The 44,884-nt window shown below is 42.1% G+C and carries 33 protein-coding genes and 1 pseudogene; 23 read left to right on the forward strand and 11 right to left on the reverse strand.

The genetic code is table 11. From position 1 onward, the window contains the following. The 3 genes from F607_RS0109635 to F607_RS0109645 all read right to left on the reverse strand — a co-directional run. The coding region (locus F607_RS0109635; protein ID WP_027707926.1) for a hypothetical protein at positions 1-201 on the reverse strand (201 nt) is incomplete at its 3' end. Between the two features lie 210 nt (positions 202-411). Continuing rightward, on the reverse strand, positions 412-693 hold the full coding sequence (locus F607_RS0109640) for a hypothetical protein (protein ID WP_027707927.1): 282 nt from the start codon (positions 691-693) through the stop codon (positions 412-414). A 254-nt stretch (positions 694-947) separates the two neighbouring features. Continuing rightward, a complete protein-coding gene (locus tag F607_RS0109645; protein ID WP_027707928.1) occupies positions 948-1,517 on the reverse strand; it encodes a hypothetical protein in 570 nt (189 codons plus the stop codon). Positions 1,518-1,945: 428 nt separating this feature from the next. Between F607_RS0109645 and F607_RS0109650 the strand changes: the two genes are divergently transcribed. Continuing rightward, a complete protein-coding gene (locus F607_RS0109650; protein WP_027707929.1) occupies positions 1,946-2,347 on the forward strand; it encodes a PA2779 family protein in 402 nt (133 codons plus the stop codon). 70 nt (positions 2,348-2,417) lie between these two features. After that, a complete protein-coding gene (locus tag F607_RS29000; RefSeq protein WP_051311238.1) occupies positions 2,418-3,440 on the forward strand; it encodes a PA2778 family cysteine peptidase in 1,023 nt (340 codons plus the stop codon). Positions 3,441-3,573: 133 nt separating this feature from the next. Here F607_RS29000 and F607_RS29005 read toward each other — a convergent pair whose 3' ends face one another. After that, positions 3,574-5,631, reverse strand: coding sequence for a S9 family peptidase (locus tag F607_RS29005; protein ID WP_051311240.1), 2,058 nt, complete (start codon positions 5,629-5,631; stop codon positions 3,574-3,576). A 91-nt stretch (positions 5,632-5,722) separates the two neighbouring features. Between F607_RS29005 and F607_RS32730 the strand changes: the two genes are divergently transcribed. The 4 genes from F607_RS32730 (at position 5,723) to F607_RS0109680 (ending at position 10,183) form a co-directional block, all read left to right on the forward strand. Continuing rightward, positions 5,723-6,157 (forward strand): hypothetical protein, encoded by a 435-nt coding sequence (locus F607_RS32730; RefSeq protein ID WP_051311242.1) that lies wholly within the window; start codon positions 5,723-5,725, stop codon positions 6,155-6,157. 439 nt (positions 6,158-6,596) lie between these two features. Then, complete coding sequence (locus F607_RS0109670; RefSeq protein ID WP_027707930.1) at positions 6,597-7,262, forward strand: YEATS-associated helix-containing protein; 666 nt, start codon at positions 6,597-6,599, stop codon at positions 7,260-7,262. A gap of 80 nt (positions 7,263-7,342) precedes the next feature. Next, positions 7,343-9,202: a VWA domain-containing protein gene (locus F607_RS32735; RefSeq protein WP_169719781.1), complete on the forward strand. Its 1,860-nt coding sequence runs from the start codon at positions 7,343-7,345 to the stop codon at positions 9,200-9,202. Between the two features lie 210 nt (positions 9,203-9,412). Next, a complete protein-coding gene (locus F607_RS0109680) occupies positions 9,413-10,183 on the forward strand; it encodes a class II glutamine amidotransferase (RefSeq protein ID WP_027707931.1) in 771 nt (256 codons plus the stop codon). 88 nt (positions 10,184-10,271) lie between these two features. Here the strand turns inward: F607_RS0109680 and cysK are convergent, their stop codons facing one another. Further along, positions 10,272-11,240, reverse strand: a complete 969-nt coding sequence (gene cysK / locus F607_RS0109685) for a cysteine synthase A (RefSeq protein WP_027707932.1) — start codon at positions 11,238-11,240, stop codon at positions 10,272-10,274. Positions 11,241-11,572: 332 nt separating this feature from the next. Between cysK and F607_RS0109690 the strand changes: the two genes are divergently transcribed. Beyond that, positions 11,573-12,442, forward strand: coding sequence for an AAA family ATPase (locus F607_RS0109690; RefSeq protein WP_051311246.1), 870 nt, complete (start codon positions 11,573-11,575; stop codon positions 12,440-12,442). A 33-nt stretch (positions 12,443-12,475) separates the two neighbouring features. Beyond that, positions 12,476-13,654 (forward strand): vWA domain-containing protein, encoded by a 1,179-nt coding sequence (locus F607_RS0109695; protein WP_027707934.1) that lies wholly within the window; start codon positions 12,476-12,478, stop codon positions 13,652-13,654. Between the two features lie 7 nt (positions 13,655-13,661). Here F607_RS0109695 and F607_RS0109700 read toward each other — a convergent pair whose 3' ends face one another. Further along, positions 13,662-14,135 carry a MaoC family dehydratase gene (locus F607_RS0109700; protein WP_027707935.1) on the reverse strand — a complete coding sequence of 158 codons (474 nt, stop codon included), beginning with the start codon at positions 14,133-14,135 and terminating at the stop codon, positions 13,662-13,664. Between the two features lie 56 nt (positions 14,136-14,191). Next, on the reverse strand, positions 14,192-15,127 hold the full coding sequence (locus F607_RS0109705) for an alpha/beta hydrolase (protein ID WP_027707936.1): 936 nt from the start codon (positions 15,125-15,127) through the stop codon (positions 14,192-14,194). A 423-nt stretch (positions 15,128-15,550) separates the two neighbouring features. Here F607_RS0109705 and F607_RS0109715 point away from each other — a divergent pair, with 423 nt between their 5' ends. From F607_RS0109715 to F607_RS0109770, 12 genes are all read left to right on the forward strand, one after another. Continuing rightward, positions 15,551-17,239 carry an AMP-binding protein gene (locus F607_RS0109715; protein WP_027707937.1) on the forward strand — a complete coding sequence of 563 codons (1,689 nt, stop codon included), beginning with the start codon at positions 15,551-15,553 and terminating at the stop codon, positions 17,237-17,239. Between the two features lie 337 nt (positions 17,240-17,576). Continuing rightward, entirely contained in the window at positions 17,577-17,741 is a 165-nt protein-coding gene (locus F607_RS34015; protein ID WP_157365414.1) for a hypothetical protein, read from the forward strand. Between the two features lie 74 nt (positions 17,742-17,815). Then, positions 17,816-21,739, forward strand: coding sequence for an ATP-dependent RNA helicase HrpA (hrpA, locus tag F607_RS0109725; RefSeq protein ID WP_230400384.1), 3,924 nt, complete (start codon positions 17,816-17,818; stop codon positions 21,737-21,739). A 59-nt stretch (positions 21,740-21,798) separates the two neighbouring features. Beyond that, on the forward strand, positions 21,799-22,929 hold the full coding sequence (locus tag F607_RS0109730; protein WP_027707939.1) for a beta-ketoacyl-ACP synthase III: 1,131 nt from the start codon (positions 21,799-21,801) through the stop codon (positions 22,927-22,929). A gap of 856 nt (positions 22,930-23,785) precedes the next feature. Further along, complete coding sequence (gene pflB / locus F607_RS0109735; protein WP_051311248.1) at positions 23,786-26,059, forward strand: formate C-acetyltransferase; 2,274 nt, start codon at positions 23,786-23,788, stop codon at positions 26,057-26,059. 159 nt (positions 26,060-26,218) lie between these two features. Continuing rightward, on the forward strand, positions 26,219-27,007 hold the full coding sequence (gene pflA, locus F607_RS0109740) for a pyruvate formate lyase 1-activating protein (protein WP_051311250.1): 789 nt from the start codon (positions 26,219-26,221) through the stop codon (positions 27,005-27,007). Positions 27,008-27,204: 197 nt separating this feature from the next. After that, positions 27,205-29,853, forward strand: a complete 2,649-nt coding sequence (gene adhE, locus F607_RS0109745; protein WP_027707942.1) for a bifunctional acetaldehyde-CoA/alcohol dehydrogenase — start codon at positions 27,205-27,207, stop codon at positions 29,851-29,853. Between the two features lie 276 nt (positions 29,854-30,129). Continuing rightward, complete coding sequence (locus F607_RS0109750) at positions 30,130-30,759, forward strand: type II secretion system protein N (RefSeq protein ID WP_027707943.1); 630 nt, start codon at positions 30,130-30,132, stop codon at positions 30,757-30,759. Between the two features lie 33 nt (positions 30,760-30,792). Beyond that, entirely contained in the window at positions 30,793-32,727 is a 1,935-nt protein-coding gene (gene gspD, locus F607_RS29020; RefSeq protein ID WP_051311252.1) for a type II secretion system secretin GspD, read from the forward strand. A gap of 169 nt (positions 32,728-32,896) precedes the next feature. Then, positions 32,897-35,311 carry an intermembrane phospholipid transport YdbH family protein gene (locus tag F607_RS0109760; protein WP_027707944.1) on the forward strand — a complete coding sequence of 805 codons (2,415 nt, stop codon included), beginning with the start codon at positions 32,897-32,899 and terminating at the stop codon, positions 35,309-35,311. Between the two features lie 19 nt (positions 35,312-35,330). Further along, positions 35,331-35,531 carry a YnbE family lipoprotein gene (locus tag F607_RS0109765; RefSeq protein WP_027707945.1) on the forward strand — a complete coding sequence of 67 codons (201 nt, stop codon included), beginning with the start codon at positions 35,331-35,333 and terminating at the stop codon, positions 35,529-35,531. A 9-nt stretch (positions 35,532-35,540) separates the two neighbouring features. Further along, positions 35,541-35,873 (forward strand): YdbL family probable chaperone protein, encoded by a 333-nt coding sequence (locus tag F607_RS0109770; protein WP_027707946.1) that lies wholly within the window; start codon positions 35,541-35,543, stop codon positions 35,871-35,873. A gap of 83 nt (positions 35,874-35,956) precedes the next feature. On the opposite strand, the gene gcvT is transcribed toward F607_RS0109770, so the two are convergent. The 3 genes from gcvT to F607_RS0109790 all read right to left on the reverse strand — a co-directional run bounded on the left by gcvT (position 35,957) and on the right by F607_RS0109790 (position 39,799). Then, complete coding sequence (gene gcvT / locus F607_RS0109775; RefSeq protein WP_230400385.1) at positions 35,957-37,081, reverse strand: glycine cleavage system aminomethyltransferase GcvT; 1,125 nt, start codon at positions 37,079-37,081, stop codon at positions 35,957-35,959. A gap of 63 nt (positions 37,082-37,144) precedes the next feature. Then, on the reverse strand, positions 37,145-38,548 hold the full coding sequence (locus F607_RS0109780) for an alanine/glycine:cation symporter family protein (RefSeq protein WP_038290867.1): 1,404 nt from the start codon (positions 38,546-38,548) through the stop codon (positions 37,145-37,147). A 633-nt stretch (positions 38,549-39,181) separates the two neighbouring features. Then, positions 39,182-39,799 carry a helix-turn-helix domain-containing protein gene (locus F607_RS0109790; RefSeq protein ID WP_051311254.1) on the reverse strand — a complete coding sequence of 206 codons (618 nt, stop codon included), beginning with the start codon at positions 39,797-39,799 and terminating at the stop codon, positions 39,182-39,184. Positions 39,800-40,397: 598 nt separating this feature from the next. Between F607_RS0109790 and F607_RS0109795 the strand changes: the two genes are divergently transcribed. After that, complete coding sequence (locus F607_RS0109795; RefSeq protein ID WP_027707950.1) at positions 40,398-40,793, forward strand: glycine cleavage system protein H; 396 nt, start codon at positions 40,398-40,400, stop codon at positions 40,791-40,793. Positions 40,794-40,877: 84 nt separating this feature from the next. Beyond that, positions 40,878-43,763, forward strand: coding sequence for an aminomethyl-transferring glycine dehydrogenase (gene gcvP / locus F607_RS0109800; protein ID WP_027707951.1), 2,886 nt, complete (start codon positions 40,878-40,880; stop codon positions 43,761-43,763). A 65-nt stretch (positions 43,764-43,828) separates the two neighbouring features. Here the strand turns inward: gcvP and F607_RS0109805 are convergent, their stop codons facing one another. Further along, positions 43,829-44,458, reverse strand: a complete 630-nt coding sequence (locus F607_RS0109805; RefSeq protein WP_038290880.1) for a LysE family translocator — start codon at positions 44,456-44,458, stop codon at positions 43,829-43,831. A gap of 212 nt (positions 44,459-44,670) precedes the next feature. On the opposite strand from F607_RS0109805, the pseudogene F607_RS0109810 reads away from it, so the two are divergent. Then, positions 44,671-44,884, forward strand: a pseudogene (locus tag F607_RS0109810) (IS982 family transposase); the annotation flags it as partial.

The following is a 44,884-nucleotide window of genomic DNA, read 5'->3' on the forward strand; positions in this document are numbered from 1 at the left end:
ATTAAACAGGGCAAAATCAAATGCCCGGCTATACCAACGGCTAAAACGTTTTTCACTCATATCACTGTAACGGTTCATATTTCTATAGGTTGCCTTGCCTTGAAATACGATTAATGTCGTCAACAATGCGGCTATAAATGTGCGTTGAGGTTTATTAACGTTGGACATTGAGCGTAAAACCGTTTTTACTATGCTTTCCAAAGATAGATTCCTGTGACAATACGACGTTGATAACCGCATTCTCGCAGTTTCTATCTTTGGTACAACCTACGGCTCTCAGCCAAAAAGTGTCCACAGTATTGTTATAAAGATAAGTTTGAAGAAAATAGTTTAATGAAGTTGGTTACAGGGAAAAATACCCTGCAACCAAAGCCTGTTAACAGACCGTCATAAATATTAAAATGGCTTTAATTAATAAGGCAGTCTTTCAATATGAGTAATGCACGCTGGCTCATTTAGGGGCTTATAGATCGTAACCATTGCTGGGACCGTGGGGGCACCAGGATAAACGGGTGTTGCATTACAGAAAAACGCATAATTGACACCTGAAACCACTTGAGATGCGACTGCTACTGGTTGATATTTCACACCAGTGAAATGCTCCATAGCTTCGCTGAAAGCAACCTGAGCTTCTTTATCAATATTCGATGAAAAAGGTCCATATGCGCCAACTAGTTGGTTGGTATTAGCCATTTCTTTCTCCTTAAAGAAAAATATTATTAAGTTGTGAGTCGCTGAATACTATACCCGCAGCGAATTATTTTTAGGCGCGGCCGTCAAGAGCGATGATTACGATGCCCTTTAGGGTGCAACAAACTCTAAAAATCGTTCGTATTGGGTATATCATCAAGTAATTAGCTAAAATACTTGATGATGTAAAAATATAATATATATCTTTTGTACACTAAAAATACGTTACAGATATATAATTTTATTTATACTAACTTTTATTGCTGCTGTTCAACCACAACATAGGTGTAAGCAATACCTACGGGAGAACCGGCAGCGATAAAACCTGAGTCAACAACTTTTGCCGAAATATGCCCTGCAAATTTAGTATAAAGCTGGTTTACCGCATTGCTAAAAGCTAAATCAAGATTGCTTTGGTTATGGGCGTATCCAACTACCTGATTTTCATTTAAAGCTTTAACCGATGCTGGAACAGCTTGTGTTTCATTATTAGAAAGTAAGTGTGTTACTTTATATTTAGTAATACCTACAGATGTTTGGATTGCAATTTCTTGTAAATCTGGGTTTACACCTTCAAAGCTGTTTTTTGCAGTATAGGGGAAGTAACCTATAGCGGTTGTTGTATGAGCTACCACTTTAAATACAGGTATTTTAGAATTAAGGTCAACAGCAACGACATGTGCGCCAGTTATTCCCTCAGCATACCCTTCAGCAGTTATGGTTAATACGGGGTTACCATGTTGAAGTGCTAAAACCAGCTCAAATTCAGTTGCGATTACTTTGGTCGGAGAAAGTACCACTTCTGTTGAATGCGCTTGAACGGCCATTTCATTATCCTTTGAAAATGGAAATAATTATCTGGTGAGTGATTTGGGTAAAGGATTGTTCGTGAAGTAATTAGCTATACACCACAACAACTGCTGTAGGTAGCACATTCCAAAATGAATAGCTTATTACTTGGAAAGTGCACCATATATAACCTGAAAATCAGCTCAGTATCAGCTTAGTCAAAGCCTCATACTCCTACCACTGCTGCAGTATTAAACCTTAGTGATGATTTTTTTAAACATTGATGTACTTATTGGACCTATTGGATCTATCAGTATTAAAAAAACAACAGTAAACACCTTTTTGTGCGCTTGATAGGTTTATAGGAATGACAACGCTCACGGAAAGAATAAACCGATTTGACCCTACTAATTGCCCTCTCTAGACTTCAGAAAGATTGAACTTAAATATTTTATTGGGAGCTGTTATGTTCAGTTATCGTCATATTAAACGCGTTGTGGCACTGCTTTTATCTGTTTGGCTGGTTATATTTGGTTTTCAAGCTAGCTTAGTTCAGGCTGCAATGGTTGCTACTGATAATGTCATTAGTACAGAGCAGCATCAAGTAGATAAAGAAGCATTAAAGGCAATGCTGGCTGAGCAAGCTGTCAAAGATAAGCTTGCTAGCCTTGGTGTTGATGAAGCCGATGTGGAAAAACGTATCGACTCTCTAACCCCAAGTGAATTAGCGCAGTTTAATGCTCAAATGGAAGAAATGCCGGCTGGTAGTGGTGTTGCTGAAGTTGTTGTGTTATTTCTTGTAGTGTTCGTGATTACTGATATGTTGTGTGCAACCGATATCTTCTCATTTGTACGTTGCATTAACTAAAAGCTACCTTTTGAAATACACCCTCTTTGCAGGGTAATACTAATGTTGAAGATTTTTTCATTGGTTGAATATGAGTTTTAGACGTTATGCCCAGCTTTGGCTGGGCATTATTTATTTGAGTGTACTTTCAGGTTGTACCACAAACCCTGTACTTCATCAGCTGGATACACTGGATGAAACAGGTCTTCAGCCCATGGAGTTGAGTCAAGTTCCTTTCTTCCCTCAAGAAGAGTTTCAATGTGGACCTGCTGCCTTGGCGACAGTACTAGCTTATTGGCAAGTGCCTGTCACACCTGATGATTTAGTTGCTAAAGTCTATGTGCCTGAAAAACAAGGCAGCTTTCAAATTGAAATGGTCGCGACTGCACGTCAGTATGGCATGATTGTTTATCCTGTTAAGAGAGATTTTCAAGATTTATTACGAGAGATAGAGCAAGGATTTCCAGTATTAGTCTTTCTTAATCTAGGGCTTGACTGGTATCCACAATGGCACTTTGCGGTTGTCGTTGGATATGATTTAGAACAGCGAGAATTAATTCTCCGCTCTGGAACAGAAAAACGCTACCGGATGCCGTTTGAGGCTTTTGCAAATACTTGGGCGCGAGGTCAATACTGGGCACGAGTCATCTTACCCCCAAATAAATTACCTGTGTCTGCTCAGCCACTCACTTATTTACGAGCAGCACAGCAATTAGAAGAGGTCGGTCAGCAACAGGCTGCTGCTCAGGCCTATCAAACAGCCCTCACAGCATGGCCTGAACATCCAGTTGCATTGTTTGCCATGGGAAACTTTCAGTTTGCAGCAAAAAAATACCCACAAGCAGCAGGTTACTTTAAACAGCTCGTGTCGACTAAACCTAGTCATAGTCAGGGCTGGAATAACCTGGCCTATACCTTGAAAGCGCTTAACTGTCCCGTTCAGGCTTATAAAGCCGTACGTTGTGCCTATGCGCTCGCTCCAGAAGACACGAATATTCAAAGCTCGTGGCAAGAACTACAGATTAAAGGCAAGCAGCCAAAGACAAAAAACACTTTAACCAAAAATAAGAAGACAATATGTGCCGTTCCCCAGTGCCCTGTGTTACCTGATTAATTGAAAGTGGCTACCAAAAAGGTGGAACACACATTAGCTAGGGCCTTATGAGTCTGTAGTCTTCGCGAAGGTTAATAGGTGCCAGTAAATACAACACCTGGCACCTATTACTGAGTGTTAGCGTTATGTCTTTCTATTCAAGCTGTAAGGTTTTTAAAATAAATGCTTGTTCAAAAGCCATTTCTTGAAGTGCTTCGTAACGGCCTGAAGCCCCTCCATGCCCCGCGGCAAAGCTGGTTTTAAAAATAATCGGTTGGTCTCCCGTATTATGGTAGCGCAATGCTGCAACCCATTTGGCAGGCTCCCAAATATGCACGCGTGTGTCATGAAATCCTGCTTGTACTAATAAGGCCGGATAAGCTTGTGGTTTAATATTTTCGTAAGGGGCATACGACTTTATACGTTGATAAACTTCTGGCGAGGCTGGATTTCCCCACTCATCGTATTCCGCAATAGTGAGTGGCAGAGACTCATCTAGCATAGTGTTTAAGCAATCAACAAAAGGCACATCCATAATGGCGCCTTTGAAGTATTGAGGGGCATTATTCAGTGCATAGCCAATTACCATGCCACCGGCACTACGACCAACTATCATTAACTGTTGCGGGTCGGTATAACGAGCCTTGAATAAATGCTCAACACATAGCATGAAGTCTGTAAATGTATTTAATTTATGCTGTTGCTTACCTTGACGATACCAGTGTTCACCACAGTCACCACCACCACGTACATGGGCAAACCCGATTAACATTACCCGGTCAAGCAGGTTGAGTCGTGATATTGAAAACTCTGGATCCAAACTATGACCATAAGCGCCATAAACTTGTAAAAGTATGGGAGCAGGATGCTCCCAGGTTTGTTGTTTACCAATGAGTGTGAGAGGGATTTGCTCTCCATCTTCAGTGGTAATATAGTCGCGCTGGCATCGGTAGTGCTCTGGATGGTAACCACCTTTAACCTCTTGGGTTTTGATACACGTTCTGTGAAGTGTATTAAGATCAATATCCAAAACTTGTTCAGGCTGTATAAATGTTTCGTAGTGAATACGCAGGTGTTGTGTATCAACACACACATTATCACCAAAACTAATTTGGGCAATAGGGTCAGTAAAGGTTACAGGTATAAGTTTGTCATCATGCCAAATTGAGAGCTGAAGCAGATCTTTGGTTCTAGATAGAAGTGCAATGTGGTGGCGAAAAACCAAGTAATCTTCTAGGGTAGTATCCGCCTTAGGGGGAATAAGCGGTTGCCAATGAGCTGGCTGGGGGGATTCGCAGTCAGCTCTGACGAGGCGATAATTTTCATGTTGGTCATTGGTCAAAATAATAAGTTGTAGGCCATTGTGATCAACATAGTACTCATGATCAGGCTGACGAGGTGCAATACAGCATAGTTGCTGATTAAACTGCTTGGAATTATGAAAACTGTCAGCGGGAAGAAAAAAGACTTCAGTTGACTCCTGACTAGAGGTTTCAATAAAAATCAGTTGATCTGACTGGCTGCGATAAACAGAGACATAAAACTGCTCATCATCTTCCGTAAACAGCAGTGGATCATCAGCGATGTTGCTACCAAGACTATGATAGAACAGCTGGTCAGTACGGTGCAGGTGATTAAGAGTTGTATAGTAAAACCCTTTGGCATCCATGGTCCAAGTAACATCACCTGAAGTATGGCTGTGTGGCAGGGTTATCTCTTCTTGGGTTGAGAGATTTTTAATAATTAGCTGATACTGTTCATCACCTGCAGTATCAATACTGTATACCAGGAACTTGTGATCAGGACTGATCGCTAAACCGCCAATTTCACAGTAGTCATATGATGCGGCGACTTGATTGCCGTCTAGTAATAATTCTGGTGGCTGTTGCTTATACTGTCGGTAATAAAAGGCATATTCAGAGCCTTGTCGGCTTTCACTGTAATATTGATAAGGGCCCCATGTGTACGCAGCAGAGCGGTCATTTTCAACAATACGCGCTAAGCTTTGCTGGTAAATTAACGTTTGTAATGCTTCGCTGTCGGCCATTTGGAAGACGGCATAATCGTTTTCTGCATTCAGGTAGGCTTGGGTCTCAGGCAATGACGTTTGTTTTAACCAATGGTAAGGGTCAAAGCGGGGGTCAGTTGAGTGTGTATGGAAATAATCTTCACGTTTAGCTTGGGGGGGAATAATCTGTTGTCTGGTTTGCACTTACAGGCTCCGTTCCGCCATAAAGGCTGACTTACTCTTGAGATTAAACTAGTATAGGGCTTTTGTTGTTTGGCTTGTTGATACTGACACTATGGATGCAACCCACTATTTATATGCTTGGATGATCTACCTAGCCAGCGCGGCCGGCTGTTTTTTGGTCTGGTACCGTATGACGCGTATCTGTTGGCGATGGCTACGTTGGTTTTTACGAGGATTTGCATTAGTTTTGCTGTTTACTCCTTGGTATGTCAATGTTGAGCAGGATTATTTAGGTCCCGCCTTTCTTATTGCTGGGTTTGATGGTTTAACGCTTGGCTTAGAGGCTATCATGAGGGCAGGTCATGTACTGCTCGCGGCTCTGGCAGTAATGATTGTACTGTGGGTTTTAGCATTGGTGTTAATTCCTGCGCCGGCTGTTCGTCCTAAAAAGAAACCTAAAGGCAAAGTAGCACCTGAGTCTCGTCCCAAAAAGCGTACAAAACAGGTAGCTAATAATGATGATGAGCGAATTACACCAACGTTATAAATAAACACTACTCGCTTTTGACCAGCCCCATACTTTACTTGTAGAGCTCACTGTAAAGTACAAAAATACATGGCACATTAATATATGGCACATTGGACTGTGCCTTTCACCTTAATAAACTGAATCCCTACCCATTTTGATTACCTCTTGTGTACTACAGCGACGCTGTCCAAGCATCGCTAGTTATCAGTAACTGTGTTATGTTTGGAAAGAGAAGGGCGTGTTGATGTGTTAGGGATGAATACCCTTTATGATGGGTATAGAGATTGGATATTAATACGCAAAAAGGGAATAAACACGCTACTCTTTCTTAGTAAATTATTGTTCTTAGTAAATTATTGTTCTTAGTAAGTTATTGGTTTTTATACAAAGTAGCAAGGTGAGCTACAGCCTCAACTGAACTCCCATGGACCAGATTAAACAACAATAGGGATGTAATATGGAAAGTCATATTTTATTGCTGGCCGTTGTAATGCTAATGGCAGGCATATTTGGGGGCCTGGTCAACTATTATTTGTATCAGCGGCAAGGTTATGATTTAACTCACTTACTGCGCTGTATCATTCTTGGTATTGGTGCTTCTTTTCTGGTCCCTGTGGTGTTGGATTTATTATCCAGCTCATTGGTTATTGACAGTCAAAATGATCCATCTCGCTTATTAATTTTTACTGGCTTTTGTTTAATCGCTGCAATTTGCTCACGATTTGTCAGCACATCTCATACTGAGCGCTTGCTGGCGGAAGCACGGTTAGCACAACAACAGGTGACGTCTATTCAGCATGAGTTTCGTCGCTTGCAAGAAGAGGTCGTGCCTTTACTTGAGTTAGAAATAGAACAGGAGCATCAAGGGGATAATGAAGGACCTATTTCAGAAGATTTTGAGCTGGACATGACCGCAAGTAAAGTACTTAAAACACTTAATAGCGGTCAGTATATCTTCCGATCGGTAGCAGGGCTGTGTCGAGATGCCGAGCTAGATGAAGTCAACTTGGAAAAAACATTGCACGTATTAGCAAGCCGGGGCCTAGCAGGAAAAATTACCAGTAAAGTGGGGCAGCGTTGGTTTGTTACGGAAAGAGGACGGCGTTTATTACTTCAACAATAAATACCATGAAGCTTATTGTTAATGTGAAATATTCCAAGGCTCACTTAATATTACGGGGGGTGAGCTTTTGGACTATGGTCATGTTGTTTCTGGGGTATATTGGTATTGGCTATACCAAGGAGGCTGATGTTAGGCTGCTGATTGACACCTCTGGTAGCATGAAAGTCAATGATCCCAAAAATTTAAGAGAACCAGCAGTCAATTTGTTGATAAGGCTTTTACCTGATGATAGCAAGTTGGGTATTTGGACTTTTGATCAATCAGTTAAAGCACTTGCGGTTTACGATTTAATTGACAATAACTGGCGTGAACAAGCCATTAATAATAGTAAGCAAATTAGTTCAAAAGGATTATTTACAGATATAGGGAAGGCATTGGAGGTCGCAACGTTTGATAGCCATCGTCAAGGAGATATGGCCCGGCATATTATTTTATTAACCGATGGTATGGTTGATGTTGCAAAAGACCCTATTAAAAATGTTGAAGCCCGCCAACACATTTTAAATGGTCAACTCCCTCGCTTGAAGCAGAATGGTTATGTCATACACACTATAGCCCTTTCAGATAAAGCTGATCATGAGCTCTTACAACAGTTAGCGATTAATACGGATGGCTTGTCTTCAACGGCAAACTCAGCGGAGGAGTTAAGTAAACTATTTTTAAAAGCGTTGGAGCAAGCAGATCAGGCACCTAAGGTGCCTTTGCAGGCAAATCGTTTTCTGATTGATTCCCAGGTGGAAGAATTTACCTTGCTGGTTTTTAAAAAAAAATCGGATGAAGTGGTTCAGTTGTCTTCACCTGATGGTAAAACCTATAAACAAGGGAGTAGAGTTAAGGACTTACGCTGGTTCAATACACCACATTATGATTTGATTACCGTCGATCAACCGTACGAAGGGGAGTGGCAGCTGCAGGCAGAGACAGACCCCAATAACCGAGTAACGATTGTCAGTAATTTACAAATGAAGTTTTCTGGTGTGCCAAGCAATTTATTTCAAGGACAGCAAGCAGAAGCGCGAATTTGGTTTGAACAAAATACAAAGCGACTGGTGAACGAAGAATTATTTCAAATAATGAAGCTAACATTAACGCTTAGCCAGGAAGAAAATACAGTTGCTGAAGAGGCTTTTTACACGGCAAAAATGGCTCAAGATGATCAGGGTGCTTTTACACTCAAGGTTCCAGAAATGAGGGCTGTCGGTGAATATACCTTAACTATTAAAGCTGATGGCAAAACATTTTTACGGCAAGTGTCTAAGGCGCTTTCTGTTCGAGAGCCACTTGTTGTATCTCATGAACGTATAACAAAAGAAGACCAAGAAATAGATGTTATTCTGGTAAAACCACAGAGTTTATTTTTGGATACGGAAGCAACGGTCATCAAAGCAACCATAGCACCGCCTGTTGGTAAACCTTCTAGTCTAGTTATTCCCCTGCAGGAAGATAAGAAAAGCTGGCTTTTATCAATTACACCACAGCAACATGGCATATATCGTGTGGCATTTGGCGTAAATGCAAAAGATAATAATGGCAATGACATTCCAGTAAAGCTGGAACCACTGGTTTTTAAATTTCCTGAAAACTTTAACCCTGGGGTTAGTGAGCAAGAAGAACAGCCTACGCCAACTACAGAAGAAAAGATAACTGATGAAGCTGTTGATGAAAAAGAAAAGGAAAGCGACAGTAGCTGGCTATTATATGGGGGCTTGATTCTTGGAAATATTTTATTAGCAGGGGGATTATATTGGGCTTATAGGAGGTTTTTTTCTGATGCCCCTCCTACGGATGATAAGTCAGCTGCGTCGAAAGAAGATGTTGATGATGCTGGTAATATAGATCTTAATGAAGAAGATGATATTGACCTGGATATGCCTCTGGATAAGCTTGATGACAATGCTGATGAAAGTGGAGCTGATAAAGCGAGTGATAAGAAAAAGTAGATGTGGGTAAAGAAAACGGTAACGCATCAGACTCCAAACCTGAGACTTGATATTTATACATCGCTTTACTCAAAATACGGCACTTAGTGCACGTTTCCAGGAAAAGGTGGTATTTATTAGTAAAACATCATAGTTTCATTTCTGAAGTTACGCCACAATGTGATGAGGAGTATATGAGGACTAATAGTTTTTAGGAGTAAGGTTAGGAATATGTGCGAGCTCCTTGGGATGAGCGCGAATGTGCCAACGGATATTTGTTTTAGTTTTACCGGTTTAATGCAGCGAGGTGGAGGTACAGGACCACATAAAGATGGTTGGGGTATCGCTTTTTATGAGGGGCGTGCGGTTCGAGAATTCCGCGATACCAGGCCCAGTGTGGGTTCTGAAATAGCGCGCTTGGTTAAAGGCTACCCCATCAAAAGTCACATTGTCATTAGTCATATTCGCCGTGCAAATGCAGGGCGCGTCTGTTTAGAAAATACCCACCCATTCACCCGCGAACTATGGGGTAGACAGTGGACCTTTGCTCATAATGGTCAGTTGCCAGGTATTAAGAAAGCATTGACGTTAGACTTTTATCAACCCATTGGTACCACAGATAGTGAGTTTGCTTTTTGCTGGATGTTAAGTGAGATACGCCGGCGTTTTACCAAGCAGCCTCGTAGACCTCAAACACTGTGGCGAGAGCTAAATGAGCTATGTACTGCGATAAAGGAATTTGGCGTTTTCAACTTGTTGATGAGTGACTCAAAGTACTTGTACTGCTTTTGTAGTACAAAATTATTTTGGGTTACGCGAAAGGCACCTTTTAATAGAGCGGTATTAAAGGATGCTGAGGTCGAAGTCGATTTTAAGCATGAAACGACCCCTGATGATATTGTGACAGTCATTGCCACAGAACCTTTAACGGCAAATGAGCAGTGGCATCAAATGCAGGCTGGCCAAATGTGTGTTTTTCGCCATGGTTTGATTTGCTGTTAATCGGGGAAGTGACCCAACTGACCGTTAAGATAATATGTCAGTTGGGCCATGTTTCAGTGACTTTTTGAATTATGTGAGGCGCAGGTTATCAAGGTATCAGCTCTTTTTCTGTAAAAACACCCTCAAATAAAGCTGTTGAAAGATAACGCTCACCAGAGTCAGGCAGAATCACAACAATATGCTTATCTTCATTACCTGCCCAGCTCGCAACCTTGAGTGCTGCGGCCATGGCTGCACCACAAGATATGCCAACTAAAATACCTTCCTCACGCATTAGGCGATGTGCCATCTGAATAGCGTCTTCCGCGCTTACCTGAACCACATGGTCAACCATGTTTAAATCGAGGTTTTTGGGGACAAAGCCTGCACCAATTCCTTGTATTTTATGTGGTGCAGGAGCGAGCTCCTGGTTATTGATGGTTTGGGTAATGACGGGTGATTCTTCAGGTTCTACGGCAATACTTTGAATAGCCTTACCCTGGGTTTCTTTAATATAGCGAGAAACGCCCGTAATGGTGCCACCCGTACCAACACCTGATACCAGAATATCAACCAAACCATCGGTATCTCGCCAAATTTCAGGGCCTGTGGTACTTTCATGTATGGCCGGGTTTGCGGGGTTTTCAAACTGCTGTGGCATGAAGTAATGCTCAGGGTTAGAAGCGGCAATTTCTTCGGCTTTAGCGATGGCAACTTTCATACCTTTGGCAGGTTCAGTAAGGATAAGATTTGCACCTAGTGCCGCGAGCACTTTTCGGCGCTCTAAGCTCATACTGGCCGGCATTGTTAATGTGAGGCTATAGCCCCTTGCGGCAGCAACAAACGCGAGAGCGATGCCGGTATTACCACTGGTAGGCTCAATGATTTCCATGCCAGGTTTTAAAACACCTTCTTGCTCGGCAGCCCAAATCATGCTGGCGCCAATACGACATTTGACTGAGTAGGCAGGGTTGCGTCCCTCAATTTTTCCATAAATATGGTATTTAGGAGACAGTTTGTGTAGACGCACCAACGGGGTATTACCAATTGAAAACGAGTTATCACTATATATGTTCACACGTAATATCCTTGCCTGATTGTTTTACAGGACCTAGTACAAAATAAACTTACAAATAACATAGCATGATGTTTTAAGTCGCAGTGTTGCGCTGTTGCATAAAGACTATTGCACAAAGGAATAAGCCCGCGACAGTAATTCTGTTGGTTATAAGCTTATCGGGAATTGAGGGTTATGAAAAATATTTTTGCGGAATATGCTTGTAATCACCCGTTAGTTGCAGTGTAACATAGTTGGATTCATACCCCTGTGTAGTGGTCAGCTCTCTTACAGGCTTGAAGCTTTGAGATGCCTTCAAAAATAGGGTAATAGCTAAAAGGAGGAAGCAAGCGATGTCAGTCAATAAGTCACATGATGCCTATCAACCCTTTACCAGCACATCTGAGTATATTGCAAGCCCTGAATTAAAAATGGCAGTGAATGCGGCAATAAAGCTGGCTCGTCCACTTTTGATTAAAGGTGAACCTGGTACAGGAAAAACCCTGCTTGCAGATCAGGTAGCCAAGCACCTGGGACTGCCATTGATTCAATGGCATATCAAGTCGACGACGAAAGCTCAGCAAGGACTTTATGAATATGATGCGGTTTCTCGGCTAAGGGATTCTCAGCTAGGGGATGAGAAAGTGCATGATATCAGTAACTATATTGTGCCAGGTAAGCTATGGCAGGCTTTTACCCATGAGCAGCAAACGGTATTACTGATCGATGAAATTGACAAAGCGGATATTGAGTTTCCAAACGATTTATTACTGGAATTGGATCGCATGGAGTTTTATGTGTATGAAACCCAGCAACTGATTAAAGCTAAGCAACGGCCTATTGTTATTATCACCAGTAATAATGAAAAAGAATTACCGGATGCTTTTTTGCGGCGCTGTTTTTTCCACTATATTCAATTTCCTGATGAAGCCGCTATGCGCGATATTATTGCGGTTCACTTTCCAGATATTGCCCCCAAGCTGGTTAAAGAAGCCTTGGAAATATTTTTTGATATTCGTAATGTCCCAGGGTTAAAGAAAAAAACTTCTACGTCAGAATTAATCGATTGGATTAAATTGCTGTTGGCGGATGAAGTTCCGCTATCTGTATTGAGGGAAAAAGATAACTCAAAAGCTGTACCTCCTCTGTATGGTGCTTTAGTAAAAAATGAGCAGGATTTGCATTTGCTGGAGCGTTTAGCCTTTATGGCACGGCGGCGTTAGGCGTTACTAAGCGTTAATAGTAGGGAGGTAATTATGCTGGTTCGCTTTTTTTTAACACTGAAGTCAGCACAAATTCCTGTTTCAATTCGAGAATTACTGGATTTACTCACAGCGCTGGAAACACAACTGGTGTTTGCTAGTTTGGATGACTTTTATTACTTAGCAAGAACCTGTTTGATTAAAGATGAGCGCTTTTTTGATCGCTATGATCAAGCTTTCAGTCAGTTTTTTACCGGAATTGCGGCACTGGACGATGTGCTAGCAACACTGATTCCTGAAGACTGGTTACGTAAAGAGTTTATACGACAGCTTACATCTGAGGAAAAGCAGCAAATAGAAGCTTTAGGTGGACTGGAAAAATTACTTGAGACATTCAAAAAGCGCTTACAAGAACAACAGTCACGCCATCAGGGAGGAAATCGCTGGATTGGTACGGGAGGAACATCACCATTTGGGGCTTATGGCTATAATCCGGAAGGCATCAGGATTGGCCAGCATGAATCGCGCCAGCAGCGAGCGGTGAAAGTTTGGGATCAGCGCCAGTTTCGTAATTTGGATGGTGATGTAGAAATTGGGACGCGCAATATTAAGTTAGCACTCCGACACTTGCGTAAGTTTGCTCGCACAGGTGCTTCAGAGCAGTTAGATCTTGAAGATACCATAAGCTCAACAGCTAAGAATGCTGGTTTGCTGGATGTGCGTATGCAACCAGAGCGGCACAATGCCGTTAAAGTGCTACTTTTTATGGATATTGGTGGCACCATGGATGCTCATGTTCAGGTATGTGAAGAGCTATTCACTGCAGCACGCAGTGAGTTTAAACACTTAGTCCTTTACTATTTTCATAATTTTATTTATGAGTCTGTTTGGCAGAATAATTTACGGCGACAAAGTGAGCATATTCCAACCTGGGATATTTTGCACCGATATGGAGAAGACTATAAGGTGATTTTTGTCGGGGATGCCACAATGTCACCCTATGAGATTAGTTATCCTGGTGGCAGTGTTGAGCACTGGAATGAAGAGCCTGGATCCTCTTGGATGCAACGCTTTATGCAAACTTATTCAAGGGTTGTTTGGCTGAACCCTTATCCAGAAGCTAACTGGTCATATACCCCTTCTACTATCATGATTCAGCAGTTAGTGAAGGCGCAAATGTACCCTCTAACATTGCAAGGGTTAGAGGGGGCAATGAAATACCTACGACGTTAGAGGTGATTTACGTTAAGGATACCTCTGGCAGGTAAGGGGATGGGTGCATTGCAGCTGTTTCTGGCGCCATGACCTCTGCCTCGCCAGATACTACCTCTTTGCCAGCCTGATTAGTAACACTACAGCTCAAAACAACGCGCCGCTTTCGGTCATGTTTTTCTTTAACGGTGAGTGTTACGGTCAGGGTGTCACCGACAAATACTGGACGAACAAAGCGTAAACTTTGACCAAGGTAAATACTCCCTGGACCCGGAAGTTTAGTAGCTAGGGCTGCAGATATGAGTCCAGCAGACCACATACCATGAGCGATACATTGTTTAAACGGCGTTGCTTCTGCGTAATCTTTATCTAAATGGACTGGGTTGATATCTCCTGAGGTATGAGCAAAAAGAACTATATCTTGCTCTGTCAGCGTTTTACTGAAGGTGGCTTGTTGACCGATGGTGAGGTCACTGAATGGAATACTTTGAAGCGTGGTCATGTTTTTTCATCAAAATTAACTGTGAGCTGGCTGAGCAGCAATATTTAATTTAATAATCAAGCAACATTAGCAAGGGGTTGAGTATGCTGTGTCAACCATTGATAAAGGGCTTGCCAGACTTCTTGCTGATTAATTTCATTGAGCATTTCATGACGACCACCAGGGTAGATCGCCGTGGTTACGTCATGAATGCCTGCTGATCTTAGCTGACGACTCAACTTATGCAAGCCATTAGGTAAGCTCAAAGGATCTTGATCGCCACCCAAAATATAAAAAGGTAATGTTGTTGGCAGTTTACAAAAACTGCTGTGGGTGCTCAGCCTTGCTAAGGCTGAAAGCATGTTGTACCAAAACTGATTGCTGACTTTAAATCCACAAAGTGAATCTTGGCAATAAAGATCAACTTGTTGGGTATCACGAGAAAGCCAGTCAAAATCTGTTCGGTTAGGTTTAAAATAGCGGTTAAAGCGGCCAAAGAAAAGAAAGTCTAAAAAAGCACTGTTGGCATTTTGTCCTTGGCGTTTACATTCAAGTGCTGCAAATGTTTTGGCTATATGGCAAAGCCAGGGTGGCTGATAGTTTGATCCAGAAAGAATACAACCTGCCAGTAATGGATGATTGGCTTGCAAAAAGTGTAAGCAAAGAAAAGACCCCATGCTATGCCCCATCAGAAATAGCGGTTGTTCTGGATATTTTGCACTGATCTCAGCAAGCTGCTGCTGAATATCCTTAAGCATCAAAGACCACTGATTGGTTTCAGCAGAGCCCAGGCTATGCGTAGCCTTACCTGTTTGCCCGTGAGCACGTAAATCCCAGCTTGTCACACCTATACCTTGTTGATTTAGAAACTGCGCGAAGGCTTGATAGCGCAGAGAATGTTCAGTCATGCCATGAATTATTAAGAGCTGAGCGGAGGCTTTAGCGGGCTGCCACTGGTGACCATAAAGTGCTGTTTGATCAGCTTGTGCTTGGGTGGTAAAGCGGGCTTCCATAACCAATTACAACTCCTTGTGCTTGCTAATATTTGGCCTGCCTAATGGTATATAAGAAAAAATTTTCTTGTTAGACAGCATATGCAGTATGACCGAACAGGTATTACCTGTTGATACTGTAGTGAAATAAATGGTGCATATTCTGCTATGTCACTAGGATATGGTTAATCTTTATGAAACATAGTCATTTTAATAAGCCCGCTGCAGGTGTTGTCTTTATTAAGGTACTAGTGCCAGCAGGCCAAGGGTTTACTTTATCATAGCGAGAAAATACTATGCACTAAGCATAATAAAAATGAAAAGGGTTTACGTTAGCTAACAATGCTTGCCCTTACAATAAGCATAAAAAAACATAATCAAAACAGTCAGAGCTGAAAAAATACCCAAAGTGATGGGTATAGCGCACTTAGGAGTTTACACAGCATGAACCAACCCAATTGGGCCGAGTTTTACCCGGCAGGTGTGGCACGTACTATTGCTGTAGATAAATATCAGTCAATTCTTGAAGTAATGGATACATGTTGTCGCCAATTTGCTGATAAACCAGCGTTTACTAATTATGGGTATACGATTACTTATGGCGAGTTGTATCAACTTAGCGGTCAATTTGCAGCATTTTTACAGCATGAAACGGACTTACAACCAGGTGATCGAATTGCGATTCAACTGCCCAATTTAATTCAATTTCCCATCGCTGTTTTTGGGGCATTGCGTGCAGGGCTTATTGTAGTGAATACCAACCCCTTATATACCGAAAGGGAAATGGAGCATCAGTTTAAAGACTCAGGTGCTAAAGCGCTGGTCGTGCTGGCTAATATGGCAAGCCTGGCGGAGAAAGTAGTACCAAAAACAGCGGTTAAGCATGTGATTGTGACGCAAATAGGTGACATGCTTCCACTTGTTAAACGAACATTAATTAATACGGTCGTTAAACATGTGAAAAAGTTAGTGCCTTCGTTTAACTTGCCCGAAGCGATTCCCTTTCGGAGAGTATTGTCTGATGGTTCACGTTACACCCTTCGCCCGGTAACTGTACAAGCAGATGATGTTGCTGTTCTACAGTACACTGGTGGTACGACAGGGGTCGCGAAAGGGGCAATGCTGACCCATCGAAATATTATTGCCAATATGTTACAGGCTAAATCGATGATGGGGAAAGATTTGACTGTGGCTCAGGAAACTATCATTGCTCCGTTACCGCTATATCATATTTATGCATTTACCTTTCATTGTATGGTTGGCATGTTTACTGGACAACATAACGTGCTGATCACTAATCCAAGAGACTTGCCGCGTTTTGTAAAAGAGTTGTCTTCAATTAAGTTTTCTGCCTTTGTGGGCTTAAATACACTATTTGTAGGGTTAATGAATAATGAGCGTTTTCGCCAACTCGACTTTAGTGGTCTGCGCTTGACCCTGTCAGGTGGTATGGCATTACAGCTGGATACAGCCCAGCGTTGGCATAGTATTACTGGGAGTACTATTTGCGAAGGCTATGGCATGACAGAAACATCTCCTATTGTTTGTGTGAATCCCATTCATCAGCCTAAGGTTGGAACTATTGGCGTGCCAGTACCTAGCACAGAAGTTAAGTTAATGGGAGATAATGGCGAAGTCGATCAGCCAGGAGAAGCCGGTGAACTTTGGGTTCGTGGCCCACAAGTGATGAAGGGATATTGGCAGCGTCCAGAAGCAACAATGGAGTCGCTTACAGATGATGGCTGGTTAAAAACAGGAGACATTGCTGCATTTACAACGGAAGGCTATTTAAAAATTGTTGATCGTAAAAAAGATATGATTGTTGTTTCGGGCTTTAATGTTTACCCCAATGAATTAGAGGATGTGCTGGCTAAACATCCAGATGTGACACAGTGCGCAGTGATTGGTGTGCCTAGTGAGAAAACGGGAGAAGCGATAAAAGCGTTTGTGGTATCAAAAAACCCACAATTACGAAAAGAAGATATTGTGCAGTTTTTTCGGGACCATGTGACTGGTTATAAAATTCCCCGACTTGTTGAGTTTCGTGAAGAATTACCCACCACTAATGTCGGAAAAATTCTGCGTAGACAATTACGAGATGAAGAGTTAGGCAAACTGAAAAAAGCGAGTTAGCGTACTTTGATCGTTTAAAAATAAAATAAGGGCTGGCTATGTTCGTCAGCTCTCATATTCTGTGCTTATTTGATGGTTCCTTCCTTTAAAATAGTGTGCAGTGAGTAATTGATAGGTTTTTTATTTAACGTGAAAATATAGTGTAAATAGTTTATTCTCTGCGCCTATTATCCACGCTATCCTTTAAATACGACGTTTTTTATCAAGAAACTTAAATTGAGCCAGATAACACAATACCGTAGTGAGCTAAGAATTTTAAATTTAGTGAGAAAGTTATAATCAAGCGATTTACCTACCCACTCCTTTTCTCTTTATTGATGGAGAAGGAATAAACACTATGAAAAAAGTAAATACAGCATATCCAATACAAGGGGTTTATTTGGGAGGTCGTCAAGCGATGAAGCCCCAGGGCAAGTTTACTCATCTGAAACTTACGGTAGCAATGTTAACTGATCTAACAGCGCTGCTGACAACAGGCCCAAATGTGTCGGGAACATATTAGAACAGCTTTGATGGCCCGTGAGGTGCGTAAAAATGATTCGTGAAGGGTATAGAAAGTTAAGGCAGTAATTAGCAGTGATAACATTTGCAGTGCTTAAAGAACAAATCTCACAAGCGATGCTGAAAGATCGCTTTCGTTTTAATAAACGATTAAACCATTTACGTAAGACTTATCGCGGAAAAAAAATACCTAATGAAGCATTAATTGCGATACAAGATCAAGTTGCTAAATCAACAGCGTTGGTGCAGTTACGAAAGGCTAATAGTCCTAAACCAACATATAATGAACAGCTGCCCATTGCGCAAAAAAGAGCTGAGATTCTGGATGCTTTCAAGCAACACCAAGTGATAGTGGTTGCAGGTGAAACCGGTTCCGGAAAAACAACGCAGCTTCCCAAAATTTGCCTTGAAGCAGGGCAAGGTATTTTGGGTATGATAGGTCATACACAACCTCGCCGCTTGGCAGCCCGCTCTGTTGCTTCGCGAATTGCTGAAGAGTTACAGACACAATTAGGGGATGCTGTTGGTTATCAGGTACGTTTTACTGATCAGGTGAGCGATCAAACCCATATCAAGTTGATGACAGATGGTATTTTATTAGCCGAAATTCAACAGGATCGTTTTCTTAATCAGTACGACACATTAATTATTGATGAGGCCCATGAGCGCAGTTTAAATATTGATTTTTTATTAGGCTATCTCAAGTGGTTATTACCAAAACGTCCTGAGTTAAAGCTGATAATTACTTCAGCAACCATAGATGTGGAACGTTTTTCTCAACACTTTAATCAAGCACCCATTATTGAGGTATCAGGTCGAGCTTATCCGGTAACTGTTCATTATCGTCCATTCTTAGATAATGAAGAAGACAGCAGTGATAATAAGCGTGATACGGATGAAAAACAGCTGCAAGGCATTATCAGTGCTTTGCGGGAAATTGAACAGTTAGAACGTCAAGGTCAGGTTCCTCGACTGGGGGACGTGCTTGTGTTTTTGAGTGGTGAGCGAGAAATTCGTGATACCGCTAAAGCGTTGCGACAGGCAGCTTTTCGGGATACAGAGGTACTGCCACTCTACGCTCGTTTAACGGCGGCTGAGCAACAACGTGTCTTTCAACCGCACCGAGGTAGAAGGGTTGTGTTAGCGACCAATGTCGCTGAAACATCCATCACCGTGCCAGGCATTCGTTATGTTATTGATCCAGGAACAGCACGAGTCAGCCGTTACAGCTACCGTTCAAAAGTACAGCGACTTCCGATTGAGGCGGTTTCTCAGGCCAGTGCAAACCAGCGTAAAGGCCGATGTGGGCGGGTAGTAGAAGGAGTATGCTTTCGCTTATTCAGTGAAGAAGACTTTTTAGGAAGGCCAGAGTTTACAGAGCCGGAAATTCAGCGTACTAATCTCGCCTCGGTCATTTTAAAAATGCTGCAAATGCGGCTTGGGGATATAACGGCATTTCCATTTGTAGACCCTCCCGATAATCGCTTGATTAACGATGGACTCAAATTATTGCAGGAATTACAGGCAATTGATCATCAGCAGCGATTGACGCCTTTAGGCCGGCAGTTGGCACAACTACCTGTTGACCCCAGAATGGGACGAATGCTGGTTGCAGGTGCTGGGCTTCAAGCATTGCGTGAAGTATTAATTATTGCCAGTGCGTTGAGTATTCAAGACCCTCGAGAGCGTCCTACTGAAAAGCAGCAGGCGGCTGATCAACAGCATGCTCAGTTTAAGCATGATGACTCTGACTTTTTAAGTTTTGTTCAGTTATGGGATGCATATGAGAATCAGCGTCAGGAGCTAAGTCAAAACCAGTTGCGTAAGTATTGCAAGCAGCACTTTTTGTCGTATTTACGTATGCGGGAGTGGCGAGACTTACATCATCAATTAATGTTGGCATGTCGGCAACTGGGATTAAAAATTAATCAGGAACCCGCTGAGTATGCAGCAGTTCACCAAGCGTTAGTACCAGGGTTACTGGGAAATATTGGTACTAAATTGGAGCAGGGGGAGTACCAGGGCGCTCGTAATAAAAAGTTTTATTTATTTCCTGGGTCCGCGTTATTTAAACGACAACCGAAATGGGTGATGTCTGCAGAGTTGGTTGAAACCTCTAAGCTTTATGGACGAATTTTAGGAAAAATCGAGCCAGAGTGGGTTGAAAAAACGGCAGAGCACTTATTAAAAAGGCATTATTTTGAGCCGCACTGGGAAAAGCGGCGTGGGCAAGTGGTTGCATTTGAGCAGGTCACTCTCTATGGCCTCATTGTGGTGCCTCGTCGCAAAATAGATTATCGAAAAATTGATCCAGTGGTCGCTCGTCAACTTTTTATTCGAGGTGCTTTGGTTGAGGGTAATTTTACTACTCAAGGTGATTTCTTTGAGTATAACCAGCTACAAATTGATGCGGTTGAAAATTTGGAAGCTAAAGCCCGGCGACGTGATATTTTAGTGGACGAAGAAGTGCTGTATCAGTTTTATGATGAACGTATTCCTCATCATATTGCTGATGCGAGAAGCTTTGAGCGATGGCGAAAAACACAGGAGAAAAAAGACCCGGATTATTTGTTGCTCACTCAGGAATATTTAATGCGCCATGAGGCTGAGCATATTACGGCGGAACAATACCCTGACCAGTTTGCTTGGCAGGGAGTCCATTATCCGTTGAGTTATCACTTTGATCCAACAGCAGATGATGATGGAGTGACGTTACAAGTGCCCGTTGCGGCTTTACCACAGTTACCACGTAACCGATTGCAATGGTTGGTTCCTGGATTAATTGAAGAAAAGTGTACAGCATTAATTCGAGGCTTACCGAAGGCTGTCCGTAAAAACTTTGTGCCTGTGCCTGATTTTGTGAATGCCGCATTGGAAGCGATTTCACCTGATGATACACCCCTCACTGAAAAGCTGGGGGAGCAGTTGCGGAAAATGACAGGAATACGCGTATCAGAGGAAGAATGGCAACAGGTCAAATTAGCTGCTCATTTGCAAATGAATATTCATGTTGTGGATGAACAGGGTAGAAGCTTGGGGCAGGGGCGTGATTTGCAAGCACTGCTCCAACAGTTTGCAGATGTAGCTGAAGCATCACTAAAGCAATTGTCAGATCATGGATTAGAAAGGGATGGGATCACCCAGTGGAATTTTGATTATTTGCCTGAAGAAATTACTCAGCAACAGCAGGGGTTGGTGATTCGTGGGTATCCTGCTTTAGTGGATGAAAAAAATAGTGTAGCACTTAAAGTGTTTGCAACTGAGGACAAGGCCAAAGCAGAACATCATCGTGGTGTAACCCGACTGGCGCTGTTAGCACTGCCTTCGCAACAGCTGAAGTATTTGCGCACACAAATGCCACAGTTAAAACAAGTAGCGCTGTGGGGTGTGAATGTTTATCCCAAGTCTTTATTAGAAGAAGATATTATTTGGCTGGCAGCCAATACTCTTTTACATGATGAGGAAATTGAGCCTCCCCGTAATGAAGCTGATTTTCTAGTACTAATTGAAAAGCTGAGAGGGAACTTAGCGTCATTAGTGAGTGAGATAACGGCGTTATTGGTTGACGTTTTTTCTCGTTATCATGCTATTAATAAGCAGCTTAAAGGGCGTATTTCGCTAGCAGTCGCGCGCTCACTTGCTGATATAAAGTTTCAGCTGCAGCAATTAGTGTATAGAGGATGCCTACGAGACGTTCCATTATGTTGGTTGAGACATTATCCGCGCTATCTTGATGCCATATTACAACGGCTTGATAAGCTAGGTGGGCAAATTCCTCGGGATAATGCTCATACTGAAGAATTGACTCAACTTTGGGAAGCTTATCAGCAACGTGTATCTGCATTGCAGGGCGCCTCCCTGGCATGCCCTCATCTTCAGCTTTATCGCTGGCTTTTAGAGGAGTATCGCGTATCCCTATTTGCCCAGTCATTAAAAACCAGTGTTCCGATATCAGCAAAGCGTTTGCGTAAGCAGTGGGAACTGGTGCTACAACCATAACCTTATCTGACCTTTGGATATGTATATCCAACCCTAGAATAACGACAAGCGAGGCGAAAGTGACAGAGATTGTCATAACTGGAACAGGGCTATACAGCCCTGATGATGTGATTACAAATGAAGAACTCGTAGCATCATTTAATGCTTATGTCAGTCATTATAATGAACGACACAGTGTGGCTATTGAAATGGGCGATATGGAGCCACTTCAGACTTCAAGTGCTGACTTTATAGTTAAAGCTTCAGGTATCAAACGACGACATGTTTTGGATAAAGCGGGAATACTGGATATAACCAGGATGTATCCTAAGCTACCTGAGCGGACAGATGATGAGTTGTCTATTCAAGCAGAAATGGCATTGATGGCAGCTCATGAGGCTTTGGCTGATGCAGGTCGAAAGGCTGAAGAGGTTGATGGGGTTATCATCGCTTGTTCAAATATGCAGCGTGCTTATCCGGCGATGGCTGTTGAGCTTCAGCAAGCGCTTGGTGCACAGGGTTTTGCATATGATATGAATGTTGCTTGCTCCTCCGCCACTTTTGGTATTCAGGCGGCTGTTAATGCAATTCGGTCAGGTTCGGCAAAGTGTATGTTGGTGGTGAGTCCGGAAATTTGCTCTGCTCACTTAAATTTTAGAGACCGGGATAGCCACTTTATTTTTGGTGACGCCTGTACGGCTGTGGTGCTTGAAAATCGATCTGATGCAATTACATCTCGCCCGCTGATGATAATGGGGGAGCGCTTAATAACTCAGTTTTCAAATAATATCCGCAATAATTTTGGCTTTTTGAATCGTTGTGTTGAGTCAGATGTGAAAGGTGCTAATGCTGATAAGTTATTTATGCAGCAGGGACGCAAAGTATTTAAGGATGTATGTCCTATGGTATCAAACTTGGTTGTAGACCATTTACAACAGCTTGATATTAATGCACAACAGATTCGCCGTCTGTGGTTGCACCAAGCTAATTTGAACATGAATCAGCTGATTGCCCGTCGTATTTTAGGTCGGGAACCCGCTAATGATGAAGCGCCTGTTATACTGGACGAATATGCAAATACCAGCTCTGCGGGATCAATTATCTGCTTTCATCTACATCGCCAAGATTTGCTTGAAGGAGACATTGGAGTAATTTGTTCCTTTGGTGCAGGTTATTCAGCAGGCTCAATTATTGTAAAACAGCTTGCGTGATTCTTTGTTGGGTTAGATTGTTTCAGTGAGGGGGTGTTAGTTTAACAAGACATCCCTTTTTTTATGAAATAACAACCACTGTATCCGGTTACTTCAGCTGAAATTGACTTGTGTCAATTTTTGGTGGATTGTTTTCGTTAAACTACATACATAATATTCAGTTTTGATCTGTGAGCATTAAACGATTCTAAGCGGTATATAACCCGTAAATAATTGCCATTTTATTCTGAAAGTAATGCAACAAATGGTGTAAGAATCAGTCAAAGTTATTTGACGCCATATACAACATTTATTGGTTTATCCAACACTCTTTGTCGCTGTGCATACTCACCACTTCAAAACTGAGCGTCGCTGCGCAACGGTTCTTTGAGCTATCAAATTTTGCGGCCAAGACAGTCGTCAGATACACATCTCAGGTGATCCCTGAAATATATGACTCCTGGCCGATAAGGTAGAGAGGCCAGCTATCATCATGTGGATCATGCAATGTGTTGCTCAAACAGTATTCAGTCACTTGACCTCTGTGTCTAAGCAGTGTCTCTGCTTATTTCAGATTGTTCATTCAAAGTACTCAAACTCTAGGCAGATCCTTACTATGCTAAGTTTAGAGCATCTGCTATCTGTTCTTGCTGTAGCAAATTTAGCTGTGCGTGCCGTCATTAGAGCTTATAGACAAGTAGATACGTCATTTTTCATCACTTTTTTTCTAGTATCTTGGTTTCATGGCCTAAGCTCAAAGGCAATCTACAGCTGTGTTTTATATGTATGCAACGAATTTGGGGTATTACTTAATCATCATCAACTGATGAGATAAGTGGTATCAGGCAACTTTTAGAAAAAATACGAGGGTATAACCATGTATAAAGATGATCTTGCTACAGCGAATGTAGGTAGTGATTTGCCTGATCCTTGGCAAGGGTTTAATGGCGGTGACTGGCAGACTGCTGTTAATGTTCGTGACTTTATTCAGAAAAACTATTCACCTTATGAAGGTGATGATAGCTTCCTTGCAGGTCCTACTGAGCGTACTCAAAAGCTGTGGGATAAAGTGCTTGAGTTGATGAAGCAGGAAAATGCTAAAGGTGGCCCTTTAGACTTTGATACTGAGGTCGTCTCTAATATTACTTCTCACCCTGCAGGTTACATTGATAAAGACCTTGAGGTTATTGTTGGTCTGCAAACTGAAAAGCCCTTAAAGCGTGCCATTATGCCAAATGGTGGTATTCGTATGGTTGAAGCTTCTTGCCAAGCTTATGACCGTGAGCTTTCGCCTCAGGTTTCTGAAATTTTCACAAAATACCGTAAGACTCATAACCAGGGTGTGTTTGATGTTTATACCCCTGAAATTCTGAAGTGTCGTAAAGCCGGTATCGTTACAGGCTTACCTGATGCCTATGGACGTGGCCGCATTATTGGTGACTACCGTCGTATAGCGTTATATGGGATTGATCGCTTAATTGAGGACAAGCAACAGCAAAAAGCTGACCTTAACCCAGATTCTTTTGATGAAGATGTGATGCGCTTGCGTGAGGAGCTGTCTGACCAAGTCCAAGCGTTGAAAGATATGAAAGTGATGGCACAGAGCTATGGCTTTGACATCTCTCGCCCTGCAGTGACAGCACGTGAAGCGATTCAGTGGACTTATTTTGCTTACTTGGCAGCGGTTAAGTCTCAAAATGGTGCTGCCATGAGTATTGGCCGTATTTCTTCTTTCTTGGATATTTACATTAAGCGTGATATTGACAATGGGTCTTTGACTGAGTCTGAAGCGCAAGAAATGATAGATGACTTGGTTGTTAAATTACGCATGGTGCGCTTTTTAAGAACGCCTGAGTATGATCAACTGTTCTCCGGTGATCCTACTTGGGTAACAGAAGTTATCGGTGGTATGGGTGAAGATGGCCGCACGTTGGTCACTAAAAACTCATTCCGTGTCCTAAATACACTTTATAACTTGGGACCAGCACCTGAGCCTAACCTGACAGTCTTATGGTCTGAGCAGTTACCGAAAAACTTTAAAAACTTCTGTTCTAAAGTATCTATCGATACCAGCTCGATCCAGTATGAAAGTGACGACTTAATGCGTCCTAAGTTTGGTGACGACTATGGTATTGCCTGCTGTGTATCAGCAATGCGTATTGGTAAGCAAATGCAGTTCTTTGGTGCTCGCTGTAACCTTGCTAAAACCATGCTTTACGCTATCAACGGCGGTATGGATGAGAAAATTGGTTTGCAAGTAGGACCAAAAATGGAAGTAATGGCTGATGAATACCTGGATTTTGATAAAGTCTGGGAGCGCTTTGACCATTATATGGATTGGGTTGCGAATCAGTACGTTAAGTCTTTGAATATTATTCACTATATGCATGACCGTTATAGCTATGAAACTGCTCTGATGGCCCTGCATGATCGTGATGTGTACCGTACTATGGCTTGTGGTATTGCTGGCCTATCTATTGTGGCGGACTCACTGGCAGCGATTAAATACGCGAAAGTGAAGCCAGTACGCAATGATGAAGGGTATGTCATTGATTACCAGATTGAAGGCGATTTTCCTAAGTTTGGTAACAACGATGACCGGGTTGACCAAATCGCAGTGGATGTTGTACATCGCTTTATGGAGCACGTCCGTAAGAACCCAACTTATCGCAAGTCTGTACCAACACAGTCTATCCTGACCATTACTTCTAATGTTGTCTATGGTAAGAAAACAGGTACCACACCTGACGGGCGTAAAGCGGGTGAACCTTTTGCACCTGGTGCAAACCCCATGCATGGTCGTGATGAAAAAGGTGCGCTAGCGTCATTACTGTCTGTATCTAAGCTACCATACAATGATGCTGAAGATGGTATTTCCTATACTATGTCTTTAGTACCTGGAGGTTTAGGTAAAGATAAAAACGCTCAAGTGACAAACCTAAGTGCGATGCTTGATGGGTACTTCAAAGCCAGTGGTCATCATGTTAACGTCAATGTGTTAAATAAAGAAACCTTAATGGATGCAATGGAACATCCAGATCAGTATCCACAATTGACTATTCGTGTGTCAGGTTACGCTGTAAACTTTGTTAAGTTGACACGTGAGCAGCAAATGGATGTTATTTCTCGGACATTCCATGCCAGAATGTAATCTCTGAAGATTATCTCGTTCCTAAGAAGCAGGGCAAAGCCCTGCTTCTTAGTGTCTGAAGGTTGCATGAAGATGGTATAGACTAACTTCAGCATAACTGTATTTGGCTTTGTTCTATCGTGGAGTGAGCCGATCAATGCCCGTTGTATTAGGTGGCGAATGACACAACTTATCTATCCTTTTAAAGACTCTGTCACTGTAGACCCTCTACAAGTGTCGGGTAATGTCCACTCGGTGGATAGTTTTGGAACGGTTGATGGTCCTGGAACACGTTATGTAGTGTTTTTACAGGGCTGTTTGTTTCGTTGTAAATACTGTCATAACCGAGATACCTGGGATCTTGAAGGGGGGCAGAAAAAAGCAGCTGGTGACTTAGTAAAAGAAATAGTTGCTTATAAACCGTTTATGGAAGCCTCTAACGGAGGAGTAACGGTGACAGGCGGTGAGCCTTTGTTGCAGGTACCATTCGTTAAAGCTTTGTTTATCGCGCTTAAAAAAGAAAAAATTCATACATGCTTGGATACCAATGGTTATGCTACTAAATATAATCAGGAGTTAGACGAACTGCTTGCGCATACTGACTTGGTATTGTTGGATCTTAAGCAGGTAGATGATAAGCGTCACAAAGCACTGACTGGGGTGAGTAACAAGAAAACACTGAAGTTTGCTCAATATGTAGCAGAAAAAGGTATTCCCGCATGGATTCGTTTAGTGGTTGTTCCGGGCTATACAGATGATGAGCAAACAGCTAGGCAAATGGCTGAATTTATCCAACCGATGAGTAACGTGGAAAAAGTTGAGTTATTGCCCTATCACGAATTAGGTAAGCATAAATGGGAAGCGTTTGGTGACCGCTATCCATTAGTGGGTGTTGAGCCACCACCAAAGGAAACGTTGCTGAAACTACAGGCTATTTTTTCGGAATATCACATCAAAGTAACGTTCTAAAACGAAAGTTTTGCTTTATTTATGCGTTGTTTTGGTAAGTTTACTACAAAATGACATGTATCAAGTTTGCAGCTATAGAACTGTACTAGACTTGTATTAAATAAAGCACTCCTGAATGAAAACCGCTAGCAAACAGCTCAAGCCAGGTGCTGAAAAGAATTTTTATTTTGCGTTTTTAGTTTTAATAGGAGTACGACATGAGTGTCAGTAACCTCGATAAGCTGGATAAGTTAATCGCTCAAGTAAAAGAAGCACAGCAAGCCTATGCTAATTTTACTCAAGAGCAAGTTGACGAAATCTTCCGCGTTGCTGCATTAGCGGCTAACGACCAGCGTGTTAAGTTAGCAAAAGCTGCTGCAGAAGAAACTGGAATGGGTATTGCCGAAGATAAAGTGATTAAAAACCACTTTGCTTCTGAATATATCTACAACCAGTACAAAGATGACAAGACCTGTGGTGTTCTTGAAGAAGACAAAACTTATGGCATCATGAAAGTGGCTGAGCCTATTGGCTTGATTGCGGGTGTCGTTCCTACCACAAACCCTACTTCTACCGCTATTTTTAAAGCATTGTTAGCGTTAAAAACCCGCAACGGTATTATTTTCTCACCACACCCTCGCGCTAAAAAGTCCACTGCACTTGCTGCACGTATTGTCCGTGAAGCAGCAGAAAAAGCGGGTGCTCCTAAAGGCATCGTTGCTTGTATCGATGAGCCTTCTGTAGAGTTGTCACAGCATTTAATGCGTCACCCAGATATCAATATGATTCTTGCTACAGGTGGCCCAGGTATGGTGAAGGCTGCTTACTCTTCTGGTAAGCCAGCGATTGGTGTAGGTGCAGGTAATACTCCTGCGGTGATTGATGAAACTGCAGCGGTCAAAATGGCTGTTAGTTCAATCATTATGAGTAAAACCTTTGATAACGGTGTGATTTGTGCCTCTGAGCAATCTGTTATCGTGGTTGATAGCGTATATGAAGAAGTTAAGCGTGAGTTCCAAGCGCGTGGTGCTTACATCTTATCTAAAGATGAAAAGAAAAGTGTCGGTGCCAAGGTGCTTATCGATGGCAACATGAACCCAGCTATTGTTGGCCAACCAGCCTGGAAAGTGGCTGAAATTGGTGGTGTAGAGGTTCCTAAAGAAGCCAAAATTTTGATTGCTGAGTGTGACTCTACTGCTACAGAAGAGCCATTTGCGCATGAGAAACTATCACCAACACTGGCGATGTATCGTGCTAAAAACTACGATGATGCAGTAGCTAAAGCAGTTGCTTTGGTTGAGCTTGGTGGTATTGGTCATACTTCTGTGCTTTATACCGATCAGTTCGCTAACCAAGACCGAATCAATGTTTTTGGTAAAGCAATGAAGACTGGACGTATTCTAGTCAATATGCCTGCTTCTCAGGGTGCGATTGGTGACTTGTATAACTTCCGTCTAGCACCTTCATTGACATTAGGCTGTGGCTCCTGGGGAGGAAACTCTGTCAGTGAAAACGTGGGTGTTAAACACCTTATTAACGTCAAAACAGTTGCATGTCGGCGAGAAAATATGTTGTGGCACAAAATTCCTAAAGACATCTATTTCCGAAATGGTGCACTGCCTGTTGCCCTTGAAGAGCTGAAAGACCGCAAGCGTGCCATTATTGTTACTGACCCTTTCCTATACAATAGCGGGTACGTTGATCAAGTAACTGATGTTCTTGATCGTATTGGCTTGGAAACTGAAGTTTTCTACGAAGTTGAAGCAGATCCATCGCTGATTACTGTAAATAAAGGTGTTGAAATGATGAACGCCTTTAAACCTGATGTAATCATTGCGTTGGGTGGTGGTTCACCAATGGATGCCGCCAAAATTATGTGGGTGATGTACGAATACCCTGAAGTTCGCTTTGAAGATTTAGCTCTGCGCTTTATGGATATCCGTAAACGTATTTATACGTTCCCTAAATTGGGTATTAAAGCGAAGATGGTGGCTATTCCTACTACTTCAGGTACAGGCTCAGAAGTGACTCCTTTTGCGGTGGTAACTGATACTTCAACCGGTATCAAGTATCCTATTGCTGACTATGAGTTAACACCAGACATGGCGATTATTGACCCTGACCTGGTGATGAACATGCCACAATCGCTGACTGCATTTGGTGGTGTGGACGCTTTAACTCACGCCTTAGAAGCCTATGCCTCTGTGTTTGCCAACGAATATACTAACGGTCAAGCATTAGAAGCTATTCGCCTATTATTTAAATACTTACCTGACTCGTATGCCGAAGGTGCTAAGAACCCTAAAGCGCGAGCGAAAGTACATTATGCAGCGACAATGGCGGGTATTGCTTTTGCGAATGCATTTTTGGGTGTTTGTCACTCAATGGCTCACAAAATTGGTGCAGCGTTCCATATCCCACACGGTTTAGCGAATGCGTTCTTAATTTCAGAAGTTATTCGATATAACGCTTCTGATGTACCAACTAAGCAGGGCACTTTCCCTCAATATAAATACCCTCAAGCTAAAGTACGTTATGCGCGTGTTGCTGAGTACATTGGTCTGGGTGGTGCGACTGAAGATGAGAAAGTTGAGAACCTGATTAAGGCTGTGGAAGGTTTGAAGAAGGCTGTAGGTATTCCTGAGTCTATTCAAGCCTACGGTGTTAGCGAGAAAGAGTACCTGTCTAGACTGGATGAAGTGGCAGAAGAAGCATTTGATGATCAATGTACACCTGCTAACCCTCGCTACCCGCTGATTTCTGAGATTAAAGAACTGTTGACTAATGCCTACTATGGTTCTAGTCAGAAGGCACCTCTGAAGTTAGTAAAAGATAAAGAAAGTAAAAAAGGTAAAAAAGTGTCATAAACCCTAATACAACACCCTCTGTATAAGGGAGTGACCAGCCCAAAAAACGGACTCATTTGAGTCCGTTTTTTTATGGGGTAAACTTTTTGTGATAAAGCAGGTTGAGTGTGAAGAGTGAGATTAGTCTGGTATTGATGTGATTGTCTTCAAAAACCTTCAGTGATTAGTTAGAATGCCCACAGTTATTATATGACAAGCGTCGTAAAGAGGTATGAGCCACTGCTATTCATTGGTAATGGGATACCCGGATGTACCTTTAGGAGTCACTGAAATATTGTGAGCACTATTCATACTTTGATTGACCGGACAGTTGGGGTCATCTTGCTTGCCAGCAGTTGTGCTGTAGGTTACTGGGGTTATCTGCAGATCCAGAGTAATGAGCATCAAACACGTCAGTTATTAAGTAGTTCTGGTGCTCCCGAAATAAGTGATTCTCAGGCAAACCCGCAGGTTGATGCAAATGAAAAGGATTTACCAAAAATAGCCCATGCCATTTTTGGCGAACCACCAAAAAAAGAGAAGGAAGTTAAAGTCACGCCAGAAATACCCATCACTAAACTCAATTTGAAGTTACAGGCAGTATTTTTCTCTACAGACGCGGGTGATTCAGCAGCTGTTGTCCAAACCAATAACAACCAAAGTAAGCTCTTACGAGTAGGTGATACTGTATCAGGTGGTGTTGCCATTCGTGATATTAAGCCAACCCATATTACATTGGAGCGTGGGGGTAAGCTAGAAAACTTACCTTTGATTAAAGGTGAAGGTAGTAGCAGTAGAGTGAGTCAACAACGATATTCTGGTTATCCAACGCGGCCACCAATGACACCTTCTGGTGTTTCCTCGCCTGATAAGCGTAGAGACGAAATACGTCGCCGATTAGAAGCACTACGAGCACAGTTTAATTAATCCACATTACTGGTAGTTTTTGACTGAAGTACTATGAAACAGTTTTTCAGCACCTGGCTCATTTGGGGGCTAGTCAGCACATCATCTGCATTCTTGGTTAATGCTTCTGCATCTCAAGAGCAAAATTTATCTGCAAGTAATGCAGAAATAAAAATTAATATGCAAGACGGCGATATTCGTACGTTTATTCAATGGATAGCGGAGAGAACTAATAAAAACTTTGTGATCGATCCTAGGGTTAAAGGTAAGGTTTCTGTTATTTCGCAAGAGGCGCTCACAGCAGAAGAAGCTTATCAGGTTTTTTTATCGGTTTTACAAGTGCATGGGTATACGGCACTTGAAAGTGGACAGGTCGTGAAGATTATTCCTGATGCTTCAGCACGGCACAATGGGGTTCCACTGATGGAAGGGCAGAACCATAGTGGCTCTGATGAAATGATTGTGAAGGTTATAAAGCCCAAGAATATCCCTGCCATAAAGTTAGTCAGTATGTTGCGGCCATTAGTACCGCAGACAGGTCACTTAATTGCTTATCCTGACAGTAATGCACTAATAGTGTCGGATCGCGCTGGCAATATTGAGCAAATATCAAAAATCATCACTCGGATTGATAAAGCTGGGGCACTGGATATTGAAATTGTGCCATTAGCACATGCTAATGCAAAAGACGTGGTGACAATTTTGAAAGCTCTTATGCCTAAAGGCGCATCACCACAAAGTAAGGCATTTGCAATTGATTTTGCTGCAGATGAGCGTAGTAACAGTATATTAATGAGTGGTGATGCTGTTAAGCGACGTAAGCTACGTGAAATAATTCACCGGCTGGATAACTCTGAATCCAGTAACGGTGATACGCAAGTTTTTTATTTAAACTATGCAAAAGCAAAAGACGTTGCACCCATTCTACAGAAAATGTCTGGCTCTATAAAAAAAGAGGGTAAAGACGTAGGTATGGCCAATGCTGAAGTCAGCATAGAGCCAGATGAAAGCACCAATGCACTTGTTGTTACTGCACCGCCAACATTAATGAAAACCATCCAGCATGTTGTTAAAAAGCTGGATATTCGACGTGCTCAAGTTTTAGTTGAAGCATTGATCGTCTCTGTAGGTGATGAACTTACTAATGAAATAGGTGTAGACTGGAGCACCTCCGACTCAGCTATTGGTAAGGATGGTGCCTTTGCGCGCACTCATACCACGGGAGGCTTTAATTCTCTTGCCGCGGATAAAGATGGCAACATCAATGTTGGAAAAGGTTTCACATTTGGTTTTTTTCGTAATGGATCTTTACGCTCACTTATAAAAGCATTTAAGACGGATGAGTCGGTCAATGTGTTGTCTAAACCAAATATCATTACCTTAGACAATAAAGAAGCGGAAATTAATGTAGGAAAGGAAGTACCCGTTGTCACAGGTCAGGAAACTAATTCGTCCTCTACTACCAGTAACCCGTTTACTACCTTTGACCGAAAAAATGTCGGTATTATATTAAAACTAACACCACGCATTAATCCGGGCAATACAGTGACAATGGAAATATCACAAGAGATATCAGATGTTTCTCAAACAGAGTCTGAAAATGCCAAGGATATTGTAATTGATAAAAAGACCATCACTACGAATGTTTTAGTTGAAGATAAAGCTATTTTAGTGATGGGTGGGTTAATCGAAGATCGTGTAAAAGATAATGTTACTAAAGTGCCTCTTTTAGGTGATCTTCCAATAATCGGTCATTTATTCAGTAAAACGAGTAAAGAAGTCACTAAAACGAATATTATGGTTTTTATTAAGCCGACTATTTTACGGAGTAAAGCGGCTGCTGATCAGGTGACCAGTACCCGTTACCGTTTTATCAAAGACCGTCAGAAGGAACTCCGTAATATATTTGATGAAATATACAGCGATATTGCACCTTCTGAATATAACAAACAGGCCACAGTTAAGCCTTTATTACGCCAATCCTTCTAGCTGAGTCATCCTCTCTCATAAGCCACAACTTACATGATGTGGCTTATGAGCTTAAATCTTCTTATCATCCTCATTTCTGATTTAGTGACTGCTCCTTCATCATTTATACTGAAAACGTATGGTATAAGTATACCATGCTCTAAAAGTGTCAAAGGGGACAAGCAAGATTATGTTAGCGGCTATAAAAAAAGTAACAGTTTGGTTGGGTGTATGCCTGGCTTTTACAGTGGTGTTACTTATTTCCATACCGTGGATAATCAGTGTTGCAGTTAATCATATTGACTTGGATGAAAATATAACCGTTTCCCTTGATCAAGCAGCATGGCATGGTTTTGGAAAGCTGAAGTTTGAAAAAGTAATTGTTTATTTTCAGCAAGAACCCGCGATTGAAATTAATTATTTACAGCTCGATGTGGCTGACGTTTTTTCGGGTACTGTTAGTTTGAATGTTTTCCCGAATCAGGTTGATTATGACAGGTTTACTCTCCTGGTTAATGGACTTAAAAAAAGACAAGCATCTGGTGCAGAAAAAAGCTTATTTCCCTTGTTACCACTAAAAAGTGACATTACTATCGAACCATTTTTTTTCCTGTATTCAGGAAAAAAACTCGAAGTAGTGTTAAATGCTGAAGTACAGCCTGATCAAGTGAATTATAATGCAAGAATAACATCTACTTTAGGCGCACAGTTATATACTCAAGGATATTTAACTGAGCAAGAAGTATCAGGAAACTTAGGCTTTTGGATGCTTCCCTTTAATGCAGTATTACCTTCTCTGATTCATCGAGTACAATTTCAGCCTGGCTTAACGCATTTTTTGGCTCATTATAAACTACCTTTAGCTGAAAGCGATAAAAGCACACCAACGAGTACAAGTACACATGATAGTATTTTTGGGTTCAATCTAATTAGTAATAATAGTTTTGCTTTAACGGGGGGTATAAGTGAGGCGCTCATTAAAGGGCATATTTGGGGTATTGTTAAACTTAAAAATCAGTCTTTAAAAAATATGGAGGTCTATTTATGGCCTGCATCCGCCCTTTCACTCTTTAATTTATCATCACACGATGATTCCTTTGTCCATAAAATGACAATACAACTGCCTAATAAAATAATATACCAAAATAATAATTTGCAGAGTTCACTGTGGCAGGTCGATGTTAACCATGATTATTATCAAGGACATGTTAATGTTGATTCCGCTCAGTTTAATTTAAATGACATGAGCGGTAATGCGGCATTTAATGTTAATTTACAGCAAGGTGATAAGTCATATAAGTATAAAAGTTTTTCGTTAGAAGGGTTTCAACTTAAGGCAGAAGGCTGGCTTGATATTTCAGATGTTGACGCTGAATTGAAATTGAAATCACTTGCTACACTACATAATGCTGCGTATAACACATTTGTGGCTCATCGCATTGAGTTAGCGACTGAACAGCCCATTCAGGCCAAATTTCAACGTAATCGATTATTGTGGGATATTCAGGGTTCATTAGTCAACGAGCTAACTGGCCTAAAAATAAAAAAAACAAAGTTACCAAACCTCAAGGCAACACATGATGTACAGTTAAAAAATCATCTGTTGGATTATCAGATGCAAGGAAATTGGACATCGGCCTTGCGCTGGGAAGCTCAGGCAAATCTTAATCTGTTAGATAAGCAGCTTAGTGTAGTTACTGACTGGGAAACGATTAATGCTAAAAAGCTTCAGCGTTCATTTGCTCGTTATCCAATTTGGCCGAAGGAGTTAACGCTTACCTCTGGTATAGTTAAGCCAAGCCTAAAGTTGAAGGCTGACTGGCGATCTGAAACACAGTGGCAGATGAATGCGCAACTGATTGCAAAGCAGCTAGCTGGTCAGTATCAGGATTATCAGTGGCAGGGGGCGGCAATGGATTTGGGCTGGCAAGTTCAAGAGCTTGGAAACCAGATGAGCTTTTTACCTCTGACCCAAAATAAGTTTAAAGTTGATCTGCTTAATGTAGGTATTCCATTGCAAACTTTAAGAGGTCGTGTTGCAGTAAAAAACATGCCATCTCCATGGTTAAGCTTAGAGCGCGTGAATGTGAAGGTATTGCAAGGTAATGTGTTTGTTCAGCAAATTCCTATCTTTTCACCTTATGCTATTGACAGCTATGCCACCTTTGAAGACGTTTCGTTAAGTGAATTGGTCGCTTTGCAAGAACAGCCTGGATTATCAGCACAGGGACAATTACAAGGGCGCTTACCGCTACGTTTTTCGCCACAAGGAATTACTATTCATGCTGGTCAGATACAGGCCAGTAAAGCGGGTGGGTTTATAAAAATTGAAGAAAATCCTACAGTTGATGCCTTGAAACAAAGTCGGCCTGAGTTCTCATCGGCTATTAATGCGCTGGAAAATCTACATTTTTCGCTATTAGAGAGTTCACTAGATTTAAAGGAAAACGGTGATGCGAAATTTAAAGTGACGATAAAGGGTAAGAACCCTACATTAAGCCAAACACGACAAGTTAACTTTAATTACCAGCATGAAGAAAATATGCTAATGTTGCTAAGAAGTTTACGTTTTTCTCAACGTCTAACTGACAAGTTAAAGCATTAGTATTGAGTACTATAACATCATGAATAAAGAAAGGATGCTGTCAGTGACAGTGATTAGCTTGCTTGCAAGCTGTATCACCGCATGTACCCCACGAGTGGAGGTTGCGGTGCCAGAAAAACCGATTACGATTAATTTAAATGTCAAAGTCGAGCATGAGATTAAAGTAAAAATAGATAAAGAGCTTGATGAAATTTTCAGTGAAGACAGTGAGCTGTTTTAGGAGGGGGCTATGAAAATAGTACGTGGTTTTCGTTTACTGGTATTGGGTTTAATTTTATGTTTGCCCCTCACTGTGCTGGCGATGAGTTTGGAAGAGGCTAAACAGCAAGGTTTGGTGGGTGAGCAGCTAAATGGCTATTTAGGTTTAGTGGTTAACAATGCGACTGCAAAAAAACTCATCACTGGAATCAATCAAAAACGTAAACAAAAATATGAGCAACTTGCTAAACGCAATGGGGTGCCGCTTGCGACAATTAGCAGTTTGGCAGGACAAAAAGCGATTGAAAAAACACCAAATGGTCAGTATGTCCAAAATTCAAGCGGACAGTGGGTTAAAAAATAGTGGAATTTAAAAAAGATTTGATTCCACAAAAAAGGGAGTATTCACTCCCTTTTTAGGTTTTACTAAACAGCTGCCCCTCGTTTTTATCCACGGTAATAACGCTGAGGAACAAAAGGCATTTTACAGATATTTACTGGTAGCTGTTTGCCTCGTACTTCAGCAAATATTTCTGTGTCGACTGAAGCATAGTCAGTTGAAACGTAACCCATTGCCACTGGTGCACCTAAACTGGGACCAAATCCACCACTGGTTACAGTTCCAATCTGATCCCCCTGAGCATTTACTAAAGGGGTGCCTGTCCGTATAGGGGCTTTGCCTTGGGTACGTAAACCAACACGTTTACGTTGCACAGGGATGGTTTTATCAAGCTGGGCAAGAATTGTTTTTGCTCCAATAAAGCCTCCAGATCGACTACCATCCGTTCGCCGAGATTTACTGATAGCCCAGTTTAGTGAGGCTTCAACCGGTGTGGTGGCGGTATCAATATCATTGCCATACAAGCATAGCCCTGCTTCAAGACGGAGTGAGTCTCGTGCACCTAAACCGATGGGGGAGACTTCTGGATGTTCGAGAATTGCTTTGACTACGGACTGAGCATCAGCAGCAGGAATAGAGATTTCAAAGCCATCTTCTCCGGTATAACCAGAGCGGCTCATAAAACATTCAACACCGCAGAGGATGACTTTACGCACATCCATAAAAACCATTGTCTCCAACTCACTGACAAAGTTGCTCAAAACCTTTGCGGCTGAAGGCCCTTGAAGCGCAACAAGTGCTCGATCAGAAAGCACCTTCACCATATCGTTACCGAGATGTTGACGAAGATGTGCAATATCTTGCTCCTTACAGGCGGCATTGATGACTAACATGAGCCCATCAGCAAAACGGGATACCATTAGATCATCAAGAATACCTCCCTCTTCATTGGTAAAAAGGGCATAACGTTGCTTTCCTACAGGCAAATCCAAAATGTCCACGGGAACCAGCTTTTCCAGGCCAGCTTCAGCTTCTAACGGTAGCCATACTTGTCCCATATGTGAAACATCGAATAAGCCAGCCTGTGAGCGGGTATGTAAGTGCTCTTGTTTGATACCCATAGTATATTGTAAGGGCATGTGATAACCCGCAAAGGGCACCATTTTTGCGCCAAGCTCTTCGTGCAGATTGTTCAGAGGCGTTTGTTGTAGAGGTGCGTCGGTTATTGTCATCTCATCCATTCCGAATTGAAGCGCTTAATAAAACCAGCAGAGGTGCTCTGCTGGAGAGAGAGACTATATGCCTTTAGCTTCGCTGTTATTGGTAGTCTTATGCTTAACTGATACTTGTGAAAAATAGTCACGCGTAAGCTTAAACACAACGGGGCTAAGCAAGGCGAGTGCTATAAGATTAGGTATGGCCATGAGTGCATTTAGGATATCAGCAATAAGCCAAACCAGGTCTAAGCTCGCATAGGCACCCAAAGGAATCGCAATTAGCCAAAAGACGCGAAATACTTTGATTGCATTTAAACCAAAGAGAAACTGAATACAGCGTTCGCAGTAGACACTCCAGCCTAGGATGGTGGTGAAGGCAAAAACGGCTAAACCAATGGTGACAATGTAGCCGCCAACCCCAGGAATAGTTTGCTCAAAGGCGGCCATGGTTAATGCGGAACCAGTTTCCCCCAAGGTCCAGGCACCGGAGGTGATAATGGCAAGGCCTGTGATACTACAAACCAAAATGGTATCAATAAAGGTACCAAGCATAGCGATTAACCCTTGGCGAACAGGGTCATGTGTTTGTGCTGAGGCATGAGCAATGGGGGCGCTACCGAGACCTGCCTCGTTGGAGAAAACACCACGAGCGACACCAAAACGAATGGCGGCCCAAACCGCAGCACCTGCAAATCCCCCTGTAGCCGCAGTGCCAGTAAATGCTGAGCTGATAATCATACTTAAAGCAGCAGGTATTTCTGAGGCATTAAGCACAAGCACTACGAGGCCAGCCAGTAAATAGGAAATCCCCATAAAGGGTACAAGTTTTCCTGCGACTTCAGCGATTGCTTTAATACCACCAATGATGACCAGGCCCACAATAACCATAACCACGATACCAGTACCAAGTGGCGGGATTCCCCACTGAGTTTGCAGGGCATCTGCAATGGAGTTGACCTGAACAGTATTACCGATACCAAAGCCGGCAATTGCTCCAAAAATAGCGAATGTGGTACCCAGCCATAGCCACTTTTTTCCCAAGCCATTTTTGATGTAATACATAGGGCCACCAATATGGTTGCCTTCTTCATCCGTTTCGCGATATTTTACAGCGCAAACAGCTTCGGCAAACTTTGTTGCCATACCCACTAATGCGGTACACCACATCCAAAATAAGGCACCAGGTCCGCCAAGAAAAATAGCCGTTGCTACTCCAGCAATATTACCAGTACCAATAGTGGCAGATAATGAGGTCATTAAGGCATTGAATGGGCTAATTTCACCTTCTTTTTCATCACCTTGTTCAGGGGAGCGACCTCTCCATAGTAATTTGAAGCCAGTACCTAGCTTTCTGAGCTGTAGAAACCGTAAACCCAGACTTAAATAAAGTCCCACCCCTAAAATCAGGACCAACATAACGGGTCCCCAGACAAAGGAGTCTATAGGGCCGAGGATTTCTGTGATTGTTTGATAAACTTCCATCAATTACGCCTCTTATCCATCAAGGGATACATTTGTTGTTATAAAGCGATAACACTCACGAGTTATTTTTTTACAAGACATGGTGGTAAAACATCATGCCTATCACAAGTGTGCTTGGTGAATAGACGTTAACTGTTGAAAGTTAAATATCCTTTTTCACGATCATGCATGTTAAAAAAAATAATTCATGTTGGTTATAAATCAGCAGGTGATGATACCAAGTAGATGTGTATTTGTGGTGATGGAAGACAAGTATTTTTTGTCTACTCGCTTGCTTTTTTTACTTGTCAGGTACACAAAAAAGAATCATATACACATCAAAAGGAATTTAATTTACCAACACCTGTTTTTTTTATTATTTGAAATAAATTATCGCATTCGTCATAACGATGCAACAATTGACTATACTCAAATTCTGCATAACGCTCATTGAATACACCGTTAATCCATCCTTGGAGGAGTTGGTTGTCATATCCTTGCAGCCAGCATTTCGATATGCATTATCCGATCTTTGTCAGCTATGGGGTACCATCACTTAAAATACCACGAGTGTTCACTGAGTCGTGACCAAGTAGCGTAAAAAATGAGTTTGCAGTACCTAAATTAATTAGATGAGCAGGTAGCGTAAGATGGTTATGTTGCCATAACCCATAATATTTCAGCATCGTTATCGCTTGTAGAAACCAGTGCATGTCCCATACTGGCATCGTAGTAAACGCTATCCCCTGTGAATAGCTCAACAGGCTCATAAAACTCACTGTAAAAATAAAGAGAGCCAGATAATACCAATAAAAACTCCTCTCCAGCGTGTCTTACCCAGTCACCGTAATCATTAAACTGTCTGGCTCTGACAATGGTTTTAAAAGGAACCATTTTCTTATTCACCAGCTGTGTCGCTAACAGCTCGTGCTCATAGGTAGCGGTAGGATGAGGTTTACCTGACTGATTACGGGTGATATCTCGACGTCCGGTGGTCATGGGTTGTAAAGGTTTACTAAACAGCTGTGGCAGGTCGATGCCTAGCCCTTTTGTGAGCTTTTGAACCGCCGAAAAAGTGGGGGAGAGTTGATCATTTTCAATTTTTGATAGTGTCGACCGGGCTAATCCTGTTCGCTGACTCACCTCTTCCAGTGTCCAGTTATTGCTCAGGCGAATTTCTTTTAACCGCTTACCTAGCTGCATGGGTTCAACCTGAGCCTCACTACTGGTTTGTTGCGTTTGCATTTTCGGGAGACGCGGGCTTTCCGCCATACGGGGTACTCCAATTAGACTAAACGGTTGAAAAAAGTGAGGGATACTACCTCAACCTTAATAGTATGCCAACTCATCAGGGTATTGCTTACCACTATGGGTCCAAGATTGGGGATTCGTCAAGAAAAGAGTTTCCTTTACGAAACAAAGTTGATTTGCAGGAAAAACGTTGATACATTTCAATTAAGCTGATCCATGGTTAACAGGGTTCAGCTTACTGTTATTCTCAAGACTTCCATCTTAAATCCAACGGACAGCACAGGGTGATTGAATATAATAAGCCACCTATGCTGCCTGGAGTGACCGAAAGGTCTTTGGATTCAGCCAGTGCAACGATGCTCACTTAAGAATATTTGTTGGCTGGCTGTTTTTTCAGTGAAACTGAAGGTGATGGAATGCAACACCATACTGCTTATTATTTAAAAGCAGGCGACAGTGCACTACTACTAATGATGTATTACTGATAATAAAGTGTACTAGTTAAGCTTATAAAACATTACGTCAATAAAATATTACGCTAATAACATATTACAAAGTACTCAGGCCTTTTCATTAATCGCCTTAAAATTAAACGAGGGCTTTGCAGAGGACATTCACCATGTGCACCATCAAGTCTGATGTTTTGTATAGTCTTACACATGAATGGTTCAAGGTTAATGGTGATGACTCTATTACGCTGGGTATTACTGATCATGCTCAAATGCGACTAGGGGATATTACGCAAGTATGTTTGCCTGAGGTTGGACAGCATTTCCAAATGGGTGATAGCTGCATTGTTATCAAGTCGTGCAAGGCAGATGTCGATATTTTAGTACCCTTCACAGGAAAAGTGCTCGCTGTAAATTCTAAAGTTGAGGGTATGCCTGTCATGCTAAATCAGCAGGCTTTCCAGCAAGGCTGGTTAATTAAATTACTACCAGATAACCCTGTACATTCTTCAATGTTTTTAAATGCTGATGCTTACCAAGCACTGTTGGAAACGGAAATAGACTAGTGCCTGGTAAACGAGACTTAAAAACGCTGGGGATTGAAACCTTTAATCATAATTAATTTCCGTTGATAGGACGTGAGTTGGGGTATGACAACGCATATGGTTACACTCAGTAGTTTGCTTCCTTATGAAGACTTTATCCAGCGCCATATTGGTCCATCACCCGAAGAAGTAAAGGCCATGCTGGCTGAGCTGGATATCAGCACAACGGATGAACTCATAAAGCATACGGTACCTGAGGCCATTCGCCTGTCTGAATCGCTGACACTTTCAGAGCCTGTTGATGAGTCCACTGTTTTAGCAAAACTAAAGCAGCTGGCAGTACAGAATAAGCCCTATAAGTCGTATATTGGAATGGGCTACTATGATACGGTTGTTCCGCCTGTTATTTTGCGGAATGTGCTTGAAAATCCTGGTTGGTATACTGCTTATACACCTTATCAGCCTGAAATATCTCAAGGTCGATTGGAAGGATTATTAAATTTTCAACAAATGGTGATTGACCTTACAGGCATGGAGCTGGCCAATGCCTCATTGCTGGATGAGGCCACTGCAGCAGCAGAAGCCATGACCATGTGTAAGCGGGTTAATAAAAAACGCAGTGATTGCTTATTTGTCGCTAGTGATGTTCATCCTCAGACAATAGCTTTAATTAAGACGCGTGCTGAATACTTAGGTATACAGGTTGTCGTCGGTGCCGCCGGAGATATAGAAAATCACGATGTATTTGCAGGGGTTATTGCGTATCCCAGTACACTCGGTGAAGTTACCGCACTACAAAAAATAATTGATGCTTTACATCAGCAACAAGCTTTAGCCATAGTCACTGCTGATTTATTAAGTTTGGTGCTGCTGGAACCACCTGGCGCTTTTGGCGCTGATGTGGTGGTGGGGTCTGCCCAGCGCTTTGGCGTTCCAATGGGATACGGTGGTCCTCATGCGGCTTTTTTTGCTACAAAGGATAAGTTTAAGCGTTCTGCGCCAGGACGAATAATTGGTGTTTCTGTGGATAGTCGTGATCGTCCTGCTTTGCGTATGGCAATGCAAACGCGAGAACAACATATTCGTAGAGAGAAAGCGACCTCAAATATTTGTACAGCACAAGCCTTATTAGCCAATATGGCTGGATTTTATGCGGTTTATCATGGACCCAAAGGATTAAAGAAAATCGCCCAGCGTGTCCACCGCTTGACACAAATACTGGCAGCAGGGTTGGCTCAAAGTGGTATTACCCCTGTCTTTTCCCATTATTTTGATACGCTGCTTTTAACAACGGGAGAGCAAACCACAGAGGTGCTTGCCCGAGCTGAAGAGGCAGGTATTAATTTGCGGGTTGTAAATAAGCAACAAGTTGCTGTTAGCCTGGATGAGACAACAACCCCAGAGGCACTTACGATTTTGTGGCGTGTTTTATTAGGCGCTAAAAGTGATGGATTGCAGGTAACTCAACTAGACCGAGCGCTGAATAATGCGCCTGCTATTCCTGATGAATTACAACGAAAGCATGAATTTTTAACCCACCCAGTATTTAATCGCTATCACTCTGAAACGGAAATGCTGCGTTATTTAAAACGCCTGGAAAATAAAGATATATCATTAGTGCATAGTATGATTCCTTTAGGCTCTTGCACTATGAAATTGAATGCAACGACAGAGATGATTCCTGTCAGTTGGCCAGAGTTTTCAGGTATTCATCCTTATGCTCCTACTGCTCAGACTCAAGGTTACCAGCAACTACTCAACTCTCTGTGTGAGCAGTTAGCAGAAATTACTGGCTATGATGCTGTTTCACTACAGCCTAATTCAGGCGCTCAGGGTGAATATGCGGGGCTGCTGGCCATTCGTAAATATCATGAAAGTATTGGCCAACAGCAACGTGATGTTTGTTTAATTCCCAGCTCTGCTCATGGAACAAACCCTGCTAGTGCTTCGATGGCAGGGATGCGTGTGGTTATTGTTGACTGTGATGAACAGGGCAATGTGGACTTATCAGATCTTGAAAATAAAGCGAAGCAGTATAGTGATCAATTGTCGTGTGTCATGATCACCTATCCTTCGACACATGGTGTATTTGAAGAAGGCGTTAAAACACTATGCGAAATTATCCATACGCATGGTGGTCAGGTTTACATGGATGGTGCAAATTTAAATGCCCAGGTGGGGTTAACAAAGCCGGGTTTAATAGGCTCTGATGTTTCCCATTTAAATTTACATAAAACATTTTGTATTCCTCATGGCGGGGGTGGTCCTGGCATGGGACCGATTGGCGTGAAGTCCCATCTTGAACCTTTTTTACCGGGCAATCCTGTGAGTGAAAGTGACAGTGAAAAGGTAGGACCTGTTTCTGCAGCGCCCTACGGTAGTGCCAGTATTTTGCCCATTTCCTGGGTCTATTTGCAGTTGATGGGTGGAAAAGGCCTCACTAAGGCGACGGAGATTGCCATTTTAAATGCAAATTACATTGCCAAGCGCTTATCAGATCATTATCCCGTGTTATATACAGGCAAAGCAGGCTATGTTGCCCACGAATGTATAATTGATTTACGCCCTTTGAAGACAGCGACCGGCGTAACCGAAGAAGATGTTGCCAAGCGCTTGATGGACTTTGGCTTTCATGCTCCCACTATGTCATTTCCGGTGCCTGGCACTTTGATGATTGAGCCTACTGAAAGTGAGTCAAAAGCCGAATTGGATCGTTTTTGCGAAGCGATGATTTATATTCGCCAAGAAATCGAGCAAGTTGCTCAAGGTGTGTATGCGGTAGACAATAGTCCGTTACGTCATGCGCCACATACTCAGGCTGATATTTTTAATGATGAATGGACTCGTGCCTATACCCGACAGGTGGCGGCTTATCCTTTAGCGTGGGTTGAAGAAAATAAAGTGTGGCCAACGGTAAACCGCATTGACAATGTGTATGGCGATCGGCATTTAATGTGTTCCTGCCCTCCGCTTAGTAGCTATCAGGAATAAAAATGAAGCTATTTTTATTGTATTTCTTGTGAACAATGATATTAGGGCCGAAAGGCCCTTTTTTATTAACCTAAAGCAAGCCAGATTCCAACACCCATCATTAATGAGCCAGAAATCCGATTCAGTAAACGTACATTTCCACTTTTTTGTAACAGTTTACTCAGGGTCTTGCCACCTGAGGCATAGAGAATTAAACAAAGAAACTCTATCACTAAAATCATAGACAGTAACAAAACCAGCTGTGGCGCAAGAGGTAAATCTGGATTAATAAAAGGTGGTAGTAAAGATATAAAAAATGCCCAGCCTTTCGGGTTAGCTATAGCAGTAATAAAACCTTGCATTGCCAGGTTAATACGGTCAGTGCTTTGGGTTTCACCTTCTAAGTTGAACGCCATTATTCCTTTAGATCGCCACAACTGAATGCCCAGGTAAACTAAATAAACGCCACCAATATATTTTAATAAATTAAAAGCACTGGGGTATTCCAGCATAATTGTTGCGATACCGACTACCGAAGCAATAGCGACAATAGCTACTCCTAGTAACTCGCCCCACATCATCCAGAATGTGCGCTTTAAGCCAATGGACATGCCCATCGTCATAGATAGCATCATACACATGCCTGGTGTAACAGAGATAAAGAAAAAAGTTGGTATAAATAACGCCACTAACGATAAACTGGCTAGGGTTATCACTGCTCCCCCCTTAATTGTTTGCTGGATATTATGGAGTTTACACACTGTAAAATACAGTGTTTCACTTTTCTCCTTGGTCCGCTGAGTATGTGAAAAGATTCAATATTAGTATTATTGTGCTAATTATACGCGATGCTCGACTTTTATTAGTTTGAAATGACAGCCCCTGACCCCAACCTTTGTTTTGCCGAAACAAAGGTTGGGGTCAGGGGATGTCAGTAGAAGAGTTTATCATAGCAGTTTATTGCTGGGTTGATGATACCTTCAATGAGTTACTTAAAGGCCAGCGATTACGTAAACGAGGGACTATGCCCTCCCTTTCTGATCCTGAAGTGATTGCAATGGAGCTCATCGGCGAGTTTTTTGGGTTAGATGAAGATACTCATATCTGGCGCTATTTTCGTGAACATTGGCGAAATTATTTTC

This window comes from Zooshikella ganghwensis DSM 15267, from assembly GCF_000428585.1.
Classification (GTDB): domain Bacteria; phylum Pseudomonadota; class Gammaproteobacteria; order Pseudomonadales; family Zooshikellaceae; genus Zooshikella; species Zooshikella ganghwensis.

What these genes read in the sequence shown, in the direction of transcription:
- F607_RS0109640 (WP_027707927.1), bottom strand. Translation starts at nt 693, where the DNA reads ATGGCTAATACCAACCAACTAGTTGGCGCATATGGACCTTTTTCATCG.
- F607_RS0109645 (WP_027707928.1), bottom strand. Translation starts at nt 1,517, where the DNA reads ATGGCCGTTCAAGCGCATTCAACAGAAGTGGTACTTTCTCCGACCAAA.
- F607_RS0109650 (WP_027707929.1), top strand. Translation starts at nt 1,946, where the DNA reads ATGTTCAGTTATCGTCATATTAAACGCGTTGTGGCACTGCTTTTATCT.
- F607_RS29000 (WP_051311238.1), top strand. Translation starts at nt 2,418, where the DNA reads ATGAGTTTTAGACGTTATGCCCAGCTTTGGCTGGGCATTATTTATTTG.
- F607_RS32730 (WP_051311242.1), top strand. Translation starts at nt 5,723, where the DNA reads ATGGATGCAACCCACTATTTATATGCTTGGATGATCTACCTAGCCAGC.
- F607_RS0109670 (WP_027707930.1), top strand. Translation starts at nt 6,597, where the DNA reads ATGGAAAGTCATATTTTATTGCTGGCCGTTGTAATGCTAATGGCAGGC.
- F607_RS32735 (WP_169719781.1), top strand. Translation starts at nt 7,343, where the DNA reads ATGTTGTTTCTGGGGTATATTGGTATTGGCTATACCAAGGAGGCTGAT.
- F607_RS0109680 (WP_027707931.1), top strand. Translation starts at nt 9,413, where the DNA reads ATGTGCGAGCTCCTTGGGATGAGCGCGAATGTGCCAACGGATATTTGT.
- F607_RS0109690 (WP_051311246.1), top strand. Translation starts at nt 11,573, where the DNA reads ATGTCAGTCAATAAGTCACATGATGCCTATCAACCCTTTACCAGCACA.
- F607_RS0109695 (WP_027707934.1), top strand. Translation starts at nt 12,476, where the DNA reads ATGCTGGTTCGCTTTTTTTTAACACTGAAGTCAGCACAAATTCCTGTT.
- F607_RS0109700 (WP_027707935.1), bottom strand. Translation starts at nt 14,135, where the DNA reads ATGACCACGCTTCAAAGTATTCCATTCAGTGACCTCACCATCGGTCAA.
- F607_RS0109705 (WP_027707936.1), bottom strand. Translation starts at nt 15,127, where the DNA reads ATGGAAGCCCGCTTTACCACCCAAGCACAAGCTGATCAAACAGCACTT.
- F607_RS0109715 (WP_027707937.1), top strand. Translation starts at nt 15,551, where the DNA reads ATGAACCAACCCAATTGGGCCGAGTTTTACCCGGCAGGTGTGGCACGT.
- F607_RS34015 (WP_157365414.1), top strand. Translation starts at nt 17,577, where the DNA reads ATGAAAAAAGTAAATACAGCATATCCAATACAAGGGGTTTATTTGGGA.
- pflB (WP_051311248.1), top strand. Translation starts at nt 23,786, where the DNA reads ATGTATAAAGATGATCTTGCTACAGCGAATGTAGGTAGTGATTTGCCT.
- pflA (WP_051311250.1), top strand. Translation starts at nt 26,219, where the DNA reads ATGACACAACTTATCTATCCTTTTAAAGACTCTGTCACTGTAGACCCT.
- adhE (WP_027707942.1), top strand. Translation starts at nt 27,205, where the DNA reads ATGAGTGTCAGTAACCTCGATAAGCTGGATAAGTTAATCGCTCAAGTA.
- gspD (WP_051311252.1), top strand. Translation starts at nt 30,793, where the DNA reads ATGAAACAGTTTTTCAGCACCTGGCTCATTTGGGGGCTAGTCAGCACA.
- F607_RS0109760 (WP_027707944.1), top strand. Translation starts at nt 32,897, where the DNA reads ATGTTAGCGGCTATAAAAAAAGTAACAGTTTGGTTGGGTGTATGCCTG.
- F607_RS0109765 (WP_027707945.1), top strand. Translation starts at nt 35,331, where the DNA reads ATGAATAAAGAAAGGATGCTGTCAGTGACAGTGATTAGCTTGCTTGCA.
- F607_RS0109770 (WP_027707946.1), top strand. Translation starts at nt 35,541, where the DNA reads ATGAAAATAGTACGTGGTTTTCGTTTACTGGTATTGGGTTTAATTTTA.
- gcvT (WP_230400385.1), bottom strand. Translation starts at nt 37,081, where the DNA reads ATGACAATAACCGACGCACCTCTACAACAAACGCCTCTGAACAATCTG.
- F607_RS0109780 (WP_038290867.1), bottom strand. Translation starts at nt 38,548, where the DNA reads ATGGAAGTTTATCAAACAATCACAGAAATCCTCGGCCCTATAGACTCC.
- F607_RS0109790 (WP_051311254.1), bottom strand. Translation starts at nt 39,799, where the DNA reads ATGGCGGAAAGCCCGCGTCTCCCGAAAATGCAAACGCAACAAACCAGT.
- F607_RS0109795 (WP_027707950.1), top strand. Translation starts at nt 40,398, where the DNA reads ATGTGCACCATCAAGTCTGATGTTTTGTATAGTCTTACACATGAATGG.
- gcvP (WP_027707951.1), top strand. Translation starts at nt 40,878, where the DNA reads ATGACAACGCATATGGTTACACTCAGTAGTTTGCTTCCTTATGAAGAC.